Below are 43,379 nucleotides of genomic sequence, written 5' to 3'. Positions count from 1 at the left end.
TGTTAGGCACCATAGAATCTCCCACAAGGACCGCTCCCTACAGAGTCTGCTGCCTTCAGATGGCGCAGGTCTGCACACCGGTCGTGCACAATATTGGTGACTCCGGCCTAAGTCGTGCACGCCAATAGTGCAAAATAGACGTCTCCGCACGTCTTTGCCCTCCCAATGCCCCGTTTTCTGGCGCTCCCTGTCCTGGCCCGATTCTTGTATGCCCTTAGCCGGTGCAATTCCGGCGGGCTGCTTCCCGTTGGTGCAATCCGGGCCGTGCGCGGCCGCGAGGACTAGGGACCTATAGCTATGAAAATGATCACGGCGGTAATCAAACCGTTCAAAGTGGATGACGTACGCGACGCCCTGGCGCAGATCGGCGTTCAGGGCATGACCGTCACCGAGGTAAAGGGCTTCGGCCGTCAGAAGGGCCACACCGAGCTGTACCGTGGCGCCGAGTACGTGGTGGACTTCGTGCCCAAGGTGAAGCTGGAGCTGGCGGTGGTGGACGAGCGCGTCGACCAGGCCGTGGAAGCCATCGCCCAGGCGGCCAGCAGCGGCAAGATCGGCGACGGCAAGATCTTTATCACCGCGCTGGAGCAGGCACTGCGTATCCGCACCGGTGAAACCGACAACGACGCCCTGTAAGGAGGCCCCATGCGATATCTGATTGCGGGCCTTCTGGCCCTGACGCCGTCTCTGGCGCTGGCGGACACCCTGGATAAAAGCGACAGCGCCTGGATTCTCACCGCCACCGCGCTGGTGCTGTTCATGACCCTGCCGGGTCTGGCCCTGTTCTACGGCGGCCTGGTGCGCAACAAGAACGTGTTGTCGGTGTTGATGCAGTGCTTCGCCATCGCCTGCGCGGTGTCGCTGGTGTGGCTGGTGGTCGGCTACTCCCTGGCGTTTTCCGACGGTGGCGCGGCCAATGCCTGGATCGGCGGCCTGAGCCATGTGTTCTTTGACGGCATCGGCCGCGACACGCTGGAGGGCAGCCTGCCCAAGAGCCTGCACGGTTTGTTCCAGATGACCTTCGCGATCATTACCCCGGCGCTGATTGTCGGCGCCTTCGCCGAGCGCATGCGCTTCGGCGCCATGCTGGCGTTTTCGGTGCTGTGGGTGCTGGGCGTGTACGTGCCGATCTGTCACTGGGTGTGGGGCGGCGGCTGGCTCGCCGAACTGGGCCTGTATGACTTCGCCGGCGGCACCGTGGTGCACATCACCGCCGGTGTGGCGGCGCTGGTGGCGGCGGTGGTGCTGGGCCGCCGTCAGGACTGGCCCGGCCAGGCCATGAAGCCGCACAACATGACCATGACGGTGATGGGCGCCGGCATGCTGTGGGTGGGCTGGTTCGGCTTTAACGGCGGCTCCGCCCTGGCCGCCGACGGCAACGCCTCCATGGCCATGCTGGTGACTCATATTTCCGCCGCCGCCGGCTCCCTGGCCTGGGTGACGCTGGAAGCGGTCAAGTTCGGCAAGCCCTCGGCGCTGGGCATCGCCACCGGCATGGTGGCCGGCCTGGGCACCATCACCCCGGCGTCCGGCTTTGTCGGCCCCGGCGGCGCGCTGCTGATCGGCCTGGCCGCCGGCGTGATCTGTTTCTATATGGTGCTGGTGGTCAAGCAGAAGTGGCGCATCGACGATTCCCTGGACGTGTTCCCGGTGCACGGCATCGGCGGTGTGCTGGGCACGCTGCTGGCCGGCGTGTTCGCCTCCACGGAGCTGGGCGTGTTCTCCGGCTACGGCTTCGCCAAGCCGGAATACGGCATGCTCGAGCAGGTGGGTGTGCAGGCGCTGGGCGTGGTCGCCACCTTCGTGTACACCGGGGCGGTCACCTTCCTGCTGCTCAAGCTGGTGGGCCTGTTCACGCCGCTGCGGGTGACCGCCGAGGAAGAGAGCCAGGGTCTGGATATCGCGCTGCACGAAGAGCGCGGCTACGACATCTAACGCCTTCGGCCGGGGTCCAGTATGCTCGGGGAAACCGTCCCGCGAGGAGCTCCCCTTGGATCTGGACCCCTACGGCTGGCCCCGCGCCGGCGCCCTGGACGTTCGCCAGCTGCCCACCGCGGTGGGGGCGCAGGGCGTGGCGCCCCTGGCGGACAGCCTCGACCGTATTCACGAGTATCAGCGCCGGCTCTATGCCGGCCGGCGCTATGGCGTGCTGCTGGTGGTCCAGGGACTGGACGCCGCCGGCAAGGACAGCCTGATCCGCACCCTGGCCCGGGCTCTGGACCCGGCCGCTTTCCGTGCCCATGCGTTTGCTCGCCCACTCGGCGAGGAAGTCCGCCATGATTTTCTATGGCGGGTTTGGCGGCATCTGCCGGAGCGGGGCGAAGTGGTGGCCTTCAACCGCAGCCACTACGAGGCGGTGCTGGCCGAGCGGCTGTGGCCCACCGGCGATATCGGCGTGGACTGGCGCGGCCGCTACCGGGCGATCAACGAGTTCGAGGGGCATCTGCACCGGGAAGGCACGCGGCTGATCAAGGTGTGGCTGAACACCTCCCAGGACGAACAGCGCCGGCGCCTGCTTAAACGCCTGGATAAGCCGCGCAAGCGCTGGAAGTTCGACCCCTCCGACATGGACAGCTGGCGCGCCCGCGACCGCTACCTGGCGCTGGTCAACGAGACGCTCACCGCCACCCACACCGACCACGCGCCCTGGCATCTGATCCCCAATGACGACAAGCCGTCCGCCCGTGCCCGGGTCGCCGGTCTGCTGGCGGATCTGCTGGAAAGCCTGGCCCCGGAATACCCCCGCGAGGATATCGACTGCATTGAGCACTATCGGGCGCTGCTGCGCGGCGAGGAGGACTGAGCCTTGGCGCTGACCAACCTGCTGCAGGCGCTGGCCGGCCTGGGCGGGCTGCTCGCCATCGCCCTGCCGGAGGGGCAGCGGTCGCTGGGCCGGTTCGTGTTCGCCCTGGGCCTGTTGTTGCTCGGCCTGGATACCATGAAGACCGCGGTCGAGGTGGTCGGCACCCGCTTTGAGCTGGCGGTGTTGCAGGGGCTGCCGCCGATCGTCTATCTGCTGGTGGGTGTTGGTCTGACGGCGCTGATTCAGTCTTCTTCGGCGAGCATGCTGATCAGTCTGGCGGCGCTCAACGGCGGCCTGGTGAGCTTGTCGGAGGCCCTGGCATTCATGATCGGCGCGGACCTGGGCACCACCAGTACCTTGTTGTTGGGCTCGGTGAAAGGCGCCGCCGACAAGCGCCAGGTGGCGGCCTTCCATCTGCTGTACAACGTCGCCACGGCTCTGCTGGCGTTTCTTGTGCTTCTGCCGCTCTGGCCCCGCCTGCTGGCGGCCTTGGGCTGGAATGATCCGCTGCTGGGGCTGGTCGCGTTCCACAGCACCTTCAATCTGCTCGGTGTGTTTCTGTTCCTGCCCTGGTTGGCGCCTCTGGAGCGCGGGCTGGTGCGATGGGTGGGGCGCCGTGCGCGGGATCCGGATCCGTTCGAGGACGTGGACCCCAAGGCGGTGGAGCCGGCGCTGCTGGTGGTGGAGCAGAGTGTCGCCCGGCTCGGCGAGACCATCCGGCGGCGTTGTCTGGACTGGCCGGACCGCGGCGCGCTGCCGGCTTTCTATCGGGACTACGAAGCGATCACCGACCGCGAGATGCGTATCACGGCCTACCTGAACCGCGTCGGGCAGCAACCGCTGGACGCCGGCCAGACCGCGCGCTTGCAGAGGGTGCGCCAGTGTCTGAGCGAGTGGGTGTACGCCTGCAAGGCGATCAAGGACGTGGTCGACGACCTGGCGCCGCTGCATGACAGCCGGGCGCCGGCTCTGGTGGCGCTGGACGCGGCCCTGCACCGGGGGCTGGCGGCGGCGCTGGCGCACGGCGCCGCTCTGGACGAGACCGCCCACGGCCGTGCCATGGCCCAACTTACCCGGCAGGCCTACCAGGCGGTGGAAGCGGCCCGCGCGGAGGGCATCAGCGTGCTCAATCTGGTGCGCGAAATCGATGCCTGCGGCCGGCACTGGATTCGCGGCGCGCGGGCCGGGTCGTCGATATGACTTTTTGGCTCATTCCGAGTGCCAGGAAGACATTGTCAGCCCCGGGGCCTTTCTATAAGGTACAGGAAAGTTTCGAACGCTCGTTTGAATATCGCTCAGGCGAATCGAGCGGCCCATCGACCCGGGCGTCGAGACCATCGCAACCAAGGAGATAACAATGAGCCTGGAATTTTTGTCCGACGAGTGGTTTGCAAAGGTTAAGGAAATCCGTGATTCCGCTGGCGACGTGGAAGCGCCCGCGGCGCTCGCGGACCTGGTGATCAACATCACCGTGAAAACCGATGACGGCGAGAAGCACATGGCGATGGCCGGTGGCATGATCGAGGAAGGTCACCACGACGACGCGCCCACCACGCTGATCCTGCCCGCCGATCTGGCCAAGCGCATCTTCATCGAAGGCGACCAGTCCGCCGGCATGCAGGGCTTCATGAGCGGCCAGATCAAGATCGAAGGCGACATGAGCAAGCTGATGGCGCTGCAGTCCGCCCAGCCCACCGACGAGCAGAAGCAGCTGATGAAGCAGATCCAGGACATTACCGCCTGAACCTGCTTTCTTCATCTCTCTCGGTGAATGACAATGCCCGCCCCGTGCGGGCATTGTCGTTTTTGCGCCGCGCGGTTGGGCGCGGGCCGGGTTATCCGCTATCCTCTCAGCCCCGAAAGCGGGTGTTTCCCCGCATGGCGAGACCCGAGAGACAGTGAGTGAACAGCGTCGGTGAATTCCAGAGTGCCCGCGATTACCTGAACGACAGCGCCCGCTTCGGCGGTTTGCTGGAGGGGTATCGTCCCCGCGAGGCGCAGCTGCGCATGGCGGACGCGGTGGCCGAGGCCATCGAGGCCCGCGGCACCCTGCTGGTGGAAGCGGAAACCGGCACCGGCAAGACGCTCGCCTATCTGCTGCCGGCGTTGTTGTCCGACGGCCCGACGCTGGTGTCCACCGGCACCAAAAGCCTGCAGGACCAGCTGTTCTTCAAGGACCTGCCCATGGTCCTCAAGGTGCTGGGCATGGCCCGCAAGGCGGCCCTGCTGAAAGGCCGCGCCAACTACCTGTGCCCCTACCGCCTGGAGCTGCACCAGGAAGAAGCCCGTTTTCTCACCCGGGAAACCGCCGAGCAGATGCAGGTGGTGGCCCACTGGGCCGGGCGCACCCGCACCGGCGATATCGCCGAGCTGAAGCAGTTGCCCGAGGACGCGCCGGTGTGGCCCTGGGTGACCAGCACCGCGGACAACTGCCTGGGCACCGAATGCCCGAAATACAGCGAATGCCCGTTGATGAACGCACGCAAGGAAGCCCAGGAGGCGGACCTGGTGGTGGTCAATCACCATCTGTTCTTCGCCGACGCGGCGCTGCGCGGCGAGGGCGTTTCCGATCTGCTGCCCAGCGCCAATACCGTGATCTTCGACGAGGCCCACCAGTTGCCGGAGATCGCCGCCAACTTTTTCGGCGACTCCCTGAGCACGCGCCAGGTGCAGGAGCTGGGCCGCGACGCGCTGTCCGAGGCGGCCCATTCCGCGCTGGATCTGGCCGCCCTCAACCAGACCGTGGCGGCGGTGGACAAGGCCTGCCAGGATCTGCGGCTGAGCCTGGGCGAAGCGGAGCGGCGCGCGCCCTGGTCCGAGGTGCAGGACACGCCGGCGGTGGTGGAAGCCGGCACAGCGCTGCTGGATGCGCTGGTGGACCTGGAGGCCTCCCTGGCGCCACAGGCGAAAACCAGCCGCGGGCTGGACGCCTGCGCCCGGCGCGCCGCCGAGCAAGTGATCACCCTGAAGACCATTCTCGACGGGTCGGCGCCCAACCGGGTGTACTGGTTCGAGACCTTCAAGCGCACCCTGGTGCTGCACAGCACGCCGCTGTCGGTGGCGGCGCAGCTGCGCGCCCAGCGCGAGAAGCACCCCTGCACCTGGATTCTCACCTCCGCCACCTTGTCGGTGGCCGGTCGCTTCGAGCATCTGCAGAAGCGGCTGGGCCTGGAGGAGGCGGACACCCTGCGCCTGGAAAGCCCGTTCGATTTCAAACGCCAGGCGGTGTTCTATGTGCCCGAGGGCATGCCGGCGCCGTCCTCGCCGGACTACACCGCCACCCTCACCAAGGCGATGATTCCGGTGATCCGCGCCGCCGGCGGCCGTACCTTCTTTCTGTTCACCAGCCACCGGGCCCTGCGCGAAGCCGCCGGCCTGCTGCGCCAGGCGCAGCTCGAGTACCCGCTGCTGGTGCAGGGCGAGGCCGGCCGCCGCGAGCTGCTGGACAACTTCCGCAGCCTCGGCAACGCGGTGCTGCTGGGCACCAGCAGTTTCTGGGAAGGCATCGACGTGCGCGGCGAAACCCTCAGTTGTGTGATAATCGATAAGTTACCGTTCGGCTCCCCGGGGGACCCGGTGGCGGCGGCGCGCATCGAGCACATCAACAGCAGCGGCGGTAACGCCTTCCGCGATTACCAGCTGCCCCAGGCGGTGCTGGCGTTGCGCCAGGGCGCCGGCCGGTTGATCCGCGACCCCAGCGACACCGGGCTGCTGGTGGTAGGCGATCCGCGTCTGATCACCAAAGGCTACGGGCGCCTGTTTCTGGACAGCCTGCCGGGCATGACCCGCACCCGTAAGGCCGAGGTCGTGCAACGGTTTTTCACCTACATTGCCAACCGCGAGCACCTTCAATGACCTGCATTCTGGCCCTTGAAACCGCCACCGACGCCTGCTCCGTGGCGCTCTACCGTAACGGCGACATCCAGGAGCGTTTCGAACCCGGCGCGCGGCGCCAGACCGAGCGCATTCTGCCGCTGGTGGACGAGCTGCTGGCGGAAGCCGGGGTGACGCTGGCGGCGGTGGACGCGCTGGCGTTCGGTCACGGGCCGGGCGCCTTCACCGGGGTACGGGTGGCCACCTCGGTGGTGCAGGGCCTGGCCTTCGCCCGCGACCTGCCGGTGGCCGGCGTGTCCACCCTGGCGGCCTGCGCCCTGGCGGCGTTCGACCGCTACCCGCACCGCTCCCGCGTGCTGGCCGCGTTCGACGCGCGCATGGGCGAGCTCTATCTGGGTGCGTATCAATGCGGCCCGGACGGCGTGGTGCCGCTGCTCGCCGATGGCCTGTTCGACCCGGACGCGGTGCCGGAACTGGACGGCGACGACTGGCTGCTGGCCGGCTCCGGCGCCGTCTACCGGGAACAGATCGCGGCCCGCGTGCGGCTGGCGGAGGTGGACGCCGAGGTGGCGCCGCGCGCCGGCGCCGTGGCCCGCCTGGCACTGCCGATGGTAGAGCAGGGCCGCACCGTGCCGGCGGAACAGGCGCAACCGGTTTATCTGCGCGACCGTGTCGTGAATTAAGCCGCCGGAGCGCGGCACAAAAAAGGGAGAGTAACCGCGATGATCCATTGGGACCTGCCGGACGTGCACCAGATCGAAGTGGTGGTGGCGCCGGAATCCATCGACGTGCTCGGCCACGTCAACAACACCGAATACCTGCGTTACATGGAAAAGATCGCCTGGCAGCACACCCAGGTGCTGGGCCTGGGCTGGGACGAGTACCAGCGGCTCAACCGCTGCATGGTGGCGCGGCGCACCGAGGTGGACTATCTGGCGCCGGCGTTCGAAGGCGAAAAACTGCTGATCGGCACCTGGATCGTCGACAACGACCAGCGCATCAGCATCACCCGCCGCTACCAGATCGTGCGCGAAAGCGACGGCGTAACCCTGCTGCGCGGTCGCACCAAGTGGGTGTGCGTGGCGCTGGACTCGGGCAAACCCCGGCGCATGCCCCCGGAATTTCTGACCGGCTACCGGCCCACGGCGCAGGAATCCGTTTGAATGGATAATGTCCAGGCGTTGATTCTGGCCCTGGTTCAGGGCCTCACCGAGTTCCTGCCGATCTCCAGCTCGGCGCATTTGATCCTGCCCGCGCAGATGTTCGGCTGGCCGGATCAGGGCCTGGCGTTCGACGTGGCGGTGCACCTGGGCACGCTGCTGGCGGTGGTGGCCTACTACCGCCGGGATCTCTGGGCGATGACCCGGGGCGCCGGTGACGGCGTCATGCAGCGGCGCATGAACCCGGATCTGCGTCTCGGCCTGCTGGTGGTGCTGGCTACGGTGCCGGCGGTGGCGGCGGGCTTCCTGGCCAAGGATCTGATTGAAAACGAGCTGCGCTCGGCGGCGGTGATCGCCGTCACCACGGTGGTGTTCGGCGTGCTGCTGTGGCTGGCCGATGTCTACGGCGCCCGCAAGCGGGCGGTGGCCGAACTGGGCGTGGGCAGCGCGCTGCTGATCGGCGTGGCCCAGGCGGTGGCGTTGATTCCCGGCACCTCGCGCAGCGGCATCACCATCACCGCCGCGCTGGCGCTGGGCTTTCGCCGCGAGGACGCGGCCCGCTTTTCCTTCCTGCTGTCGATCCCGGTGATCCTCGGCGCCGGCCTGCTGAAAACCAAGGACCTGCTGGAAAGCACGGTGCCGGTGGATTGGGGGCACATGGCCCTGGGCGTGGTGGTGAGCGCGGTCACCGCCTACCTGACCATCATGCTGTTCCTGCGGCTGCTGGACCGGGTCGGCATGCTGCCGTTTATGGTCTACCGCCTGTTGCTGGGGGCGGTGCTGTTTGTGTGGTTCGTGTGAGCCTTGTGGGCCGCCTGCCCGGCGCCCCCGCCGTGGCGGGTACCGTGCCGGTGGTGTCGCCGCAGGCCGCCCGCGAAGGCGGTCAGGCGCTGGTGCTGGGCCCCACTGGTGACAGTGGCGCCTTGTCGCTGTGGGACCCGGCGGACCGCGCCACGCCGCTGAGCGTGGATTTCCTCGCCGGCCGGCAGGGCTACCGGCTGGCCGCCGACCGTGCCCGCCACGAGCGGCTGGTGAAGGCGCTGGGGCGCTGCCGGGACGGCGTCCAGGGGGTGCTGGACCTGACCGCCGGCCTGGCGCGGGACGCGGCGCTGATGGCCGCCGCCGGCTATCCGGTGAGCATGGTGGAGCGCCAGCCGGTGCTGCACGCGCTGATCGCCGATGCGCTGGCGCGCGCCCAAGGGCAGGGCGCCGCCGCCTTGCTGACGCTGCTGGATAACGGCGACGCCGCCACGCTGACGCTGCCCGCCGGCCCCTGGCACGCGGTCTATCTGGACCCGATGTTTCCGGCGCGCGGCAAAAGCGCGGCGGTGAAGCAGGACCTGCAGTGGCTGCAGCAGCTTTGCCCCTATCCCGACGACGACGAGGAGCGCCGCCTGCTGGACGTCGCACTGACCGTGCCGGCCCGCAAAGTCGTCATCAAACGCCCCCGCCGCGCGCCGCCCCTCGCCGGCCGAGCCCCGCACCACGTCCTGGAAGGCAAAACCGTCCGCTTCGACGTCCACAACGGCATGGCAGTTAACAGTTAACAGTTAATAGTTAATAGTTAATAGTTAACGTCAAAAAACCGTTGCAAAAACGCATGACAAACATTGCTATCGCGCAAACGCTGGTCGGTGCGCGCTGTTTTCGCTGTTAACTGTTCACTATTAACTGTCAACTGATTCATTTGTCGGCTTCGGTGCCTTTGGCGGGGTTGCCGTCGTCCTGGGCGTCGTGCTCGGCGGTTTCCGCCAGCGCCCGTTCCAGCTCGGGCACGCGGGTGACGCGCTGGATCGCCTGGCTGATGTCCGGGCTGAGGATGCGCCGGGCTTCGTCGTCCAGGGCGCGCAGGTTGTCGCCGAAGCACAGCGCCTTGTCGTCGTCCTGCCAGACCAGGTCGGTATCGCGCAGCTGGTTGATGAAGTTGCGCAGCACCACCTTGTCGAAGAATTCCGGGGAATTGAATTCGTAAAGCAGCGACAGCCGCTGGGCGGTGTGGTGGGCGAGATCGCTGAGGGCGTCGGCGTCCAGCCTGCCGCTGCCGTACTGCACCAGCAGCCGGATGGTCAGGTAGAAGCGCTCCAGGGACGGCATCACCGTCTGCCCCAGGTGCGCCAGCATGTCCGACGCATAGGTGTGGATCGCGGCGCCGTGCAGGCAGTCGTCCTCGCGGCTCACCAGGCCGTGCTCTTCCAGCACCGAGGCGATGCGCTCCACCGCCGCCGGCAGTTCGCCGTCCTCGCGCCAGTGCAGCAGGTATTCGTTGCGGAAGAACGGGTAGAGCAGGGCGATCATGCTTTGCAGCATGTCCATGCGGATGCTGCGCGCGTTCAGGAACAGCGAGCAGATCAGCCCCGGCAGGACGAACAGGTGCAGGCTGTTGTTGCGCACATAGGCCATCTGCAGGGCGGTTTTCGGGTCGGTGGTGACCACGTCGCCGAGCGGGTGGGCGACGCGGATCAGGAATTCGTGCTCCAGCCCGTACTCGATGATCACGTCCGGATCGTTCTCCGCCAGCCGCGCGGTGTCGCTGTAGGGCGCCTGATCGAGCAGGTTGATGTAGAGCTGCAGTTGCTGGCGCAGTTGCTGCAGGTCCATGGTGTGCTTGGGCGTGGCCAGCAGCGCCAGGCTGATCAGGTTCACCGGGTTGGCGACGGCGGCGGCGTTGATGCCGGTGACCACGTCGCGGCCCAGGTTGTTGATGGTGGTTTTGAACCAGTCCGGGGTTTCGTGCACTGACAGCTCTTCGTTGCGCCAGCCTTCCCGGTGGCTGTCCAGGTAGTCCACCAGCTTGATCGGCTCACCGAAGTTCACGTGCACCTGGCCGAAATGGCTGCGCAGCACCTTGAGCGATTTCATCAGGCCGCCCACGGATTCTTTTTTCTTTTTGCCGCCGTGCAGTTCGCCGATGTAGGAGCCGCCTTCGATCACTTTTTCGTAGCCGATATAGACCGGCACGAAGGCGATCGGTTTGCGCGCGTCGCGCAGGAAGCTGCGCACCGTCATCGCCAGCATGCCGGTACGCGGCTGCAGCATGCGGCCGCTGCGGCTGCGGCCGCCTTCCACGAAATACTCAATGGAGAAGCCCTGGGTGGTGATGCTGTGCAGGTACTCGTAGAACACCGCCGCGTACAGCGGGTTGTCGCGGAAGCTGCGGCGCATGAAGAAAGCGCCGCCCCGGCGCAGGATGGTGCCCACCACCGGCAGGTTCAGGTTGATGCCGGCGGCGATGTGCGGCGGCACCAGGCCGTTGCGGTAGACCACGAACGACAGCAGCAGATAGTCGATGTGGCTGCGGTGGCAGGGCACGTAAATGATTTCGTGGTCGCGGGCCACCTGGGTGAGGTTGTCCAGGTTGTATAGCCGGATGCCGTCATAGAGGCGGTTCCACAACCAGTTGAGGAACAGTTCCAGCGCGCGGATGGTGGTGTGCGAATAGTCCGCCGCGATCTCCATCGCGTAGCCGCGCGCCCGCGCCAGGGTTTTGTCCTCGCTTTCCTTGTTCTCTTCGGCGGTGTGCTGGATCGCCTCGCGCACCGAGGCGGCTTCCATGATCGAGTTGGTGAGCGTCCGCCGGTGGGAGAGGTCGGGGCCGATGGCGGCTTCCTGCTGGCGGCGGAAGTGCACGCGCAGAATCCGCGACGTCTTGCGCACCACCTGGTCGTCGGAGCGGCACTGGTCGACCAGCTGGCGCAGCGACATGGGCGAGCTGAACTGCACGTAAAGGTCGCGACCCTGGGTCAGCACGATGAAGAATTTCTTGATGAAGCCCGGCGGCGACCAGTTGTCGGAGAAGATAATCCGCCACAGGGAATTTTCTTTTTCCGGCTGGCGGCCCCAGAACACCGACACCGGCACCAGCTGCACATCCAGTTCCGGGTTGTGCTTGAGGCCGGACACCAGCCGCTGCAGTCGCGCCGGGGTGATCGCCCGGCGCTGACGGCTGATGGTGGTTTCCCGCTTGTAGAGGTGGAAGTAGCTGCGCGACAGATGCTGCTTGCCCAGGGTCAGTGACGCCTTGGGGGCGCGCAGCCCGAGCCGGCGCGCCGCCTGGTCGGCCACCGCCGCGTCCGCCAGGGAGCGGTCGCGCAGCACATACACCACCGGTATGTCCGGGTTCAGCTGCAGTTCGGCGGGGTCGCCGGGCAGCGCGCGGATACGCGTGCACAGACGCATAAAAGCGCGAATCAGCAGGAAAAAGAGTCGATCAAGTCCTAACCAGGGCGTCATAAGGGCCGAAACTGTGGGAAAAGGTTTGTGAATTCTACCTAAAGGGCGGGCCCCCGGACATAACCGGATATTGCAAGATGTTACCGTCCGTCGAACGCCTGAGCGGTGCCGGTGTGGCCCCTGTCCGGGGCCCGGGATGTTGCTACAATCACGGTCTTTCCATTGCTTGCAGAGGAAGTCCAACGTGTCCGAGCATCAGGCCGGTATTTTCGACCGCAGTTTCACCGAGCATTTGTTCCTGGAATTCGCCCTGGGGGGCGGCCATTCGGTTGAAGCGGTGCGCGCCGCCCTGCGCGAGGCGCTGGCGGTGGCCGGGGAACGCACCCCGGTGCTGATGGCGTTCGGCCCGGGGCTGTGGGACCGCCTCGGCGAGGGCTTCGACTTTCCGCCGTTCTCCCTGGAGGGCATGGTGCCCGCTACCCAGGGCGACCTGCTGATCTGGATTCAGGCGGACAACCGCAGCGCGCTGTTCGATGCCGGCCTGCGGGTGCACCGGCTGTTGGCGCGGGAGCTGGATCTGCAACTGGAAGTGCAGGCGTTCGTTTACCACGACCTGCGTGACCTGTCCGGCTTCGTCGACGGCATCGGCAACCCGGAGGGCGAGCGCGCCAAGGAGGCGGCCATCATCCCCGAGCCGCACCCGGCGGCCGGCGGCAGCTGGGTGCTGACCCAGAAATGGGTGCATACCGGTCTCGAGGACTTCCATAAATTGCCGGAAGCGGAGCAGGAGAACGTGTTCGGCCGCACCAAGGCGGACGCGGTGGAATTCGACGACGAGCGCATGCCCGCCAACGCCCATGTGGGGCGCACCGATGTGGATCGTCATGGCGTGCCGCAGAAGATCTGGCGGCGCTCCGTGCCCTACGGCAACACCACCGAATACGGGCTCTATTTCATCGCGTTCAGTTGCGAACTGGACCGCTTCGACTATCTGCTGCGCCGCATGTACGGTCTGACCGACGACGGCGTCCGCGACCGCCTGCTGGACTTCACCCAGCCGGTCACCGGGTCCTGGTGGTACGCGCCCACGCGGGCGTGGCTGGCCGCGCTGTGAGTATCACGAGAGCAACCGCCGCCCACCCGTTGCTGGGCGTCGCCCTGATGGCCCTCGGCGTGGGCATTCTGCCGGTGATGGACGGGCTGGCCAAATACCTGAGCGCCGAGTACCACGTGGTTCAGGTCACCTGGGCCCGCTACCTGTTCCACTTCGCGCTGCTGGCCGCGTTGCTGTTGTGGCGCCTGCCGTTGCGCGAGCTGATACCCCGTCGTCCCCGCCTGCAACTGCTGCGCAGCGCCTTTCTGCTGTCCACCACCCTGTGCTACTTCGGCGCCATCTCGTTCCTGCCGCTGGCCAATGCGCTGGCGCTGGCCTTTATCGGCCCGCTGGTGAGCACCGCGCTGGCGCCCTGGCTGCTCGGCGAACACGCCGGGCCGCGTCGCTGGCTGGCGGTGATGATCGGCTTCGCCGGCACCCTGGTGGTGATCCGGCCCGGCCTGGCGGCGTTTGAATGGGGCTCGCTGCTGGGCGTGGCCGCTGGCCTCTCCTACGGCTTATACCAACTCACCACCCGGCAGTTGTCCGGCAGCGGCCGCGCCTCGGTGACGCTGTTCTACACCTCGGTGTTCGGCTTCGCCGTGCTCAGCCTGGTGGTGGCGCCGTTCTGGACCTCGCCGGATCTGGCGGGCTGGGGACTGATGCTGATCATGGGCAGCGTCGGCGCGCTGGCGCACTTTCTGATTATCAGCGCCTTCGAATACGCCCCGGCGCCGGCGCTCGCGCCGGTCAGCTATATGGAGATGGTGTCCGCGGTGACGGTGGGCTGGCTGGTGTTCGGCGATTTCCCGGACGCTTTCACCTGGACCGGTATCGCCTTGATCGTGGTCAGCGGCCTCCTGGTGGTCACCGGAGGCCGCCTGCCCAAAACCTAGTCCGCCTTCCAGCCGGTGAACATCTTGCGGATCAGGAAGGGGGTGAGCTTGAGGCTGGCGCCCAGCCACTGGCCGACGCCGGTGGGGAAGGCGAAGCGCAGGGCGTTGAGCAGGCCCTTGTAGGTGGCCTGGTCGAACGGGTACCACCAGAGGTTGCGCTTGGCCGGCAGCAGGTCCCAGTTGATCACCTTGGCGTTGGTCATTTCCAGCAGGCCTTCGGGGCCGTGGGTGCGGCCGATGCCGGATTCCTTCCAGCCGCCCCAGGGCGCTTCCGACAGGCCGTGGGTGTAGAGGTGGTCGTTGATGGTGGTGACGCCGCTTTCCAGGCGCGCCGCCAGTTCCCGGCCGCGCTTGTTGTCGCCGGTCCAGATTGACGAGGTGAGCGCCAGGTTGGAGCGGTTGGCTTTCTCCAGCGCCTGTTCCGCGTTGGCGACTTTTTCCACCGCCAGGATCGGGCCGAAGGTCTCCTCGCACACGGTGAGCATGTCGTCGGACATCTCCGTGAGCAGGGTGGCGGGGAAGAAGAAGCCGTTGTCCACGTCGCCCACCGGTTGTGACTGGGCCTGGATACGCGCGCCCTTGGCGAGGGCGTCTTCCAGGTGCTGCTGGACGGTGCGCAGCTGGCCCTCGGTGGTCAGGCTGCCGATGTCGGCGGTGACCTCCTTGCCGTGGCCGGGGCCGTGGCGCAGGGCGCGGGTCTTTTTCGCCAGCCGTTCCACGAAGTCGTCGTAGACGGCGGCTTCCACGTAGATGCGTTCCACGCCGCCGCAGCTCTGGCCGGCGTTCTGGTAGCCGGCCCAGGCGGCGCCGTTGGTGGCGCGCTCCAGGTCGGCGTCGGCGAGCACGATCATGGCGTCGTTGCCGCCCAGTTCCAGGGACACCGGCGTCAGCGTCTGCGCGGCCTGGGCCATCAGGGTCTTGCCGGCGGGCACGCTGCCGGTGAAGAACAGTTTGTCGATGCCGTTTTCGAAGAAGGCGGTGGCCACCTTGGAGCCTGAGCCGACGATGTGCTGGAACAGCCCCTCCGGCAGTTCGCCGGCGTCCAGGATGCGTTCGATGGCGCGGCCCACCGCCGGGGTGGCGGCGGCCACCTTGAGCAGCACCGCGTTGCCGGCCATCAGCGCCATGACGATTTCACCGAACGGGATCGACAGCGGGTAGTTCCAGGGGCTGATGATGCCCACCACGCCCAGCGGCAGGTGGCTCACTTCGGTGCGCTTGTTGGCGAACAGCAGGTGGCCGGCGGCGCGTTTTTGCGGGCCGAGCACCTTGCCGGCATTTTTGGCGTACCAATTGCACGCCAGGGCACAGGGCAGCACTTCCGTGGCCAGGGCGTCGATGCGGGTCTTGCCGTTGCTGTCACTGACGGTGGCGGCCAGGTCCTCGGCGCGGTCGACGATATAGCGGCGCATCAGCTCGATATGGCGGGCCCGTTCCTTGAACGACTTGGCCGCCCACTGGCGCTGGGCGGCGCGGGCCCGTTGCATGCGCTCGGGCATGCCGGCGAGATCGGTTTCGTTGAGCTCGGCCACGGCGGCGCCGGTGGCGGGGTTGATATCGGTGACGGTCATCTCGTGGCTCCGGCCATGGACGATAAAACGGGTGGGTGACAAACGATAATGGAAGCATACGCCCCCGGCCCGGGGAATGGCGATGCCGCCGCTGTGAGCGGCGCCGCTGTCAAACTTTGATATGCTGACCGACGGATAAAAAAGGAGAAACGATGATCGAGGATATCAATGCGTGGCTGCCGCTCTACGGCGCCTGGGTAGTGGTGTGCACGCTGCTGAGTTTCATGATCGCGCGCAACAAAGGCATGAAACCGCTGCTGCCCGCCGCGGCCGGTTTCGTGGCCGCGTTCATTCCGATTGTCGGGCTGATCTATCTGGTGGTGCTGGGCACCCGGCCCGCGAAGTAGCGGGCGTTACCCGGCGAGCAGGTTTTTCAGGATGCCCTGGTAGATACCGGTGAGCGTGTCCAGTTCGGAGATGGAGGTGTGCTCGTCCACCTTGTGGATGGTGGCGTTGACCGGACCCAGCTCCACCACCTGAGCGCCGGTGGGGGCGATAAAGCGGCCGTCACTGGTGCCGCCGGCGGTGGACAGGTGCGCGTCGGCGCCGGTGCGTTCCTTGATCGCCGCCACGGTGGCGTCCACCAGGGCACCGCGGTCGGTGAGGAACGGCTGGCCGGACAGCTTCCACTCGATCTCATAATCCAGGCCGTGGCTTTGCAGAATGGTTTCCGTGCGCTGGCGCAGTTCGAAATCGGTGACTTCGGTGGAGAAGCGGAAATTGAACAGCACCTGGCAATCGCCGGGGATCACATTGGTGGCCCCGGTGCCGGCGTTGATGTTGGAGATCTGAAAGCTGGTGGCCGGAAAGAAATCATTGCCCCGGTCCCATTCCGCCGCCGCGAGCTCCGTCAGGGCCGGTGCCACTTCGTGCACCGGGTTGCGGGCCAGATGCGGGTAGGCCACGTGGCCTTGCACGCCTTTTACCGTGAGCAGGCCGCCCAGGGAGCCGCGCCGGCCGTTCTTGATCACGTCCCCGACCGTGTCCGTGGAGGAGGGCTCGCCCACCAGGCAGTAGTCGATGTGTTCGTCGCGTTCCTGCAGGGTCTCCACCACCTTGACGGTGCCGTTCACTGACGGGCCTTCCTCGTCGGCGGTGATCAGAAAGCCGAGGCTGCCGCGGTGGTCCGGGTGGGCGGCGATAAAGTCTTCCACCGCCACCAGCATAGCGGCGATGGAGCCTTTCATATCCGCCGCGCCGCGGCCGTAGAGCAGGTCGCCGTCTTCGGTGGGCACGAACGGATCAAACCGCCATTTGCCGGCGTCTCCGGTGGGCACCACGTCGGTGTGCCCGGCGAACACCAGCAGCGGGCCATCGCTGCCGCGCCGCGCCCAGAGGTTACGCACTTCCTCGAACCACAGGGTTTCACACTGGAAGCCCAGGGCCTCCAGCTTTTCGATCATCCAGTCCTGACAGCCTTCGTCCTCCGGCGTCACCGACGGACGGCGAATCAGTTCCTTGGCGTACTCGAGGGTTCTGCTCACGGACACTCCGGTTTTAGTTGTGTTTATGCAGCTCTTCGTTGAGCGCCACGGCGGTTTTGTTGGTCTGGCACTGCACCGCGCCGTTCACTGAGTTGCGGCGGAACAGCAGATCGGACTGGCCGGCCAGGTCGCGGGCCTTGACGGTGTCCGCCACTTCCCCATTCTGGTCCAGCACTTCCACCTTGGTGCCGGCGGTGATATACAGGCCCGCTTCGATGGTGCAGCGGTCGCCCAGCGGAATGCCGGTGCCGGCGTTGGCGCCGAGCAGGCAGTTCTCGCCCAGGGAAATCACGATGTTACCGCCGCCGGACAGGGTGCCCATGGTGGAGGAGCTGCCGCCCAGGTCGGAGCCCTTGCCGACGAACACACCTGCGGAGATGCGGCCTTCGATCATGCCCGGCCCTTCGGTGCCGGCGTTAAAGTTGATAAAGCCTTCGTGCATGACAGTGGTGCCTTCACCCACATAGGCGCCCAGACGCACGCGGGCGGTGTCGGCGATGCGCACGCCGGCGGGCACCACGTAGTCGGTCATCTTGGGGAACTTGTCCACGCTGTTCACTTCCAGCACCTTGCCGTTAAGGCGGGCGAGAAGCTGACGCTCGGGCAGTTCGTTCAGGTCCACGGCGCCTTCGTTGGTCCAGGCCACGTTGGGCAGCAGCGGGAAAATACCGCTGAGTACCACGCCGTGGGGGCGCACCAGGCGGTGAGAGAGCAGGTGCAGCTTGAGGTAGGCTTCCGGGGTGGAGGCCGGCTCCGCGTCGCTTTCCAGAATGGTCAGCACCACCGGGCGCTCGGATTCCTGGAACGCCACCGCGTAGCTGGCCTCATGTTCAAAGCCGGCCTCGCGCCATTCCCGGGCGAGGTGCTGGATCTGACGGTGGGTCAGTTCCAGGGCCGCGTTGCCGCCTTCATAGCCGACTTCCTCGCTGACCACGTCCACCAGCTTGCTGTCCGGGTTGATCACCGGGTCCGGGTAGAACAATTCCAGCCATTGGTCGTCGCGGTTCTTGCTGCCGCAGCCCAGTGCCATTGCGAAAATATTGCTCATGTTTGCCTCTCTGTCATTCGGTGCGGCGGAGCCGGTGGCTCAGCCCAGCAGTGTTTTCCAGCGGCCCTCTTCAAAGCCGGCTTCGATAATGTTGTCGCTGTGCAGAATCGGGCGTTTGATCAGGGACGGATTGTCCTGTGCCGCGGCCACCGCGCTTTCCGCGTCCATGTTGTCGCGGGTGCTCTGATCGAGCTTGCGCCAGGTGGTGCCGCGCCGGTTGATCACGGTTTCCCAGCCCAGGGCGTCGATCCAGCGTCGCAGCTGGGCTTCGGGCACGCCGTCCTTTTTATAGTCGTGAAAATGATACTCCAGGCCCTGTTCGTCGAGCCATTTCAGAGCCTTCTTCATGGTGTCGCAGTTCTTGATGCCGTAGACGGTTATCGCCATGGGGTCCTTCCTCCTGGGGCACGTTTACAGACGTTCGATCAGGGCGCGGATGCGCTTGGCGCCTTCCACGCACTGATCCAGTTCCGCGACCAGCGCCATTCGCACCCGGTTCTTGCCGGGGTTGCGGCCCTGCACGGTGCGCGACAGATAGCGCCCGGGCAGTACGGTCACGTTCTCTTCGGACTTGAGGCGGCGGGCGAAGGTTTCATCGTCCACCGGGGTTTTGGGCCACAGGTAGAAGCCCGCGTCCGGGGCGCTAACCTTAAGCGGCTCGCCGAGAATGTCCAGTACGGCGTCGAACTTGCTCGCGTACAGAGCACGGTTGGCGCGCACATGCTCTTCGTCGTTCCAGGCGGCGATGCTCGCCACCTGGTGATGGTTGGGCATGGCGCAGCCGTGGTAGGTGCGGTAGCGCAGGAAGCGGCGCAGGATTTCCGCGTCGCCGGCGACGAAGCCGGAGCGCAGGCCGGGCAGGTTGGAACGCTTGGACAGCGAATGGAACACCACGCAGCGGCGGTAGTCATGGCGGCCCAATTCCGCGCAGGCCTGCAGCAGACCGGCGGGGGCGCGCTCGCGGTAGATTTCCGAATAACATTCGTCGGATGCGATCACGAAGTCGTACTTGTCCGCCAGGTCGATCAGTGCCTTGAGCTGTGCGCTGCTCAGGGTGGCGCCGGTGGGGTTGCCCGGCGTGCAGATAAACAGCACCTGGGTGCGCAGCCAGGTGCTTTCATCGACGGCGTCGAAGTCCGGTTGCAGGCCGGTGGCGTCGGTGCAGGGCAAATACACCGGCTCGCCGCCGCCGAGCAGGGCGGCGCCTTCATAGATTTGATAGAAGGGGTTGGGCATCAGCACCAGCGGGCTGCGCTGACGGTCCAGCATCGCCTGGGTGAACGCGAACAGCGCCTCGCGGGTGCCGTTCACCGGCAGCACCTGGTGGTCGCTGCTGACCTGCTGCAACTTGAAGCGCCGGGTCAGCCAGCCGGCGATGGCTTCGCGCAGCTCCGGCAGGCCGGCGGTGCCCGGGTACTTGGCGAGCAGGGCGGTATTGTCGCGGAGCGCCTGCTGCACGAAATCCGGCGCCGGGTGTTGCGGTTCGCCGATGGAAAACGCCACCGGGCTTTTGTCACTGGCGGGCAGGTCGGCGAACAACGTGCCCAGCTTCTCGAACGGATACGGATGCAGGCGTTCCAGATCGGGATTCATGGTGTTCCTTAAATACGGCGCAAAGGTAATTAGATGGTGACCGACATGGGGTCGGTTTTGCTGTAATCGTCCAGCTCCTGCTTGAGCGTGGCCTGCAGACGCTGGCACAACTCCGGGTCGGAGACCGGCTGGCCTTCCAGGTCGGTGACGAAGAAGACGTCCTCCGCTTTTTCCCCCAGGGTGGCGATGCGCGCGTTCTGCACCAGCAGTTCGAACTGCACGAAGATACGGCCGATATGCGCCAGCAGGCCGGGGCGGTCGAGGGTCTGGACCTCCACCACCGAGCGGTCGTTGACGATGTCGTTGCTGATCATCACCTGGGTGGGCACATCGAAATGCTTGTGGCGGCGCGGCATGCGCCGGCTCACGGTGGCGCCGAAATTTTCCGGCTGCTTGAGCGTTTCGGTGAGCGTTTTGCGGATGTATTCGATGCGCGGCCAGTCGTTACCGATGGGCGTGCCGTTCTCGTCGAGCACGATATAGGTGTCCAGGCTGAAACCGTCGGCGCTGGTAATAATGCGCGCGTCCATAATGGTCAGCCCGAGGCTGTCCAGCGCGTTCACCGTGGCGGCGAACAGGTTGCGGGTGTCCGGCGTGTAGATAAAGATCTGCGAGCCGCCTTCCAGGTTGCCCGGGCTGGTTTCCGACTCGCGGATCAATACCAGCGGGTCTTCCTTGTTGGTGCGTTCCAGCAGCGCCTCGGTGTGCCAGGCGATGTCCCAGGGCGTTTCACGCAGGAAATATTCGTCGCCGATGTTGGCCCACAGCGCTTCGATGGCGTGCGGGTCGTGGTCGCGCTCGGTGAGCAGCTTGAGGGCGTCGTCGCGGGTCTCGTCGATCCAGTCCTGTTTGTCCTGGGGGTTGTTCAGACCGCGCCGCAGGGCGCGTTTGGTCTCCAGGTAGAGCTGACGCATCAGCGAGGCGCGCCAGGAGTTCCACAGCGCCGGGTTGGTGGCGTTGATGTCGGCCACGGTGAGCACATAGAGATAATCCAGATGCACCAGGTCGCCCACGGTGCGCGCGAATTCATGCACCACGTCCGGGTCGGAAATGTCCTTGCGCTGGGCGGTGACGCTCATGGTCAGGTGGTTGCGCACCAGCCAGGCCACCAGCTTGGCGTCCCAGTTGGTGAGGCCGTGGCGCTGACAGAAGGCGATGGCGTCGTCGGCGCCCAGCTCGGAGTGGTCGCCGCCGCGGCCCTTGGCGATGTCGTGGTAGAGCCCGGCCACGTACAGCAGCTCGGGCTTGGGCAGCCGGTAGAACACCTCGCAGGCCACCGGGAATTCGTCGCGCTGGTCGTCGTAGCGCAGGCGCCGCATGTTCTTGATCACCAGCAGGGTGTGCGCGTCCACGGTGTAAATATGGAACAGGTCGTACTGCATCATGCCGATGATGCGGCCGAACTCGGGCAGGTACTTGCCGAGGATGCCGTAGCGTTTCATGCGGCGCAGTTGCGAGAACAGCGCGTGCGGGCTGCGCAGCAGCTGCATGAACAGGGCGGTGTGGGCCGGTTCCTGGCGGAAGGCGTCGTCGATCAGCGGACGCGACTCGATCAGCGCGCGCACGGTGGCGGCGCGCACCCCTTTCAGGTCCGGGTTCTGGGCCAGCAGCACGAACACCTCGAGGATCGCCGAGGGGTGCTTGCGGAACACGTCCGGGGCGCTGATTTCCAGATAGTCGTTGCGCACCTGGAAACGGCGGTTGAGCGGGCGCACGTTCTCCGGCTCGCCGGCGCGCAGGATCACCTCGTCGAACAGCTGCAGCAGCATCTCGTTGAGCACCGAAAGCGCCAGTGCCACGCGGTAGAAGCGCTTCATCAATTGTTCCACCGCCAGGTTGGCGTCGGAGTCCTTGTGGCCGAGGCGTTCGGCGAGCTGGCGCTGGTGATCGAACAGCAGGCGGTTTTCGTTGCGGCCGGTGAGGCCGTGCAGCTGCCAGCGGATCCGCCACAGCGACTCCAGGCACTTGCTCAGCACGCGGTGCTCGTCAGCGGTGAGGAAGCCGGCGTCGACCAGCGCTTCCAGGCTGTCGGCGCCGAAATGCCGCTTTGCCACCCAGGCGATCATCTGCACGTCGCGCAGGCCGCCGGGGGCGTTCTTGATGTCCGGTTCCAGGTTGTATTCGGTGTCGTTGAACTTGCGGTGGCGGGCGGTCTGCTCTTCCCATTTGGCGGCGAAGAAGCGGTCGTTGGGCCACATGGCGTCCGGCCCGGTGAGCACCGCGAGATCCGCGCGCACCCGGTCGTCGCCGGCCAGGGTGCGTGCTTCCATGATATTGGTGGCCACGGTGATGTCCTGGCCCGCCAGGCTCACGCACTCGTCCAGGGTGCGCACGCTGTGGCCGATTTCCAGGCCGATGTCCCACAGAAAGGCGACGAAGCCTTCCAGGGCGGAGCAGGCCTCCGGGTTGGGGGCGTCGCGGAACAGCACCATCAGGTCCACGTCGGAGTGCGGGTGCAGTTCGCCGCGGCCGTAGCCGCCCACCGCCACCAGGGCGGTCTCGTCAAAGCGGTCCAGGCCGAACAGCGACCAGGCGGCGATCAGCACCCGGTCCACCAGCCGGGCGCGGCCGTGCACCAGCTCGGTGATCGGCGCTTCGTGAAAGGCCTCGTCGAGACGCGCCTGGCCGGCCTCCAGGAACTCCCGGGCGGCGAGCCCCGGCTGATCACTGTCGCGCAGGGTGTCGAGCAGCGAGTCTTGGCTCATCGGCGGATCCAGGTTCATAACGGGGCGGCCTCGGCAACGGCGTTAAAGACGGCGTTAGTACAGATCGGATTCTTCCTGACGGGCGGTGAGTACCTCGTAACCGTCGGCGGTGACCGCCAGGGTATGCTCCCACTGGGCGGACAGCTTGCGATCCTTGGTGACCACGGTCCAGCCGTCGGGCAGCACCTTATTATGGGCTTTGCCGGCGTTGATCATCGGCTCGATGGTGAACACCATGCCTTCCTGCAGCTCCAGGCCGGTGCCGGGCTTGCCGTAATGCAGCACCTGCGGATCTTCGTGGAACACCTGGCCGATACCGTGCCCGCAGTACTCGCGCACCACGGAGAAGCGCTCGGACTCCGCCAGTTTCTGGATGGTGTGGCCGATATCGCCCAGGCGCACGCCGGGCCGCACCATCTTGATGCCGGCCAGCATGCACTCGCGGGTGGTGTCCACCAGCCGCTGGGCCAGCACCGAGGGCTCGCCCACGTAGTACATCTTGCTGGTGTCGCCGTGCCAGCCGTCCTTGATGACGGTGACGTCGATATTAAGGATGTCGCCCTTTTTGAGCACCTTTTTCTCGTTGGGAATCCCGTGGCAGATCACATTATTCACCGATGTGCATATCGACTTCGGGAAGCCCCGGTAGCCCAGGCAGGCGGGGACGGCGTTCTGCTTGTTGACGATGTGGTCGTGGCAGATGCGGTCCAGTTCCTCGGTGGTGACCCCGGGCTGGACGTGCTCGCCGATCATTTCCAGAACTTCGGCGGCCAGGCGGCCCGCTTCGCGCATTTTCGCGATGTCTTCCGGGGTTTTTATGGTGACGTTCATGTTGATCAGAGAAACTCCAGCGTTTTCAGTGTCTTGGGCGGCAAATGCGGGGGCGGGGCGGTGTCTTGTATACCGCTTTTCCGTTGCCCGGCAGGGGCGCTTGTGGTATAAAGCGCGCGCCTTTGTCGCTCATGGGCGGTGCAACATTGTACCCGCTCGGTGTCGGCGAAGGGAAATCACACACGTTCCGTCACATGGCCCTGGGTGCCTTCCTGCTTGATCACTGTCACCGCGACGAAAGCGCGGCGGCACAGAGTAGAGGGGGTTGGGTCATGCGGGAATCGTGGAGGCCTAACCCAATTGGAGAAAGACCATGTCCAGCGTAACGATGCGCGATATGTTGAAAGCCGGTGTCCATTTCGGCCACCAGACCCGTTACTGGAACCCCAAGATGAAGCCCTTCATCTTCGGCGCCCGTAACAAGATTCACATCATCAACCTGGAAACCACCCTGCCTCTGTTCAACGACGCGCTGTCGTTCCTGAACAAGCTGGCGGCCAGCAACAACAAGATCCTGTTCGTCGGCACCAAGCGCGCCGCTCAGAACGCGGTCCGTGAAGAAGCCAAGCGTTGCGGCATGCCGTACGTGGATCACCGTTGGCTGGGCGGCATGCTCACCAACTGGAAGACCATTCGTCAGTCCATCAAGCGTCTGCGCGACCTGGAAGCCCAGGAGCAGGACGGCACCCTCGGCAAGCTGACCAAGAAAGAGCACCTGATGCGTCAGCGCGAGATGGAGAAGCTGGAGCGCTCCATCGGCGGCATCAAGGACATGGGCGGTCTGCCGGACGCTCTGTTCGTGGTGGACGTGGATCACGAGGACATTGCCGTCCAGGAAGCCCGCAAGCTGGGTATTCCGGTGGTTGCCGTGGTCGACACCAACTCCAACCCGGACGAAGTGGACTACGTGATCCCGGGCAACGACGACGCCATCCGCGCCATCCAGCTGTACGTGAAAGCGGCCGCTGACGCGATCATGGAAGGCCGTGAGTACGCCCAGACCCAGTCCGGCGGCGACAGCGAGTTCGTTGAAGTCGAGGACGCCGAAGGCGAGAAAGCCGAGGGTTGATGACGCCGGGGCGGGCGTGGCCCGCCCCGACACCGGGGGTTGTTCCCCGATTCAAAGATTTAAAGAGGTAAGCATGGCTGCTGTAACTGCTTCAATGGTTAAAGAGCTCCGCGAGCGCACCGGTCTCGGCATGATGGAGTGCAAGAAGGCCCTGGTCGCCGCTGAGGGTGACATTGAGCGCGCGATCGACGATCTGCGCAAATCCGGCCAGGCGAAAGCCGCCAAGAAAGCCGGCCGCACCGCCGCCGAAGGCGTGGTGATGGTGGCTACCACCGAAGACCGCAAGCGCGCGGTGATGGTGGAGATCAACTCCGAAACCGACTTCGTGGCCCGTGATGACAACTTCCTGGGCTTCGCCAACAAGGTGGCCCAGGCCGCCCTGGACGCGGACGAAGTGGACGCCGCCAAGATCGTGGCGCTGAGCCTGGAAGACGGCTCCACCGTGGAACAGGCGCGCGAGTCACTGGTTCAGAAAATCGGTGAAAACATCCAGGTTCGCCGCGCGGTGCGCCTGAACGCCACCGACGGCGTGGTCGGTTCCTACGTGCACGGCGGCAAGATCGGCGTGCTGACCGCGCTGTCCGGCGGCGAGCCGGAGCTGGCCAAGGACGTGTGCATGCACGTGGCCGCCGTGGCGCCGATGGTGGTGAACTCCGAGAACGTGCCCGAGGACGTGCTGGAAAAAGAGCGTGAAATCATCCGCGCCCAGCCGGACATGGAAGGCAAGCCCGCCGAGATCGTCGAGAAGATGGTCGGTGGCCGGATCAACAAGTTCCTGAAGGAAGTCAGCCTCACCGATCAGCCGTTCGTGAAGGACCCCAACACCACCGTGGGTCAGCTGGTCAAGGACGCGGGCGCCGAAGTACTGGCGTTTGAGCGTCTGGTGGTCGGCGAAGGCATCGAGAAAGAAGAAGTCGACTTCGCGGCTGAAGTCATGGCGCAGGCTAAGGGCTGATCGCGACCGAAGCACCGCTTCGCAGCGCGATCAGCGACCGGCCAGGGATGGCCGGGCCGGGCTTTCCGAATGCGATGGCGTGGCGCCAGGGATGGCCGGCACGGCCTGGCCGGGTAAGCCGCTTCGCAGCACGACCAGCGCGACTGGTGGCGCCTGCTTCCGGCGCCGTTCCGGGAAAGCCGGTTGTGCGGAAGCCACAAAACGCCTTGCTGGCCTGACCAGCAAGGCGTTTTTTTCGACTTGCATCCTGCCTCCGGCGGGGTAGTGTGCTGAATGGATTGAGATGAACGGCGGGTATTCATGAGTGGCGGAGATCAAGAGATGGCCAAGAACAAGGAGCGCTCGCCGCGCTACAACCGTATTCTGCTGAAATTGAGCGGTGAAGCGCTGGCGGGCGAAGAGGGGTTTGGAATCGACCCGCGGGTGCTGGACACCCTGTCATTGGAAATCGGCCAGCTGGTGGGCATCGGCGTTCAGGTGGGCCTGGTGGTCGGCGGCGGCAACCTGTTCCGCGGCGCCGCGCTGCAGACCGCCGGCCTGGACCGGGTGGCGGGCGATCATATGGGCATGCTGGCCACGGTGATGAACGGCCTGGCGCTGCGTGACGCCCTGGAACGGTCCAATATCCGCACCCGGCTGATGTCGGCCATTCCCATGAGCGGCATCGTGGAGCATTATGACCACCGCAACGCCAACCGGCACCTGAAGAACGGCGAAGTGGTGATTTTCTGCGCCGGCACCGGCAATCCGTTTTTCACCACGGATTCCGCGGCCTGTCTGCGCGGTATCGAGATCAGCGCCGACGTGGTGCTCAAGGCCACCAAGGTGGACGGCGTCTACAACGACGACCCGGTGACGAACCCCCAGGCGGAGAAGTACGATCACCTCACCTACGACGAGGTGATTGACCGCAAGCTCGGGGTGATGGATCTGACCGCCATCTGCCTGTGCCGTGACCACGGCATGCCGTTGCGGGTATTTAACATGAACAAGCAGGGCGCGCTGCTCGGCCTGATGCTGGGCGGCAACGAAGGCACCCTGGTTGTGGCTGACAAAGAAGGCGAGGAATAAAGGTGATCGAGGATATCAAGAAGGACGCCCAGTCGCGCATGAAGAAGAGTCTGGAATCGCTCGACGTGGCACTCAAGCGGGTGCGCACCGGACGGGCGCATCCGAGCCTGCTGGACGGTGTGACCGTGGCCTACTACGGTTCGCCCACGCCGCTCAGCCAGTTGGCCAACATTTCCGTGGAAGAGGGCCGCACCCTGGTGGTGTCGCCGTTCGACCGCTCCCTGGTTCCGGAGGTTGAGAAAGCGATCATGACCTCCGATCTGGGCCTGAACCCCTCCACCGCCGGCACGGTGATCCGACTGCCGCTGCCGCCGCTCACCGAGGAAACCCGCAAGGACCTGGTGAAAGTGGTGCGCGCTGAAGTCGAGCACGCCCGGGTGGCGATCCGCAATATCCGCCGTGACGCCAACGGCGACCTGAAAGATCTGCTCAAGGAGAAGGAAATCTCCGAGGACGAAGCCCGCCACGGCGAAGAGCAGATTCAGCAGCTCACCGATAAAAGCGTGGCCGAAGCCGACGCCATGCTCAAAACCAAGGAAGAGGAGTTGATGACGGTATAAGTGGCGGGGCGCAAGGGCGCCCGCCGACCGTCGTCCAAACACACTGTACGGGTGAATTCGGGATGCGGACCCACCGCAGCCCGATGTTTTTTTATGGAAGACAGCAAAGCCGACTCCTCCGCTCCCGATATCGACTCCCATCAGGGCGCCGTTCCCCGCCATGTGGCCATCATTATGGATGGCAACAACCGCTGGGCGCGCCGCCGTGATCTGCCCGGCGTGGAAGGCCACCGGGCCGGTGAGAACGCGGTGCAGACGGTGATCCGCCGGGCCGGCCAACGCGGCGTGGAAGTGGTCACCCTGTTCGCCTTCAGTTCCGAGAACTGGCGCCGGCCCCCGGAGGAAGTGAATCATCTGATGGGGCTGTTCGTGCGCGCCCTGGGCGAACGGGTGAACGAACTGCAGGAAAACGGCGTGCGGCTGCGTTTCATCGGCGAGCGCGCCGCGTTCGGCGAGGATCTGCGCCGGGGCATGGCCGACGCCGAGCAGCGCACCGCCGGCAACCAGCGGATGACCGTGGTGGTGGCGGTGAATTACGGCGGCCAGTGGGATCTGGCCCAGGCCGCCGCCGAGCTGGCGCGCCGGGTGCGCGACGGCGAACTGGCCCTGGAGCGGGTCGACGCCGAGGCCCTCGGCGCTGAGGTCAGCATGGCGGACCTGCCGGCGCCGGATCTGCTGATCCGCACCGGCGGCGAACAGCGCCTCAGCAACTTCCTGCTGTGGCAAAGCGCGTACAGTGAATTCTATTTTACCCCGGTGCTGTGGCCGGATTTCGACGCCGACGCTTTTGATGCCGCCCTGGCGGATTACGCCGGCCGTCAGCGTCGTTTCGGTCGTTCCGGGGAAGAGGTGGAGCGCCTCAAGGGAGAACAATAATGCTTAAATTGCGGGTGATCACCGCCCTGGCGCTGCTGCCGGTCGTTCTTGGCGCGGTATTCGGCCTGGAGCGGGGCCCCTTCGCCCTGGTGGCGGGCGCGTTTTTCCTGATCGGCGGCTGGGAATGGTCGGCGATGATGGCCCGTTTCTCCTCGGCGGCGCGCCTGCTCTGGTGCCTGTCCCTGGCGCTGTTGATGCTGGGCGCCGAAGTGTTCCGCCCGGCCTGGGTGCTGAACACGCTGCCGCTGTGGTGGCTGCTGGCGCTGGTGGCGGTGCTCGGCTACCCGCGTACCGCCAGTCACTGGTTCCGCCCGGCGGTGCTGGTGCCGGTGGGCTGGCTGTTGCTGGTGCCCGCCTGGATGGCGGTGGTGGAACTGCAGGATAACGGCGCGCTCGGCCTGGCCGGGCCCTGGGCGCTGCTGTTCGTGCTGGTCTGGGTATGGGCGGCGGACACCGGTGCCTATTTCGCCGGCCGTGCCTTCGGCCGCCGCAAGCTGGCGCCGGCGGTGAGCCCCGGCAAGACCGTGGAAGGCCTGCTGGGCGGCGTGGCGCTGGCGCTGGTGGTGGTGGCCGCGGTGTTCTACACCGGCTGGCTGGACGCGTCGCTGCCGGCGCTGATGATGGTGGCGCTGCTCACCGTGCTGGCGTCGGTGCTCGGCGACCTGTTCGAGAGCATGGCCAAGCGCCAGCGCGGCATCAAGGACAGCGGCACCGTGCTGCCGGGCCACGGCGGCATGCTCGACCGCATCGACAGCGTCACGGCGGCCCTGCCGGTGGCCCTGGCGGGGCTCAACTGGTTCGCTCTCCCTGGAGGCACGTTTTGATGACCGACCGGAGTCTGGAAACGGTCACTATTCTCGGCGCCACCGGCAGCATCGGCCGGCAGACGCTGGATGTGCTGGCAAGAAACCCAGAGCGTTACCGGGTGCTGGGCCTGACCGCCGGACACCGCTGGCGGGAACTGGCCGAGCACTGCCTGACCTGGCGGCCCCGCTTCGCCGCCCTGGCCGACGAGCAGGCCGCCGAGGCGCTTCGGAACCATCTCCGTGAGGCCGGGTCTCACACCCAGGTCCTGGCCGGCCATGCCGGCGTGGCCGAGGTGGCCGCCCTGCAGGAGGCGGACACCGTGGTCGCCGCCATTGTCGGCGCCGCCGGTGTGCGGCCGACCCTGGCGGCGGTGGAAGCGGGCAAGAAGATACTGCTCGCCAATAAAGAGACCCTGGTGGTCACCGGCGCCCTGTTCATGGAGGCGGTCAAGCGCCATGGCGCCACGCTGCTGCCGGTGGATTCGGAGCACAACGCCATTTTCCAGTGCCTGCCGGCGGACGGCGTCGGCCCGGGCGTGCGGCGCCTGCTGTTGACCGCCTCCGGCGGCCCGTTCCGGGGCTGGACCCGGGAGCAGCTCACCGCGGTGACGCCGGAGCAGGCGGTGTGCCACCCCAACTGGGACATGGGGCCGAAGATCTCCGTCGATTCCGCCACCCTGATGAACAAGGGGCTGGAGTATATTGAAGCCTGCTGGCTGTTCGATGTGGCGCCGGAACGCATTGACGTGGTGATTCACCCGCAGAGCGTGGTGCACTCCATGGTCGAGTATCTGGACGGTTCGGTGCTGGCGCAGATGGGCACGCCGGATATGCGCACCCCGATCGCCTGCGCGCTGTCCTGGCCGGAGCGCATCGAGTCCGGGGCGTCGCGTCTTGATTTCGCGACCCTTTCGAGCCTGGATTTCCAGGCCCCGGACAACGACGCCTTCCCCTGTCTGGGCCTGGCCCGGCAGGCGATGGAGGAGGGCGGCGCCGCCACCGCGGTGCTCAACGCCGCCAATGAGGAGGCGGTGGCCGCGTTTCTGGATCGCCGGCTGGGCTTTAACGCCATCGGCGCCGTGGTGGAGGAAACCCTGCAACGTACGCCGTCCTCGCGGTGCGCCGACGTGGACGCGGTGATGGACGTGGATGCCCGTGCCAGAGACCTGGCGCGGTCGCTGATTAGGGAGTGGGCATGCTGACGGTGCTGGCCTTTATAGTCACCATTGTGGTCATAGTGGCCTTCCACGAGTGGGGGCACTTCCTGGCCATGCGGGCGTTCGGCATCCGCGTGCTTACTTTCTCCGTGGGCTTCGGCCCGCGCATCGCCCGCTTCACCGACAAAAAAGGCACCGACTGGGTGATCAGCGCGATCCCCCTGGGCGGCTTCGTCAAACCGCTGGACCGCCGCGATTCGGAAATGCCGCCGGACGCCAACATGGACGAGGAATTTTCCGGCAAACCGGCCTGGCAGCGGGTGATTACCTACGCCGCCGGTCCGGTGTTCAACTTTATTCTCGCCTTTATTATTTACTGGCTGCTGATGATGAGCGTCGGCCAGCGCGACGCCCTGGCGGTGGTCGGGGTGCCCGCGCCGGACTCACCGGCCGCCGAAGCCGGCTTCCAGCCCGGCGATCAGTGGCTGGCGGTCAACGGCGAACCGGTGGAGGGCTGGCAGGACGCGGTCAGTGAGCTGGTGCTTTACCTGGGCGAGGACGAGCCGGTCAGCGTGCGCGTGCGCCAGTCCGGCGGCGACACCGCCGAACGCCGCCTGCCGCTGGCCGCCTGGTCCGAAGATCCCGAGCAATCACCGCTCACCGTGCTGGGGCTGCGTCCGGCGGTGCTGATCGGCCAGGTGGCCGAGAACAGCGGCGCGGTGCGTTCCGGCATTCGCCCCGGCGATCTGGTACTGTCCACCGCCGGCGAGCCGGTCACCGGCTGGGGCGGCTGGAGCGAGCAGCTGCGCGCCAGCCCCGGCGAGGAGTTGCCGGCGCGGGTGTTGCGCGACGGCCGCGTCGTCGATCTCACCCTTTACCCGCAACCGGTGGAACAGGACGGCGTCACCGTGGGTCAATTGGGGGTGGGCTCCGGCGGCCTGGTGGAGCACACCTATAACCCGCTGGCCGCGGTGGGCGCCGCCGGCGACCGTTTCGGCCAGCAGGTCAACGTGATTATTACCAGCGTAGCGAAGCTGGCCACCGGGCATCTGCCGCTGGACAGTCTCGGCGGACCGGTGACCATCGCCCAGGTGGCGGGCGACAGCGCCGCCCTGGGCGTCGCCAGTTTTCTTATGCTGTTGGCTTACCTGAGCATTACTCTGGGGGTCATCAACCTGCTGCCGATACCGATGCTGGACGGCGGCTGGATTCTCTTCGGCATCATTGAAATGATTCGCGGGCGCAGCCTGCCCGAGCGGTTTATCGTCGCCGCTCAGGGTGTGGGTCTGACGCTGGTGGTCAGTTTCATGTTGTTGGCCATCTATAACGACCTGGTGCGACAGTTTTCATGAATTTCGGAAACACCACTAAAACCCTGCTCAGCGGGGCCCTGGCCCTGGTTCTTATCTTCTCGCCGGTGACCGTCGGCGCGCAAAGCGGCGGTGGCGCCTTGCCCTTCCAGGTGCGCGATATCCGCGTCGAGGGGCTGCAGCGCATCCCGGTGGAGCGCGTGTACGCGGAGCTGCCGATCCAGCCCGGTGACACCGTCAACCGGAACGACGTGGTGCAGGCGGTCAAGCGGCTGTTCGCCACCGGCGACTACGAAGACGTGCAGCTCGGCCGCGACGGCGACGAGCTGGTGGTGGTGGTGGCCGAGCGCCCCAGCATCGCGCGCATCGATCTGGACGGTAACAAGCAGATCGAGGAGGAGGACCTGCGCCAAGGCCTCACCCAGGCGGGCCTGGCGGAGGGCGAGGTGTTCCAGCGCTCCACGTTGGAGGCGATCTCCGGGGAGCTGGAGCGCCAGTACATAGCCCAGGGCCGCTACGGCGCCGACATCAGCACCGAGGTGGTGCCGCTGCCGCGTAACCGGGTGGCGCTGGACATCCAGATTTACGAAGGCAAGGCCGCGCGCATCAGCGACATCAACGTGGTCGGCAACACCGTGTTCAGTGACGAAGAGTTGCTGGAGGACTTCGAGCTCAGTTCCTCGCACTTCTGGTCGTTCATCAAGGGCGACGACAAGTATTCCCGCCAGCGTCTGGCCGGTGATCTGGAACGTCTGCGTTCCTATTACCTGGATCGCGGCTATATCAACTTCTCGATCGAATCCACCCAGGTGTCGGTGACCCCGGACCGGGAGCGGGTGCTGATCACCGTCAACGTGGCCGAGGGCGACCAGTTCCGCGTCAACGACGTCAAGCTGTCCGGCGACCTGGTGGTGGATGAAAGCGAGCTGACCCCCCTGCTGGTGCTGCAGGAAGGCCAGGTGTTCAGCCAGCAACTGGTGACCTACACCAGTGACCTGATCAAGCGCCGCCTCGGCAATGAGGGCTACACCTTCGCCGAGGTGCGCGGCGTGGAGCAGGAAACCGGCGACGGCAACACCGTGGACGTGACGTTCTTCGTCGACCCGGGCCGCCGCGTTTACGTGCGCCGCCTGAGCTTCGTCGGCAACGCCAAGACCGAAGACGAAGTGCTGCGCCGGGAGATGCGTCAGTTCGAGGACGCGCCGGCCAACACCTCGCTGATCGATCTGTCCCGCGAGCGCCTGCAGCGTCTCGGCTACTTCAGCTCCGTGCAGGCGGACACCGAGCGGGTTCCCGACTCCGAGGACCTGGTCGACGTGGAGTACGAAGTGGAAGAGCAGCCCTCCGGCTCCATCGGCGCCAACGTGGGTTACTCGGACGCCTCCGGTGCGATCTTCGGCGCCAACGTCAGCCAGAATAATTTCCGGGGCACCGGTAACCGGGTGTCGTTCTCCCTGAGCCGCAGTGCGATCCGCGACTCCTACAGTTTCTCGCACTACAACCCGTACTACACGCTGGACGGCGTAAGCCGCGGCTTCAGCCTGTTCCATTCGGAAATCGATTTCGATGAAACACGGATTTCATCCTACGCCGCCGACCGCTCCGGCGGCTCGGTGACCTTCGGTTATCCGATTTCCGAATACTCCCGTCTCAGCTTCGGCGGCACCTTCGAGCGCACCGACGTGCAGAGCGGTGACTACATCGCCGTCGCCATCGACGACTTCCTGCAGCGCGAAGGGGAAGAGTTCGACGAGTTCAAGTTCAACGCGTCATTGCGCACCAGCACCCTGAACCGGGGCATCCTGCCGGACCGGGGTTGGGCCAGCACCTTCAATCTGGAAGCGGCGGTGCCGGGTTCCGATTACCTGTTCTACAAAGCCAGCTGGGACGGTGAAAAATACTTCCCGATCACCCGTAACTGGACACTGCGGGCGCGCGGTGAAGTGGGCTACGGCGACGGTTACGGTGACGACAACGGCCTGCCGTTCTTCGAGAACTACTATTCCGGCGGTATCGGTTCGGTGCGCGGCTTTGAATCCCGCTCGCTGGGCCCGCGCTCGCCGGCGCTGTTCTACGCCGATTCGTCGGTGGCCGACCCCGATCCCGATCCGATCGGTGGTAACCTGCTCACCGAGGCCAGCATCGAGCTGATTTTCCCGACGCCGTTCGCGCCGGAATCGCGCAGCATCCGAACCTTCCTGTTCGTGGACGCCGGTAACGTGTTCGAAACCCGGCAACAGGATATCATGCAGGACTTCGACGCCACCGAACTGCGTTCCTCGGTGGGCATTGGTTTGAGCTGGCTGACCGCCATCGGTCCGCTCAGCTTCAACCTGGCCACACCGATCAACGATGAATCCGGTGATGACACGGAAGTATTCCAGTTCTCCCTGGGGCAAACTTTCTAGGAGTTAATTATGAAAAAATATTTGCTTGCCGTTGCACTGATGTTGCCGCTTTTCGCCCAGGCCGAAGGCCGTACCGGGGTGGTTGACCCGATCGGCGCTTTGCAGGAAGCCAAGGAATTCCAGGACCGTTTCGGCAAACTGGAATCCTCGCTGAAAGACGAACAGAACCGTCTCGACCGTCTCGGCGGTGAGGTGGAGAACCTGCGCGGTCGCCTCGAAAAAGAGGGCATGACCATGAGCGAGGACGAGCGCGAGCAGCTGCAGACCCAGGGTCAGCAGAAGATGATCGAGTTGCAGAACCTGCGTCAGTCCGCACAGCGCAAGCTGAATAAGGGCCAGCAGGAGATCCTTCAGGTGATGGAGCCCAAGCTCAAGCAGGCGGTGGAAACCGTGGCCGAGCGGGAAAACCTGGATATGGTGCTGAACGCCCAGGCGGTGGTCTACGTGAAGTCCGACATGGACATCACCGAGGCCGTCACCAAACAACTCAATTCGATGAAGTAATCGGATGCCTGTGACAGCACCGAAGACGGTCCGCCTCGACGTTCTTGCCCGGGAACTGGGCGCCGAGCTGCACGGACCCGGCGACCTGGAGGTCACCGGGCTGGGTACGCTGGGCGCCGCCGGCCCGGGCCAACTCACGTTTCTCGCCAACCCCCGCTACCGCGCGCACCTGGAGAACAGCCGGGCCGGCGCCGTGTTGCTGCGCGCCGACCAGCTGGACGTCTGTCCGGTGGCGGCGCTGGTGGTGAAGGATCCCTATCTGGCGTACGCCAAGGCCAGCCACTTCTTCGACACCGCTTCGGTGCCGGCGGCCGGTGTTCACGCGGCGGCCTGCGTGGCCGAGGACGCGGTGGTGCCGACCTCGGCCTCGGTGGGTCCCAACGCGGTGATCGAAGCCGGCGTGGTGCTGGGCGAGGGCGTGGTGATCGGCGCCAACAGCGTGGTGGGCGCCGGCAGCAGCCTGGGCGACGGCTGTCGGATCTGGCCAAATGTTACAATTTACCATGGTGTCCACATCGGGCCGCGCTCTATCATACACGCCAATTGCGTCCTGGGTGCCGACGGCTTCGGCTTTGCGCCCACCGCGTCCGGCTGGAGCAAAATCGCCCAGGTGGGTGGGGTGCGCATCGGCGCCGACGTTGAAATCGGCGCCGGCACCACCGTTGACCGGGGTGCGATCGACGACACGGTGATTGGCGACGGCGTGATTCTGGACAACCAGATTCAGGTGGCGCACAACGTGGTGATCGGTGATCACACCGCGGTGGCGGGCAAGGTCGGCATCGCCGGCAGCAGCCGGATCGGCGCCTATTGCATGATCGGCGGCGCCGCCGGGATCTCCGGGCATCTGGAGATCTGCGACAAAGTGCAGATTCTCGGCATGTCGCTGGTGTCGCGCTCGATCACCGAACCGGGCACCTACGGGTCGGCCCTGCCGGTGGACAAACAGGACCGTTATCGCCGGAACGTGGCCCGTTTCCGGCATCTGGATGAACTCTACCGCCGGGTCCTCAAGCTGGAACGCGACGCCGAGTAGCTCGGCCGCGGGCGGCGGCCAGCGTCACTTTTGGAAAACACAATCATGATGGATATCCATGAGGTGAGGGAGTATCTGCCTCACCGCTACCCTTTTTTGCTGGTCGACCGCGTGGTTTCGGTCGAGCCGGGCAAACGTATCGAAGCCTATAAGAACGTTTCCATCAACGAGCCGTTCTTCAACGGTCATTTCCCCGACGAGCCGATCATGCCCGGCGTACTGATCGTCGAGGCGCTGGCCCAGGCGGCCGGCATTCTCGGTTTCGTGACCGCCAACAAAAAGCCCGCCGACGGCTTTATCTACCTTCTGGTGGGCACCGACAAGGCGCGCTTTAAACGGCCGGTGGTGCCCGGTGACCGGCTCACGCTGCACGCGGAGTGGCTCACCCTGCGTCGTAACATCGCCAAATTCTCGTGCCGCGCGGAAGTGGACGGTAAGGTGGTCGCGGTTTCCGACCTGCTGGTGGCCGAGCAGCGTAGCTGATCCGTTGATGGGGCCGTCGCCGTCGGCGGCGGCCTCGCGTATACTCCAGCACACCAAAACGCCAGGGCAAAAGCGCATAACAATGACTCACCCCGCAGCGATTCATCCCACAGCCATTATCGATCCGACGGCGGAGCTGGACCACGACGTTCAGGTCGGTCCTTACTCCATCATCGGGCCCCGGGTGCGCATCGGCGCGGGCACCGTGGTCGGACCGCATGTGGTGATCAACGGCCCCACCGTGATCGGCAAGAACAACCGCATTTTCCAGTTCGCGTCCGTGGGCGAGGACTGCCAGGACAAGAAGTACAAGGGTGAACCGACCCGCCTGGAGATCGGCGACAACAACGTTATCCGCGAGCATTGCAGCATTCATCGGGGCACCGTTCAGGACCAGAGCCTGACCCGCATCGGTGATAACAACCTGCTGATGGCCACCGTCCACGTGGCGCACGACTGCATGATCGGCAACGACAATATTTTCGCCAACACCACCGGCATCGCCGGCCATGTGCACATCGGCGACGGTGTGATCCTGGGTGGCATGACCGGCGTGCATCAGTTCTGCCGCATCGGCTCCTACGCCATGACCGCCGGCTGCAGCCTGGTGCTCAAGGATATCCCCGCCTTCGTAATGGTCAGCGGCAACCCGGCCGGCGCGCGCAGCATGAACTTCGAGGGCATGCGGCGGCGCGGCTGGGATGCGGATGTGGTGGCCACCCTGCGGCGCGCCTACAAGACCGTCTACCGCCAGGGTCTGACCCTGGAGCAGGCGCTCGCCGAGCTTGAGCCGCAGGTGGCGACCTGCCCGCAGCTGGCCATGTTCGTGGACTCCCTGCGCGCTTCGGAGCGCGGCATTACCCGCTGATAGGGCGCTGTTATGAACTCCTCTCCGGCGCCTCTCATTGCTGTGATCGCCGGCGAGGCGTCCGGGGATCTGCTCGGCGCCGGCCTGATCGGCGCCCTGCGCGAGCGTTTCCCCGACGCCCGCTTTATCGGCGTGGGCGGCGAGAACATGGCCGCCGCCGGCCAGCATTCCCTGTTCCCTATGGAAAAACTGTCCGTCATGGGCATCACCGAGGTGATCGCCCATCTGCCGGAACTGTTCCGCCTGCGCCGCCGACTGGTGGACGACCTGCTGGCGCGGCGCCCGGACGTGGTGATCACCATTGATTCCCCGGATTTCACCCTGGGCGTGGCCAAACGGGTCCATGCCGCCGGCTTGAAGACCGTGCACTATGTCAGCCCCTCGGTGTGGGCCTGGCGCCAGGGCCGGATCAAAGGCATCCGCCGGGACATCGACCTGATGCTCACCCTGTTCCCGTTCGAGGCCCGTTTCTACCAGGAACACGGGGTGCCGGTGGCGTTCGTCGGCCACCCCCTCGCGGACATGATCGAGCTGACCGTGGACGCCGCCGCCGCCCGGGCGGAACTGGGGCTGGCTCCCGAGGGCCCCTTACTGGCGGTGCTGCCGGGCAGCCGGGGTGGGGAAGTGGCGCAACTGATGCCGGAATTCCTGGACGCCATGCAGCGGCTGCACCGGCACCGGCCGGCGCTACGCTTCGTGATTCCCGCCGCCAACGCCGCCCGGGGCGAACAGATCCGGGCGGCGCTGGCCGCCGCGCCGGCGCTGCCGGTGACCGTCACGGACGGCCGCAGCCGCACCGTGATGGCCGCCGCCGACGTGGTGCTGATGGCGTCCGGCACCGCCACCCTGGAAGGCCTGTTGCTGAAGAAGCCCATGGTGGTGGGCTACCGGCTGGGCGCGGTCACCTTTGCGATCGTCTCACGGCTGGTGAAAAGCGAGCATGTGGCACTGCCCAACCTGCTGTGCCGCAAACGGTTGGTGCCGGAGCTGGTGCAGGACGCCTTCACCGGCGCGGCCCTGGCAGAGGCGGTTCAGGTCTGGTTTGATAGTCCCGAGCGGGTGGCCGCCCTGGAGGCGAATTTCACCCGGGTCCACGAGCAGTTGCGGGGCGGTGCCAACGACAAGGCCGCCGACGCCATCGCGGCGTTGCTGGCCCCGGGTACGGGAACCCAAGACCATGCATGATCCGTTCGCCGAATACGGCCTGGCGGAGCCGTTCATCCCGTCCAGCTTCGACTGTTTTCCGGGCATGCATCTGGCCGGGGTCGACGAAGTAGGGCGCGGCCCCCTGGTGGGGGCGGTGGTCACCGCCGCGGTGGTGCTGGACCCGGCCCGGCCGGTGCCCGGCCTGGCGGATTCCAAGACCCTCAGCGCGCCACGCCGCGAGGCCCTGGCCGAGGCGATCCGCGAGCAGGCGCTGGGCTGGGCCCTGGGCCGCGCCGAGCCCGAGGAAATCGACCGGCTGAATATTTATCATGCCACCCACCTGGCCATGGTGCGCGCCGTGGAGGCGCTCGCCCTGCGCGTCGACGCGGTGCTGGTGGACGGCAACCGGGGGCCGCGCTTCGCCTGCCCGTCGCAGCCCGTGGTAAAGGGGGACGGGCGGGTGCCGGCCATCGGCGCCGCCTCGATCCTCGCCAAGGTGGCCCGCGACCGGGAAATGGTGGCGCTGCACGAGCGTCACCCCGAATATGGCTTCGACCGCCACAAGGGGTACCCCACCAAGGTGCACCTGGCGGCCCTGAAAACCCATGGTCCGCTGCCGTACCACCGCCGCTCCTTCGCGCCGGTGGCGGCATTGCTGACAGGAGCTGGAAGTGACTGATCCCCGCTTTGTACACCTGCGCGTGCACACCGACTACTCCCTGGCCGACGGGGTGGTGCGCGTCAAGGAACTGGTCAAGGCCTGCGTCGAGCAGCGTATGCCGGCGGTGGCGGTGACCGACGAAAACAACCTGTTCGCCCTGATCAAGTTCTACTCCGGCGCCATGGGCGCCGGCGTCAAGCCGCTGATGGGCGCCGATCTCTGGGTGCAGGCGGACGACCCGGAAGACGCCCCTTACTACCTGTGCTGCCTGGTGCAGAACGAAACCGGTTACCGCAACCTGACCCTGCTGATCAGCCGCGCCTGGCAGAGCAACCAGCACCGTGGCCGGGCGATGATCCGCCGCGAGTGGCTGCTGGAGCTCAACGAAGGGCTGATTCTGCTGTCCGCCGCCCGCGCCGGCGACGTGGGGCGGCTGCTGGTGTCGGAGAAGACCGCCGAGGCCACCGAGCGGGCCCGCGAGTACCAGCAGGTGTTCGGCGACCGCTTCTATCTGGAAGTGCAACGCACCGAGCGGCCCGGCGATGAGCAGTGCCTGCACGCCACCGTGGCCCTGGCGGCGGAGCTGGGCATCCCGGTGGTGGCCACCAACGATGTGCGCTTTATCGACCGCGACGATTTCGAGGCCCACGAAGCGCGGGTGTGCATCCACGACGGCAACACCCTGGATGACCCGCGCCGCACCAGGAAGTACTCCGAACAGCAGTATCTGAAAACCGCCGATGAAATGGCGGAGCTGTTTTCGGATCTGCCGGAAGCCCTGGAAAACACCGTCGAGATCGCCCGGCGCTGCACGCTGGACATCCGCCTGGGCGAGAACTTCCTGCCGGAGTTCCCGATTCCCGAAGGGCTGACCCTGGAGGAGTACTTCGAAAAGGTGGCCCAGGAAGGGCTGGAAAAGCGGCTCGCCGGCATTCTCGACCCGGACGCGCCGGATTACGCGGAACGGCGCGCCGAATACGATCAGCGTTTGCAGTTCGAGCTGGGCATCATCAACCAGATGGGGTTCCCCGGCTACTTCCTGATCGTTGCCGACTTCATTCAGTGGGGCAAACAGCACCAGGTGCCGGTGGGGCCGGGCCGGGGTTCCGGCGCCGGCTCGCTGGTGGCCTACGCCATGGACATCACCGACCTGGACCCGATCCAGTACGACCTGCTGTTCGAGCGCTTCCTCAACCCGGAACGGGTCTCCATGCCCGACTTCGACGTCGACTTCTGCATGGAGAAGCGCGACCGGGTGATCAACTACGTGGCCGACAAATACGGCCGCGACGCGGTGAGCCAGATCATCACCTTCGGCACCATGGCCGCCAAGGCGGTGGTGCGCGACGTGGCGCGGGTGCAGGGCAAGCCCTACGGCCTGGCGGACCGCCTCTCCAAGATGATTCCGGGCACTCCGGGCATGACCCTGAAAGCGGCGCTGGAGCAGGAAGAGCCGCTGCGCGAATTCCTCGAGGACGACGGCAATTCCGACAAGGAATCCGCCAACGAAATCATGGAGATGGCGTTCAAGCTCGAGGGCCTGACCCGTAACGTGGGCAAGCACGCCGGCGGCGTGGTGATCGCCCCCGGCAAGCTCACCGACTTCGCGCCGCTGCACTGCGACGAAAACGGCGACAACCTGGTCACCCAGTACGACAAGGACGACGTGGAAGCCGCCGGGCTGGTGAAGTTCGACTTTCTCGGCCTGAAGACGCTGACCATCATCGACTGGGCGGTGAAGGCCGCCAACGTGCGCCGCGAACGGGAAGGCGAGGGCCCGCTGAGCATCGAGCGCATCCCGCTGGACGACAAGCCCAGCTTCGACCTGCTCAAGAAGGGCGACACCACCGCCGTGTTCCAGCTGGAAAGCCAGGGCATGAAAGAGCTGATCAAAAAGCTCAAGCCCGACCAGTTCGAGGACATCATCGCACTGGTGGCGCTGTACCGGCCGGGCCCGCTCGAGTCCGGCATGGTGGACAACTTCATCAACCGTAAGCACGGCCGCGAGCCGGTGTCCTACCCGGATGTGAAGTACCAGCACGAATGGCTCAAGCCGATTCTGGCGCCCACCTACGGCGTGATTCTGTACCAGGAACAGGTAATGCAGATCGCCCAGGTGCTGGCCGGCTACACGCTCGGCGGCGCGGACCTGCTGCGCCGGGCCATGGGTAAGAAAAAACCCGAGGAGATGGCCAAACAGCGTGAGATCTTCGAGTCCGGCGCCAAGGAAAAAGGCATCGAGCCGGACCTGGCGATGAAGATCTTCGACCTGGTGGAGAAGTTCGCCGGCTACGGCTTCAACAAATCCCACTCCGCCGCCTACGCGCTGGTCGCCTACCAGACCGCCTGGCTGAAAGCCCATTACCCGGCCGAGTTCATGGCGGCGGTGATCTCCGCCGATATGCAGAACACCGATAAAGTCGTGACCTTTATCGATGAAAGCAAAAACATGGGCCTCAGGGTGCTGCCGCCGGACGTGAACTCCTGTGGCTACCGCTTCACCGTCAACGCGGAAGGCGACATCATCTATGGCCTGGGCGCCATCAAGGGCCTCGGCGAAGGCCCGATCGAGGCGATCGTCAGCGCCCGCGGCGACAACGGCGAGGAGCGGGCCTTCGAGGACCTGTTCGATTTCTGCCGGCGCATTGATCTGAAGAAGATCAACAAGCGCTCCCTGGAAGCGCTGGTGCGCGCCGGCGCCCTGGACAAGCTGGGGCCCAACCGGCATTTCCGCGACCGCGCCGTGCTGATGGCCACGCTGCCGGACGCCATCGCCGCCGCCGAGCAGGACGCCCGCAACCAGGAAGCGGGCATGATGGACCTGTTCGGCGGTGGCGAGGACGAGCACGCCCCCGCCACGGCGGTGGCCTGGAAGCCCGGCCGCGACTGGAACGACGACATCCGCCTCAACGGCGAGAAAGACACCCTGGGCCTGTTCCTCACCGGCCACCCCATCGACCAGTTCGAAGGGGAGGTGCGCCAGTTCGTCAGCAGCCGCCTGAACAGCCTGCAGCCCACCGCCAAGGGCGAAGCCGCCACCGTCGCCGGCCTGGTGGTGGCGTTGCGCATCACCCGCAGCAAACGCAGCGGCGAGCGCATGGGCTTTATCACCCTGGACGACAAAACCGGCCGGGTGGAGGTGTCGGTGTTCGGCCGCACCTTCGCCCAGTACGGCGAGCGCATCCAGAAGGACGCCTTGCTGGTGGTGCGCGGCGGCGTGCGCATGGACGACTACACCGGCGGCTTCAACCTGGTCGCCGATGAGGTGATGGACATCTGCCAGGCGCGGGAAATGTTCGCCCGCCGCCTGCGGGTCAGGGTGCCGGTGGACGACGCCTTGCCCGACACCCTCGGTCGCACCCTGTCGCCGTACCGCGCCAACGGCAACGGCGGCGGCACCCCGGTGACGCTGCAACTGGCCCACCGGGAGGCGGACGCGGCCATGGCCCTGGGCGACGACTGGAAGGTGATTCCCCACCAATCGCTGATGGACGACCTGCGGGGGCGTTATGGGGACAGCTCGGTGACGCTGGAATATTGAGCCCGGTAACAACTTGCAACCATAGCGCGGGGCGGGCCGCTCGACGCTGTCCCGGCCTTGGCGCTACACTTACCCCACCAAAGAAAGGGGTGCCCTATGAATCCGAATTTCCTCGAATTTGAACAACCCATCGCGGAATTGGAAGCGAAAATCGAGGAACTGCGTCTCGTCGGCAGCGGCAGCGACGTCAATATCTCGGAAGAAATCGGTAAGCTGCAGGAAAAGAGCATCACGCTCACCGAAAACATTTTCGGTAACCTCAGCCCCTGGCAGATTTCCCAACTGGCGCGCCACCCCAAGCGTCCCTACACCCTGGATTACATCCAGCGCCTGTTCGGCGGCTTCGACGAGCTGCACGGCGACCGGTCGTTTTCCGACGATCCGGCGATCGTCGGCGGCGTCACCCGCCTGGACGACCAGCCGGTGATGGTGATCGGCCACCAGAAGGGCCGCGAGGTGAAGGAAAAGGTGCGCCGCAATTTCGGCATGCCCAAGCCCGAGGGCTATCGCAAGGCGCTGCGTCTCATGGAGATGGCGGAACGCTTCAAGATGCCGGTGCTCACCTTTATCGATACCCCGGGCGCGTTCCCGGGCATCGACGCGGAAGAGCGCGGCCAGTCCGAGGCCATCGCTCGCAACCTGCGGGTGATGTCGCAATTGAAAGTGCCGATCATCGCCACGGTGATCGGCGAGGGCGGCTCCGGCGGCGCGCTCGCCATCGGCGTTTGCGATCACCTGCAAATGCTGGAGTTCTCCACCTACTCGGTGATTTCCCCGGAAGGCTGCGCGTCGATTCTGTGGCGCAGCGCCGACAAAGCGCCGGAGGCCGCCGCCGCCATGGGCCTCACCGCCGGCCGCCTGCACGAGCTGGGTATCGTCGATCAGGTGGTCAAGGAACCGCTGGGCGGCGCCCACCGTGACTACGATCAGGCCGCCGATGCGGTGCGCCGTAATATCAGTGAGCAACTCGACGAGCTGCGCGGCCTGGCCGTGCCGGACCTGGTGGAGCGCCGCTACCAGCGTCTGATGAGCTACGGCAACGTGCTCACCGACCCCGCCGACGAATAAACCGCCGGCCCCGTGCCGGCGGCCCGCGCCATGCCACCCGTTGATCCCGATGTCTCCGCCGATCTCGCCACCACCGTGCGGAGCCTCGCCCGCCGGGCGCCCGCCGGCCCCCTGTGGCTGGCGTTCAGCGGCGGCCTGGATTCCACCGTGTTGCTGCATCTGCTGGTCCAGGCCGGGCTCGGCCCGCGGCTGTCGGTGGTGCATGTCGATCACGGTCTGCACCCGGACAGCGAGCGCTGGGCGGCGCACTGCGAAGCGGTGGTCAGCGCGCTGGCGCTGCCGTTCTTCCGTGAGAGCGTCAACGTGGCCGGCCGCGCGGGCCTGGAAGCCAACGCCCGCGCGGCCCGTTACCAGGCGCTCTGCCGGCTGGCCGGCGACGCCACCCTGATCACCGCCCACCACCGTGACGACCAGGCGGAGACCCTGCTGCTGCGCCTGCTGCGCGGCGCCGGCGCCACCGGCCTGGCGGCGATCAGCGAGCACAGCCGGCGCGGCAGCACCCGCCTGTCCCCCGCCTGTGGCGGCCGCTGCTCGGCGTCTCCCGCGAGACGTTGCGCGGGCTGGCGGAGCAGGGCGGCTGGTCGTGGGTCGAGGACCCCAGCAACCGGGCGCTGCACCTCGACCGCAATTACCTGCGCGCCGAGATTCTGCCGCGCCTGCGCCTGCGCTGGC

Annotated in this window: 38 protein-coding genes and 2 pseudogenes; 32 read left to right on the top strand and 8 right to left on the bottom strand. The window is 65.9% G+C overall.

From position 1 onward, the window contains the following. The first annotated feature begins 297 nt into the window (after window positions 1-297). The 10 genes from ISO4_RS12715 to ISO4_RS12670 all read left to right on the top strand — a co-directional run bounded on the left by ISO4_RS12715 (window position 298) and on the right by ISO4_RS12670 (window position 9,344). The gene (locus tag ISO4_RS12715; RefSeq protein WP_142949972.1) at window positions 298-636 is read left to right on the top strand and encodes a P-II family nitrogen regulator; all 339 of its coding nucleotides are present in this window, start codon (window positions 298-300) and stop codon (window positions 634-636) included. A 9-nt stretch (window positions 637-645) separates the two neighbouring features. Beyond that, complete coding sequence (locus ISO4_RS12710; RefSeq protein ID WP_194856473.1) at window positions 646-1,935, top strand: ammonium transporter; 1,290 nt, start codon at window positions 646-648, stop codon at window positions 1,933-1,935. A 55-nt stretch (window positions 1,936-1,990) separates the two neighbouring features. Continuing rightward, the gene (locus tag ISO4_RS12705) at window positions 1,991-2,803 is read left to right on the top strand and encodes a PPK2 family polyphosphate kinase (RefSeq protein ID WP_194856472.1); all 813 of its coding nucleotides are present in this window, start codon (window positions 1,991-1,993) and stop codon (window positions 2,801-2,803) included. Between the two features lie 3 nt (window positions 2,804-2,806). Continuing rightward, window positions 2,807-4,003, top strand: a complete 1,197-nt coding sequence (locus tag ISO4_RS12700; RefSeq protein ID WP_194856471.1) for a Na/Pi symporter — start codon at window positions 2,807-2,809, stop codon at window positions 4,001-4,003. A 157-nt stretch (window positions 4,004-4,160) separates the two neighbouring features. Further along, on the top strand, window positions 4,161-4,547 hold the full coding sequence (locus ISO4_RS12695) for an SCP2 sterol-binding domain-containing protein (protein WP_142949968.1): 387 nt from the start codon (window positions 4,161-4,163) through the stop codon (window positions 4,545-4,547). A 158-nt stretch (window positions 4,548-4,705) separates the two neighbouring features. Beyond that, window positions 4,706-6,658 (top strand): ATP-dependent DNA helicase, encoded by a 1,953-nt coding sequence (locus ISO4_RS12690; RefSeq protein WP_194856470.1) that lies wholly within the window; start codon window positions 4,706-4,708, stop codon window positions 6,656-6,658. Further along, window positions 6,655-7,320 (top strand): tRNA (adenosine(37)-N6)-threonylcarbamoyltransferase complex dimerization subunit type 1 TsaB, encoded by a 666-nt coding sequence (gene tsaB, locus ISO4_RS12685; protein ID WP_194856469.1) that lies wholly within the window; start codon window positions 6,655-6,657, stop codon window positions 7,318-7,320. The genes ISO4_RS12690 and tsaB overlap by 4 nt, the downstream gene beginning before the upstream one ends. Before the next feature lie 39 nt (window positions 7,321-7,359). Next, complete coding sequence (locus ISO4_RS12680) at window positions 7,360-7,800, top strand: acyl-CoA thioesterase (RefSeq protein WP_142949965.1); 441 nt, start codon at window positions 7,360-7,362, stop codon at window positions 7,798-7,800. Beyond that, entirely contained in the window at window positions 7,801-8,598 is a 798-nt protein-coding gene (locus ISO4_RS12675; protein WP_194856468.1) for an undecaprenyl-diphosphate phosphatase, read from the top strand. After that, window positions 8,595-9,344 (top strand): class I SAM-dependent methyltransferase, encoded by a 750-nt coding sequence (locus ISO4_RS12670; protein ID WP_323745384.1) that lies wholly within the window; start codon window positions 8,595-8,597, stop codon window positions 9,342-9,344. Before ISO4_RS12675 ends, ISO4_RS12670 begins: the two co-directional genes overlap by 4 nt. A gap of 136 nt (window positions 9,345-9,480) precedes the next feature. On the opposite strand, the gene plsB is transcribed toward ISO4_RS12670, so the two are convergent. Further along, window positions 9,481-12,027 (bottom strand): glycerol-3-phosphate 1-O-acyltransferase PlsB, encoded by a 2,547-nt coding sequence (plsB, locus tag ISO4_RS12665; RefSeq protein ID WP_194856467.1) that lies wholly within the window; start codon window positions 12,025-12,027, stop codon window positions 9,481-9,483. A 184-nt stretch (window positions 12,028-12,211) separates the two neighbouring features. Between plsB and ISO4_RS12660 the strand changes: the two genes are divergently transcribed. Continuing rightward, complete coding sequence (locus tag ISO4_RS12660) at window positions 12,212-13,081, top strand: Dyp-type peroxidase (protein ID WP_194856466.1); 870 nt, start codon at window positions 12,212-12,214, stop codon at window positions 13,079-13,081. Further along, window positions 13,078-13,956: a DMT family transporter gene (locus ISO4_RS12655; protein WP_194856465.1), complete on the top strand. Its 879-nt coding sequence runs from the start codon at window positions 13,078-13,080 to the stop codon at window positions 13,954-13,956. The genes ISO4_RS12660 and ISO4_RS12655 overlap by 4 nt, the downstream gene beginning before the upstream one ends. Here ISO4_RS12655 and ISO4_RS12650 read toward each other — a convergent pair. Next, window positions 13,953-15,527: an aldehyde dehydrogenase family protein gene (locus ISO4_RS12650; protein WP_194856464.1), complete on the bottom strand. Its 1,575-nt coding sequence runs from the start codon at window positions 15,525-15,527 to the stop codon at window positions 13,953-13,955. The two genes, ISO4_RS12655 and ISO4_RS12650, sit on opposite strands and share 4 nt — an antisense overlap. Window positions 15,528-15,679: 152 nt before the next feature. Between ISO4_RS12650 and ISO4_RS12645 the strand changes: the two genes are divergently transcribed. Continuing rightward, window positions 15,680-15,874, top strand: coding sequence for a hypothetical protein (locus tag ISO4_RS12645; protein WP_194856463.1), 195 nt, complete (start codon window positions 15,680-15,682; stop codon window positions 15,872-15,874). A gap of 6 nt (window positions 15,875-15,880) precedes the next feature. Here ISO4_RS12645 and dapE read toward each other — a convergent pair whose 3' ends face one another. The 6 genes and pseudogenes from dapE to map form a co-directional block, all read right to left on the bottom strand. Beyond that, window positions 15,881-17,011 (bottom strand): succinyl-diaminopimelate desuccinylase, encoded by a 1,131-nt coding sequence (gene dapE, locus ISO4_RS12640; RefSeq protein WP_194856462.1) that lies wholly within the window; start codon window positions 17,009-17,011, stop codon window positions 15,881-15,883. A gap of 13 nt (window positions 17,012-17,024) precedes the next feature. After that, window positions 17,025-18,059 carry a 2,3,4,5-tetrahydropyridine-2,6-dicarboxylate N-succinyltransferase gene (gene dapD / locus ISO4_RS12635; protein WP_194856461.1) on the bottom strand — a complete coding sequence of 345 codons (1,035 nt, stop codon included), beginning with the start codon at window positions 18,057-18,059 and terminating at the stop codon, window positions 17,025-17,027. A 39-nt stretch (window positions 18,060-18,098) separates the two neighbouring features. After that, window positions 18,099-18,446: an ArsC family reductase gene (locus ISO4_RS12630; protein WP_194856460.1), complete on the bottom strand. Its 348-nt coding sequence runs from the start codon at window positions 18,444-18,446 to the stop codon at window positions 18,099-18,101. A gap of 24 nt (window positions 18,447-18,470) precedes the next feature. Next, window positions 18,471-19,652, bottom strand: a complete 1,182-nt coding sequence (gene dapC, locus ISO4_RS12625) for a succinyldiaminopimelate transaminase (RefSeq protein ID WP_142949956.1) — start codon at window positions 19,650-19,652, stop codon at window positions 18,471-18,473. Window positions 19,653-19,681: 29 nt separating this feature from the next. After that, on the bottom strand, window positions 19,682-22,375 hold the full coding sequence (locus ISO4_RS12620) for a [protein-PII] uridylyltransferase (RefSeq protein ID WP_142949955.1): 2,694 nt from the start codon (window positions 22,373-22,375) through the stop codon (window positions 19,682-19,684). A gap of 36 nt (window positions 22,376-22,411) precedes the next feature. Continuing rightward, window positions 22,412-23,245: pseudogene (gene map, locus ISO4_RS12615) on the bottom strand (type I methionyl aminopeptidase); the annotation flags it as partial. Window positions 23,246-23,501: 256 nt separating this feature from the next. Between map and rpsB the strand changes: the two are divergent. The 19 genes and pseudogenes from rpsB to ISO4_RS17315 all read left to right on the top strand — a co-directional run. Further along, the gene (gene rpsB / locus ISO4_RS12610; protein ID WP_142949953.1) at window positions 23,502-24,257 is read left to right on the top strand and encodes a 30S ribosomal protein S2; all 756 of its coding nucleotides are present in this window, start codon (window positions 23,502-23,504) and stop codon (window positions 24,255-24,257) included. A 73-nt stretch (window positions 24,258-24,330) separates the two neighbouring features. After that, a complete protein-coding gene (gene tsf / locus ISO4_RS12605; protein ID WP_194856459.1) occupies window positions 24,331-25,212 on the top strand; it encodes a translation elongation factor Ts in 882 nt (293 codons plus the stop codon). A 321-nt stretch (window positions 25,213-25,533) separates the two neighbouring features. Then, the gene (gene pyrH, locus ISO4_RS12600; RefSeq protein ID WP_185956966.1) at window positions 25,534-26,283 is read left to right on the top strand and encodes a UMP kinase; all 750 of its coding nucleotides are present in this window, start codon (window positions 25,534-25,536) and stop codon (window positions 26,281-26,283) included. Between the two features lie 2 nt (window positions 26,284-26,285). Continuing rightward, window positions 26,286-26,843 carry a ribosome recycling factor gene (gene frr / locus ISO4_RS12595; RefSeq protein WP_194856458.1) on the top strand — a complete coding sequence of 186 codons (558 nt, stop codon included), beginning with the start codon at window positions 26,286-26,288 and terminating at the stop codon, window positions 26,841-26,843. A 93-nt stretch (window positions 26,844-26,936) separates the two neighbouring features. Continuing rightward, entirely contained in the window at window positions 26,937-27,719 is a 783-nt protein-coding gene (uppS, locus tag ISO4_RS12590) for a polyprenyl diphosphate synthase (protein ID WP_194856457.1), read from the top strand. Continuing rightward, complete coding sequence (locus ISO4_RS12585; RefSeq protein WP_194856456.1) at window positions 27,719-28,543, top strand: phosphatidate cytidylyltransferase; 825 nt, start codon at window positions 27,719-27,721, stop codon at window positions 28,541-28,543. Before uppS ends, ISO4_RS12585 begins: the two co-directional genes overlap by 1 nt. Beyond that, on the top strand, window positions 28,543-29,727 hold the full coding sequence (ispC, locus tag ISO4_RS12580) for a 1-deoxy-D-xylulose-5-phosphate reductoisomerase (protein WP_194856455.1): 1,185 nt from the start codon (window positions 28,543-28,545) through the stop codon (window positions 29,725-29,727). The genes ISO4_RS12585 and ispC overlap by 1 nt, the downstream gene beginning before the upstream one ends. Continuing rightward, on the top strand, window positions 29,721-31,034 hold the full coding sequence (gene rseP, locus ISO4_RS12575) for an RIP metalloprotease RseP (protein WP_194856454.1): 1,314 nt from the start codon (window positions 29,721-29,723) through the stop codon (window positions 31,032-31,034). The genes ispC and rseP overlap by 7 nt, the downstream gene beginning before the upstream one ends. Next, a complete protein-coding gene (gene bamA, locus ISO4_RS12570) occupies window positions 31,031-33,400 on the top strand; it encodes an outer membrane protein assembly factor BamA (protein WP_142949946.1) in 2,370 nt (789 codons plus the stop codon). The genes rseP and bamA overlap by 4 nt, the downstream gene beginning before the upstream one ends. Window positions 33,401-33,409: 9 nt before the next feature. Continuing rightward, the gene (locus ISO4_RS12565; RefSeq protein ID WP_142949945.1) at window positions 33,410-33,904 is read left to right on the top strand and encodes an OmpH family outer membrane protein; all 495 of its coding nucleotides are present in this window, start codon (window positions 33,410-33,412) and stop codon (window positions 33,902-33,904) included. 4 nt (window positions 33,905-33,908) lie between these two features. Then, window positions 33,909-34,940, top strand: coding sequence for a UDP-3-O-(3-hydroxymyristoyl)glucosamine N-acyltransferase (lpxD, locus tag ISO4_RS12560; protein WP_194856453.1), 1,032 nt, complete (start codon window positions 33,909-33,911; stop codon window positions 34,938-34,940). Window positions 34,941-34,988: 48 nt separating this feature from the next. After that, window positions 34,989-35,423, top strand: coding sequence for a 3-hydroxyacyl-ACP dehydratase FabZ (gene fabZ / locus ISO4_RS12555; protein WP_456151257.1), 435 nt, complete (start codon window positions 34,989-34,991; stop codon window positions 35,421-35,423). 82 nt (window positions 35,424-35,505) lie between these two features. Continuing rightward, on the top strand, window positions 35,506-36,291 hold the full coding sequence (gene lpxA / locus ISO4_RS12550; protein ID WP_194856451.1) for an acyl-ACP--UDP-N-acetylglucosamine O-acyltransferase: 786 nt from the start codon (window positions 35,506-35,508) through the stop codon (window positions 36,289-36,291). Between the two features lie 12 nt (window positions 36,292-36,303). Beyond that, window positions 36,304-37,476, top strand: a complete 1,173-nt coding sequence (lpxB, locus tag ISO4_RS12545) for a lipid-A-disaccharide synthase (protein WP_194856450.1) — start codon at window positions 36,304-36,306, stop codon at window positions 37,474-37,476. Next, complete coding sequence (rnhB, locus tag ISO4_RS12540) at window positions 37,469-38,116, top strand: ribonuclease HII (RefSeq protein ID WP_194856449.1); 648 nt, start codon at window positions 37,469-37,471, stop codon at window positions 38,114-38,116. The genes lpxB and rnhB overlap by 8 nt, the downstream gene beginning before the upstream one ends. Then, a complete protein-coding gene (dnaE, locus tag ISO4_RS12535) occupies window positions 38,109-41,639 on the top strand; it encodes a DNA polymerase III subunit alpha (RefSeq protein WP_142949939.1) in 3,531 nt (1,176 codons plus the stop codon). The genes rnhB and dnaE overlap by 8 nt, the downstream gene beginning before the upstream one ends. 96 nt (window positions 41,640-41,735) lie before the next feature. After that, window positions 41,736-42,707, top strand: coding sequence for an acetyl-CoA carboxylase carboxyltransferase subunit alpha (locus ISO4_RS12530; RefSeq protein ID WP_142949938.1), 972 nt, complete (start codon window positions 41,736-41,738; stop codon window positions 42,705-42,707). 30 nt (window positions 42,708-42,737) lie between these two features. Next, window positions 42,738-43,202: pseudogene (tilS, locus tag ISO4_RS12525) on the top strand (tRNA lysidine(34) synthetase TilS); the annotation flags it as partial. Between the two features lie 56 nt (window positions 43,203-43,258). Further along, window positions 43,259-43,379, top strand: a 121-nt coding sequence (locus ISO4_RS17315) for a hypothetical protein (RefSeq protein WP_407647931.1), incomplete at its 3' end; no start/stop codon positions are given.

The organism is Alloalcanivorax venustensis ISO4, from assembly GCF_015356855.1.
In the GTDB taxonomy this organism is placed as follows: Bacteria; Pseudomonadota; Gammaproteobacteria; order Pseudomonadales; family Alcanivoracaceae; genus Alloalcanivorax; species Alloalcanivorax venustensis.
This window is presented reverse-complemented; position numbering and strand designations above follow the sequence as displayed.

Coding starts and splice junctions, on each gene's coding strand:
- ISO4_RS12715 (WP_142949972.1), top strand. CDS start 298: ATGAAAATGATCACGGCGGTAATCAAACCGTTCAAAGTGGATGACGTA.
- ISO4_RS12710 (WP_194856473.1), top strand. CDS start 646: ATGCGATATCTGATTGCGGGCCTTCTGGCCCTGACGCCGTCTCTGGCG.
- ISO4_RS12695 (WP_142949968.1), top strand. CDS start 4,161: ATGAGCCTGGAATTTTTGTCCGACGAGTGGTTTGCAAAGGTTAAGGAA.
- tsaB (WP_194856469.1), top strand. CDS start 6,655: ATGACCTGCATTCTGGCCCTTGAAACCGCCACCGACGCCTGCTCCGTG.
- ISO4_RS12680 (WP_142949965.1), top strand. CDS start 7,360: ATGATCCATTGGGACCTGCCGGACGTGCACCAGATCGAAGTGGTGGTG.
- ISO4_RS12675 (WP_194856468.1), top strand. CDS start 7,801: ATGGATAATGTCCAGGCGTTGATTCTGGCCCTGGTTCAGGGCCTCACC.
- plsB (WP_194856467.1), bottom strand. CDS start 12,027: ATGACGCCCTGGTTAGGACTTGATCGACTCTTTTTCCTGCTGATTCGC.
- ISO4_RS12650 (WP_194856464.1), bottom strand. CDS start 15,527: ATGACCGTCACCGATATCAACCCCGCCACCGGCGCCGCCGTGGCCGAG.
- ISO4_RS12645 (WP_194856463.1), top strand. CDS start 15,680: ATGATCGAGGATATCAATGCGTGGCTGCCGCTCTACGGCGCCTGGGTA.
- dapD (WP_194856461.1), bottom strand. CDS start 18,059: ATGAGCAATATTTTCGCAATGGCACTGGGCTGCGGCAGCAAGAACCGC.
- ISO4_RS12630 (WP_194856460.1), bottom strand. CDS start 18,446: ATGGCGATAACCGTCTACGGCATCAAGAACTGCGACACCATGAAGAAG.
- dapC (WP_142949956.1), bottom strand. CDS start 19,652: ATGAATCCCGATCTGGAACGCCTGCATCCGTATCCGTTCGAGAAGCTG.
- ISO4_RS12620 (WP_142949955.1), bottom strand. CDS start 22,375: ATGAACCTGGATCCGCCGATGAGCCAAGACTCGCTGCTCGACACCCTG.
- rpsB (WP_142949953.1), top strand. CDS start 23,502: ATGTCCAGCGTAACGATGCGCGATATGTTGAAAGCCGGTGTCCATTTC.
- tsf (WP_194856459.1), top strand. CDS start 24,331: ATGGCTGCTGTAACTGCTTCAATGGTTAAAGAGCTCCGCGAGCGCACC.
- pyrH (WP_185956966.1), top strand. CDS start 25,534: ATGGCCAAGAACAAGGAGCGCTCGCCGCGCTACAACCGTATTCTGCTG.
- uppS (WP_194856457.1), top strand. CDS start 26,937: ATGGAAGACAGCAAAGCCGACTCCTCCGCTCCCGATATCGACTCCCAT.
- ISO4_RS12585 (WP_194856456.1), top strand. CDS start 27,719: ATGCTTAAATTGCGGGTGATCACCGCCCTGGCGCTGCTGCCGGTCGTT.
- ispC (WP_194856455.1), top strand. CDS start 28,543: ATGACCGACCGGAGTCTGGAAACGGTCACTATTCTCGGCGCCACCGGC.
- rseP (WP_194856454.1), top strand. CDS start 29,721: ATGCTGACGGTGCTGGCCTTTATAGTCACCATTGTGGTCATAGTGGCC.
- bamA (WP_142949946.1), top strand. CDS start 31,031: ATGAATTTCGGAAACACCACTAAAACCCTGCTCAGCGGGGCCCTGGCC.
- ISO4_RS12565 (WP_142949945.1), top strand. CDS start 33,410: ATGAAAAAATATTTGCTTGCCGTTGCACTGATGTTGCCGCTTTTCGCC.
- lpxD (WP_194856453.1), top strand. CDS start 33,909: ATGCCTGTGACAGCACCGAAGACGGTCCGCCTCGACGTTCTTGCCCGG.
- fabZ (WP_456151257.1), top strand. CDS start 34,989: ATGGATATCCATGAGGTGAGGGAGTATCTGCCTCACCGCTACCCTTTT.
- lpxA (WP_194856451.1), top strand. CDS start 35,506: ATGACTCACCCCGCAGCGATTCATCCCACAGCCATTATCGATCCGACG.
- lpxB (WP_194856450.1), top strand. CDS start 36,304: ATGAACTCCTCTCCGGCGCCTCTCATTGCTGTGATCGCCGGCGAGGCG.
- rnhB (WP_194856449.1), top strand. CDS start 37,469: ATGCATGATCCGTTCGCCGAATACGGCCTGGCGGAGCCGTTCATCCCG.
- ISO4_RS12530 (WP_142949938.1), top strand. CDS start 41,736: ATGAATCCGAATTTCCTCGAATTTGAACAACCCATCGCGGAATTGGAA.